This window comes from Enterococcus sp. R12 (assembly GCF_058135755.1).
Map to the genome: position 1 here is coordinate 1,555,617 of NZ_CM176874.1, position 57,671 is coordinate 1,613,287.

Annotated in this window: 58 protein-coding genes (2 of these 58 cut by a window edge); 48 read left to right on the forward strand and 10 right to left on the reverse strand. The window is 41.9% G+C overall.

The features are described 5' to 3' along the window. The 5 genes from ACTW1R_RS07135 to recO form a co-directional block, all read left to right on the forward strand. A protein-coding gene (locus ACTW1R_RS07135) for an HD family phosphohydrolase (RefSeq protein ID WP_010748045.1) crosses the window boundary here: on the forward strand, positions 1–724 show its 3' end. Its footprint begins 1,478 nt before the window's first position; 724 of the gene's 2,202 nt are visible here — the last part of the coding sequence; its start codon lies beyond the left edge, outside the window; the stop codon is at positions 722–724. After that, positions 724–1,200, forward strand: a complete 477-nt coding sequence (ybeY, locus tag ACTW1R_RS07140) for an rRNA maturation RNase YbeY (protein WP_005225844.1) — start codon at positions 724–726, stop codon at positions 1,198–1,200. Before ACTW1R_RS07135 ends, ybeY begins: the two co-directional genes overlap by 1 nt. Beyond that, positions 1,184–1,573, forward strand: coding sequence for a diacylglycerol kinase family protein (locus ACTW1R_RS07145; RefSeq protein WP_016610244.1), 390 nt, complete (start codon positions 1,184–1,186; stop codon positions 1,571–1,573). Before ybeY ends, ACTW1R_RS07145 begins: the two co-directional genes overlap by 17 nt. A gap of 35 nt (positions 1,574–1,608) precedes the next feature. Beyond that, on the forward strand, positions 1,609–2,508 hold the full coding sequence (gene era, locus ACTW1R_RS07150) for a GTPase Era (RefSeq protein WP_005225846.1): 900 nt from the start codon (positions 1,609–1,611) through the stop codon (positions 2,506–2,508). Positions 2,509–2,601: 93 nt separating this feature from the next. Further along, positions 2,602–3,375: a DNA repair protein RecO gene (gene recO / locus ACTW1R_RS07155; protein WP_005225847.1), complete on the forward strand. Its 774-nt coding sequence runs from the start codon at positions 2,602–2,604 to the stop codon at positions 3,373–3,375. Here recO and ACTW1R_RS07160 read toward each other — a convergent pair. Next, positions 3,369–4,175 (reverse strand): AraC family transcriptional regulator, encoded by an 807-nt coding sequence (locus ACTW1R_RS07160; protein ID WP_005225848.1) that lies wholly within the window; start codon positions 4,173–4,175, stop codon positions 3,369–3,371. The two genes, recO and ACTW1R_RS07160, sit on opposite strands and share 7 nt — an antisense overlap. Before the next feature lie 121 nt (positions 4,176–4,296). On the opposite strand from ACTW1R_RS07160, the gene ACTW1R_RS07165 reads away from it, so the two are divergent. From ACTW1R_RS07165 to glyS, 5 genes are all read left to right on the forward strand, one after another. Next, on the forward strand, positions 4,297–6,309 hold the full coding sequence (locus ACTW1R_RS07165; RefSeq protein ID WP_489927547.1) for a beta-galactosidase: 2,013 nt from the start codon (positions 4,297–4,299) through the stop codon (positions 6,307–6,309). Then, entirely contained in the window at positions 6,309–8,066 is a 1,758-nt protein-coding gene (locus ACTW1R_RS07170) for a glycoside hydrolase family 35 protein (protein WP_118214907.1), read from the forward strand. The genes ACTW1R_RS07165 and ACTW1R_RS07170 overlap by 1 nt, the downstream gene beginning before the upstream one ends. Before the next feature lie 298 nt (positions 8,067–8,364). Further along, positions 8,365–8,604 carry a hypothetical protein gene (locus tag ACTW1R_RS07175; RefSeq protein WP_015509542.1) on the forward strand — a complete coding sequence of 80 codons (240 nt, stop codon included), beginning with the start codon at positions 8,365–8,367 and terminating at the stop codon, positions 8,602–8,604. A gap of 15 nt (positions 8,605–8,619) precedes the next feature. Next, on the forward strand, positions 8,620–9,531 hold the full coding sequence (gene glyQ / locus ACTW1R_RS07180; RefSeq protein WP_005225852.1) for a glycine--tRNA ligase subunit alpha: 912 nt from the start codon (positions 8,620–8,622) through the stop codon (positions 9,529–9,531). Position 9,532: 1 nt separating this feature from the next. Next, positions 9,533–11,605, forward strand: a complete 2,073-nt coding sequence (gene glyS, locus ACTW1R_RS07185; protein ID WP_213335162.1) for a glycine--tRNA ligase subunit beta — start codon at positions 9,533–9,535, stop codon at positions 11,603–11,605. Between the two features lie 145 nt (positions 11,606–11,750). Here glyS and ACTW1R_RS07190 read toward each other — a convergent pair whose 3' ends face one another. Together ACTW1R_RS07190 and ACTW1R_RS07195 are read right to left on the reverse strand one after the other, a co-directional pair. After that, positions 11,751–12,428 (reverse strand): response regulator transcription factor, encoded by a 678-nt coding sequence (locus ACTW1R_RS07190; RefSeq protein WP_271814399.1) that lies wholly within the window; start codon positions 12,426–12,428, stop codon positions 11,751–11,753. Positions 12,429–12,446: 18 nt separating this feature from the next. Next, entirely contained in the window at positions 12,447–13,592 is a 1,146-nt protein-coding gene (locus ACTW1R_RS07195) for a sensor histidine kinase (RefSeq protein WP_167821772.1), read from the reverse strand. 244 nt (positions 13,593–13,836) lie between these two features. Between ACTW1R_RS07195 and ACTW1R_RS07200 the strand changes: the two genes are divergently transcribed. Genes ACTW1R_RS07200 through ACTW1R_RS07220 form a run of 5 tightly spaced genes read left to right on the forward strand, consistent with a single transcriptional unit; the run spans position 13,837 to position 17,503 of the window. Beyond that, entirely contained in the window at positions 13,837–15,066 is a 1,230-nt protein-coding gene (locus tag ACTW1R_RS07200; protein WP_121261606.1) for an efflux RND transporter periplasmic adaptor subunit, read from the forward strand. Continuing rightward, complete coding sequence (locus ACTW1R_RS07205; protein ID WP_271814397.1) at positions 15,050–15,724, forward strand: ABC transporter ATP-binding protein; 675 nt, start codon at positions 15,050–15,052, stop codon at positions 15,722–15,724. The genes ACTW1R_RS07200 and ACTW1R_RS07205 overlap by 17 nt, the downstream gene beginning before the upstream one ends. Further along, positions 15,721–16,926 (forward strand): ABC transporter permease, encoded by a 1,206-nt coding sequence (locus ACTW1R_RS07210; RefSeq protein WP_311904051.1) that lies wholly within the window; start codon positions 15,721–15,723, stop codon positions 16,924–16,926. The genes ACTW1R_RS07205 and ACTW1R_RS07210 overlap by 4 nt, the downstream gene beginning before the upstream one ends. A 16-nt stretch (positions 16,927–16,942) precedes the next feature. Then, positions 16,943–17,143 carry a hypothetical protein gene (locus ACTW1R_RS07215; protein WP_271814393.1) on the forward strand — a complete coding sequence of 67 codons (201 nt, stop codon included), beginning with the start codon at positions 16,943–16,945 and terminating at the stop codon, positions 17,141–17,143. Positions 17,144–17,146: 3 nt separating this feature from the next. Continuing rightward, positions 17,147–17,503 (forward strand): hypothetical protein, encoded by a 357-nt coding sequence (locus ACTW1R_RS07220; protein ID WP_271814391.1) that lies wholly within the window; start codon positions 17,147–17,149, stop codon positions 17,501–17,503. A 71-nt stretch (positions 17,504–17,574) separates the two neighbouring features. Here ACTW1R_RS07220 and rlmD read toward each other — a convergent pair whose 3' ends face one another. Next, positions 17,575–18,951 carry a 23S rRNA (uracil(1939)-C(5))-methyltransferase RlmD gene (gene rlmD, locus ACTW1R_RS07225; RefSeq protein WP_489927548.1) on the reverse strand — a complete coding sequence of 459 codons (1,377 nt, stop codon included), beginning with the start codon at positions 18,949–18,951 and terminating at the stop codon, positions 17,575–17,577. Positions 18,952–19,065: 114 nt separating this feature from the next. On the opposite strand from rlmD, the gene recX reads away from it, so the two are divergent. The 4 genes from recX to ACTW1R_RS07245 all read left to right on the forward strand — a co-directional run bounded on the left by recX (position 19,066) and on the right by ACTW1R_RS07245 (position 22,754). Beyond that, positions 19,066–19,860 (forward strand): recombination regulator RecX, encoded by a 795-nt coding sequence (gene recX / locus ACTW1R_RS07230; RefSeq protein WP_034858009.1) that lies wholly within the window; start codon positions 19,066–19,068, stop codon positions 19,858–19,860. Then, on the forward strand, positions 19,853–21,004 hold the full coding sequence (gene mutY / locus ACTW1R_RS07235; RefSeq protein WP_016610228.1) for an A/G-specific adenine glycosylase: 1,152 nt from the start codon (positions 19,853–19,855) through the stop codon (positions 21,002–21,004). The genes recX and mutY overlap by 8 nt, the downstream gene beginning before the upstream one ends. A 93-nt stretch (positions 21,005–21,097) precedes the next feature. After that, a complete protein-coding gene (gene ntdP / locus ACTW1R_RS07240; RefSeq protein ID WP_005225863.1) occupies positions 21,098–21,631 on the forward strand; it encodes a nucleoside tri-diphosphate phosphatase in 534 nt (177 codons plus the stop codon). Between the two features lie 160 nt (positions 21,632–21,791). Beyond that, complete coding sequence (locus ACTW1R_RS07245) at positions 21,792–22,754, forward strand: N-acetylmuramoyl-L-alanine amidase (RefSeq protein ID WP_121261594.1); 963 nt, start codon at positions 21,792–21,794, stop codon at positions 22,752–22,754. Between the two features lie 67 nt (positions 22,755–22,821). On the opposite strand, the gene ACTW1R_RS07250 is transcribed toward ACTW1R_RS07245, so the two are convergent. Beyond that, positions 22,822–23,256: a GNAT family N-acetyltransferase gene (locus ACTW1R_RS07250; protein ID WP_121261592.1), complete on the reverse strand. Its 435-nt coding sequence runs from the start codon at positions 23,254–23,256 to the stop codon at positions 22,822–22,824. A 143-nt stretch (positions 23,257–23,399) separates the two neighbouring features. Here ACTW1R_RS07250 and ACTW1R_RS07255 point away from each other — a divergent pair, with 143 nt between their 5' ends. The 8 genes from ACTW1R_RS07255 (at position 23,400) to ACTW1R_RS07290 (ending at position 32,624) form a co-directional block, all read left to right on the forward strand. Next, positions 23,400–24,515, forward strand: coding sequence for an AI-2E family transporter (locus ACTW1R_RS07255; RefSeq protein ID WP_271814389.1), 1,116 nt, complete (start codon positions 23,400–23,402; stop codon positions 24,513–24,515). Positions 24,516–24,627: 112 nt separating this feature from the next. Continuing rightward, complete coding sequence (locus tag ACTW1R_RS07260) at positions 24,628–26,004, forward strand: hemolysin family protein (protein ID WP_005225867.1); 1,377 nt, start codon at positions 24,628–24,630, stop codon at positions 26,002–26,004. 239 nt (positions 26,005–26,243) lie between these two features. Then, positions 26,244–27,260 (forward strand): lipoate--protein ligase, encoded by a 1,017-nt coding sequence (lplA, locus tag ACTW1R_RS07265; protein WP_074934723.1) that lies wholly within the window; start codon positions 26,244–26,246, stop codon positions 27,258–27,260. Positions 27,261–27,271: 11 nt separating this feature from the next. Then, positions 27,272–27,997, forward strand: a complete 726-nt coding sequence (locus tag ACTW1R_RS07270) for a methionine ABC transporter ATP-binding protein (RefSeq protein WP_121261588.1) — start codon at positions 27,272–27,274, stop codon at positions 27,995–27,997. Then, complete coding sequence (gene emtB, locus ACTW1R_RS07275; RefSeq protein ID WP_010748069.1) at positions 27,984–28,652, forward strand: metal ABC transporter permease EmtB; 669 nt, start codon at positions 27,984–27,986, stop codon at positions 28,650–28,652. The genes ACTW1R_RS07270 and emtB overlap by 14 nt, the downstream gene beginning before the upstream one ends. A 5-nt stretch (positions 28,653–28,657) precedes the next feature. Then, positions 28,658–29,473 (forward strand): MetQ/NlpA family ABC transporter substrate-binding protein, encoded by an 816-nt coding sequence (locus ACTW1R_RS07280; RefSeq protein WP_270290303.1) that lies wholly within the window; start codon positions 28,658–28,660, stop codon positions 29,471–29,473. Positions 29,474–29,664: 191 nt separating this feature from the next. Next, complete coding sequence (locus tag ACTW1R_RS07285) at positions 29,665–31,245, forward strand: peptide chain release factor 3 (RefSeq protein WP_005225872.1); 1,581 nt, start codon at positions 29,665–29,667, stop codon at positions 31,243–31,245. A gap of 725 nt (positions 31,246–31,970) precedes the next feature. Continuing rightward, entirely contained in the window at positions 31,971–32,624 is a 654-nt protein-coding gene (locus tag ACTW1R_RS07290; protein WP_271814386.1) for a hypothetical protein, read from the forward strand. A 168-nt stretch (positions 32,625–32,792) separates the two neighbouring features. On the opposite strand, the gene ACTW1R_RS07295 is transcribed toward ACTW1R_RS07290, so the two are convergent. Next, positions 32,793–33,851 (reverse strand): hypothetical protein, encoded by a 1,059-nt coding sequence (locus tag ACTW1R_RS07295; protein ID WP_311904048.1) that lies wholly within the window; start codon positions 33,849–33,851, stop codon positions 32,793–32,795. Between the two features lie 20 nt (positions 33,852–33,871). Then, positions 33,872–34,375 carry a hypothetical protein gene (locus ACTW1R_RS07300; protein ID WP_213357058.1) on the reverse strand — a complete coding sequence of 168 codons (504 nt, stop codon included), beginning with the start codon at positions 34,373–34,375 and terminating at the stop codon, positions 33,872–33,874. 1,029 nt (positions 34,376–35,404) lie between these two features. Here ACTW1R_RS07300 and ACTW1R_RS07305 point away from each other — a divergent pair. Both ACTW1R_RS07305 and ACTW1R_RS07310 read left to right on the forward strand, forming a co-directional pair. After that, on the forward strand, positions 35,405–35,872 hold the full coding sequence (locus ACTW1R_RS07305; protein ID WP_015509564.1) for a hypothetical protein: 468 nt from the start codon (positions 35,405–35,407) through the stop codon (positions 35,870–35,872). Between the two features lie 473 nt (positions 35,873–36,345). Next, on the forward strand, positions 36,346–37,665 hold the full coding sequence (locus ACTW1R_RS07310; RefSeq protein WP_271813068.1) for a helix-turn-helix domain-containing protein: 1,320 nt from the start codon (positions 36,346–36,348) through the stop codon (positions 37,663–37,665). Between the two features lie 162 nt (positions 37,666–37,827). Here ACTW1R_RS07310 and ACTW1R_RS07315 read toward each other — a convergent pair whose 3' ends face one another. Next, the gene (locus ACTW1R_RS07315; protein ID WP_005225878.1) at positions 37,828–38,139 is read right to left on the reverse strand and encodes a DUF1827 family protein; all 312 of its coding nucleotides are present in this window, start codon (positions 38,137–38,139) and stop codon (positions 37,828–37,830) included. A gap of 148 nt (positions 38,140–38,287) precedes the next feature. After that, positions 38,288–40,552 (reverse strand): ATP-dependent Clp protease ATP-binding subunit, encoded by a 2,265-nt coding sequence (locus ACTW1R_RS07320; protein ID WP_205820764.1) that lies wholly within the window; start codon positions 40,550–40,552, stop codon positions 38,288–38,290. A 270-nt stretch (positions 40,553–40,822) separates the two neighbouring features. On the opposite strand from ACTW1R_RS07320, the gene ACTW1R_RS07325 reads away from it, so the two are divergent. The 7 genes from ACTW1R_RS07325 (at position 40,823) to ACTW1R_RS07355 (ending at position 46,972) form a co-directional block, all read left to right on the forward strand. Then, positions 40,823–41,014, forward strand: coding sequence for a hypothetical protein (locus tag ACTW1R_RS07325; RefSeq protein WP_005225880.1), 192 nt, complete (start codon positions 40,823–40,825; stop codon positions 41,012–41,014). A gap of 160 nt (positions 41,015–41,174) precedes the next feature. Further along, entirely contained in the window at positions 41,175–41,441 is a 267-nt protein-coding gene (locus ACTW1R_RS07330) for a phosphocarrier protein HPr (protein ID WP_003126335.1), read from the forward strand. Further along, the gene (ptsP, locus tag ACTW1R_RS07335) at positions 41,441–43,168 is read left to right on the forward strand and encodes a phosphoenolpyruvate--protein phosphotransferase (RefSeq protein ID WP_005225882.1); all 1,728 of its coding nucleotides are present in this window, start codon (positions 41,441–41,443) and stop codon (positions 43,166–43,168) included. Before ACTW1R_RS07330 ends, ptsP begins: the two co-directional genes overlap by 1 nt. Positions 43,169–43,433: 265 nt before the next feature. Next, positions 43,434–44,444: an LTA glycolipid anchor biosynthesis glycosyltransferase, IagA/BgsA family gene (locus ACTW1R_RS07340; RefSeq protein ID WP_010748077.1), complete on the forward strand. Its 1,011-nt coding sequence runs from the start codon at positions 43,434–43,436 to the stop codon at positions 44,442–44,444. Between the two features lie 31 nt (positions 44,445–44,475). Then, positions 44,476–45,708, forward strand: coding sequence for a glycosyltransferase family 4 protein (locus ACTW1R_RS07345; RefSeq protein ID WP_167821786.1), 1,233 nt, complete (start codon positions 44,476–44,478; stop codon positions 45,706–45,708). A 74-nt stretch (positions 45,709–45,782) separates the two neighbouring features. Further along, positions 45,783–46,658 carry an NAD(P)-dependent oxidoreductase gene (locus ACTW1R_RS07350; RefSeq protein ID WP_167821787.1) on the forward strand — a complete coding sequence of 292 codons (876 nt, stop codon included), beginning with the start codon at positions 45,783–45,785 and terminating at the stop codon, positions 46,656–46,658. 83 nt (positions 46,659–46,741) lie between these two features. Next, complete coding sequence (locus ACTW1R_RS07355; protein WP_005225886.1) at positions 46,742–46,972, forward strand: YkuJ family protein; 231 nt, start codon at positions 46,742–46,744, stop codon at positions 46,970–46,972. 68 nt (positions 46,973–47,040) lie between these two features. Here the strand turns inward: ACTW1R_RS07355 and ACTW1R_RS07360 are convergent, their stop codons facing one another. Then, the gene (locus ACTW1R_RS07360) at positions 47,041–47,982 is read right to left on the reverse strand and encodes a GIY-YIG nuclease family protein (protein ID WP_167821788.1); all 942 of its coding nucleotides are present in this window, start codon (positions 47,980–47,982) and stop codon (positions 47,041–47,043) included. A gap of 319 nt (positions 47,983–48,301) precedes the next feature. Here ACTW1R_RS07360 and fabT point away from each other — a divergent pair, with 319 nt between their 5' ends. The 12 genes from fabT to ACTW1R_RS07420 all read left to right on the forward strand — a co-directional run. Next, positions 48,302–48,742 carry a fatty acid biosynthesis transcriptional regulator FabT gene (gene fabT / locus ACTW1R_RS07365; RefSeq protein ID WP_008378199.1) on the forward strand — a complete coding sequence of 147 codons (441 nt, stop codon included), beginning with the start codon at positions 48,302–48,304 and terminating at the stop codon, positions 48,740–48,742. A gap of 9 nt (positions 48,743–48,751) precedes the next feature. Further along, entirely contained in the window at positions 48,752–49,714 is a 963-nt protein-coding gene (locus ACTW1R_RS07370; RefSeq protein ID WP_005225889.1) for a beta-ketoacyl-ACP synthase III, read from the forward strand. A 52-nt stretch (positions 49,715–49,766) separates the two neighbouring features. After that, complete coding sequence (locus tag ACTW1R_RS07375; RefSeq protein ID WP_005225890.1) at positions 49,767–49,991, forward strand: acyl carrier protein; 225 nt, start codon at positions 49,767–49,769, stop codon at positions 49,989–49,991. A gap of 123 nt (positions 49,992–50,114) precedes the next feature. Further along, positions 50,115–51,038 carry an ACP S-malonyltransferase gene (fabD, locus tag ACTW1R_RS07380; protein WP_167821789.1) on the forward strand — a complete coding sequence of 308 codons (924 nt, stop codon included), beginning with the start codon at positions 50,115–50,117 and terminating at the stop codon, positions 51,036–51,038. 9 nt (positions 51,039–51,047) lie between these two features. After that, positions 51,048–51,785 (forward strand): 3-oxoacyl-[acyl-carrier-protein] reductase, encoded by a 738-nt coding sequence (fabG, locus tag ACTW1R_RS07385; protein ID WP_008378189.1) that lies wholly within the window; start codon positions 51,048–51,050, stop codon positions 51,783–51,785. Positions 51,786–51,797: 12 nt separating this feature from the next. Then, positions 51,798–53,036: a beta-ketoacyl-ACP synthase II gene (gene fabF, locus ACTW1R_RS07390; protein ID WP_489927549.1), complete on the forward strand. Its 1,239-nt coding sequence runs from the start codon at positions 51,798–51,800 to the stop codon at positions 53,034–53,036. Continuing rightward, on the forward strand, positions 53,037–53,519 hold the full coding sequence (gene accB / locus ACTW1R_RS07395) for an acetyl-CoA carboxylase biotin carboxyl carrier protein (RefSeq protein ID WP_167821790.1): 483 nt from the start codon (positions 53,037–53,039) through the stop codon (positions 53,517–53,519). Between the two features lie 4 nt (positions 53,520–53,523). Beyond that, entirely contained in the window at positions 53,524–53,952 is a 429-nt protein-coding gene (fabZ, locus tag ACTW1R_RS07400; protein ID WP_005225895.1) for a 3-hydroxyacyl-ACP dehydratase FabZ, read from the forward strand. 7 nt (positions 53,953–53,959) lie between these two features. Next, positions 53,960–55,324 carry an acetyl-CoA carboxylase biotin carboxylase subunit gene (locus ACTW1R_RS07405; protein WP_167821791.1) on the forward strand — a complete coding sequence of 455 codons (1,365 nt, stop codon included), beginning with the start codon at positions 53,960–53,962 and terminating at the stop codon, positions 55,322–55,324. A 12-nt stretch (positions 55,325–55,336) separates the two neighbouring features. Next, a complete protein-coding gene (gene accD, locus ACTW1R_RS07410; protein WP_005225897.1) occupies positions 55,337–56,206 on the forward strand; it encodes an acetyl-CoA carboxylase, carboxyltransferase subunit beta in 870 nt (289 codons plus the stop codon). Then, positions 56,199–56,984 (forward strand): acetyl-CoA carboxylase carboxyl transferase subunit alpha, encoded by a 786-nt coding sequence (locus ACTW1R_RS07415; RefSeq protein ID WP_015509573.1) that lies wholly within the window; start codon positions 56,199–56,201, stop codon positions 56,982–56,984. The genes accD and ACTW1R_RS07415 overlap by 8 nt, the downstream gene beginning before the upstream one ends. Positions 56,985–57,174: 190 nt before the next feature. Next, positions 57,175–57,671: the 5' portion of a transporter substrate-binding domain-containing protein gene (locus ACTW1R_RS07420; RefSeq protein ID WP_271812978.1), read on the forward strand. 349 nt of this gene lie beyond the right edge of the window; 497 of the gene's 846 nt are visible here — the first part of the coding sequence; it begins with the start codon at positions 57,175–57,177; the stop codon falls past the right edge of the window.

Here is a 57,671-nt window from a genome sequence, read left to right on the forward strand (position 1 = left end):
GAGTAACCCGAATCATCCATTGTTAAAACAGTTGCTGGAAGAAGCGCCAGGAACGTATCATCACAGTATGATGGTTGCCAATCTTAGTGCCAATGCCGTTGCCGAAATCGGCGGGCAAAGCTTACTGACTCGTGTGGCTTGTTATTACCATGATATCGGCAAGGTCAAACATGCCAATTTCTTCGTAGAAAATTTACCTGCTGGTGCCGAAAACCCGCATAATTTCTTGTTGCCTGAAGACAGCAAACAAATTATCTTCGGTCACGTGATCGATGGGGCGGAAATTCTCGAAGAAGCCAAAATGCCCCGCATGGTGATCGACATTTGTCGTCAACACCATGGCACGACCTTGATGCGTTATTTCTACGTGAAAGCCAAAGAGCGTAATCCCGAGGTGACGGAAGAAGATTTCCGTTATCCTGGTCCAAAACCGCAAACACGAGAAGCTGGCGTTGTGAGTATCGCGGATAGTTGTGAAGCAGCTGTTCGAGCGATGGAAAATCCAACAAATCAAAAGATTCAAGAATTTGTTGCAAATCTCATCAATGATCGGATCTTAGACGGTCAACTGGATGAAACAGGCCTGACTTTGAAAGAAATCCGAATGATTGAAAAATCACTGGTCAACGGACTTTGCAGTACCTTCCATTCACGGATCAAATATCCAAAAATGAAGTCGGAAGCAGAGAAAATGAAAGAAGAACAAGAAAGAAGAGAGCGCTAATGGAGATTACCTTTTTAGATGAGACAAATTCAGTGGGGGAAACCAAGATCAAAGAGATCGAAGGACTGCTGCAATTTGCTGCAGGACATTTAGAACTTCCAGAGGATACAGAAATGTCCGTCACATTTATGGACAATGCGGCGATCCAAGAAATCAATCGGGAGTACCGCGGCAAAGATATGCCAACAGATGTCATCAGTTTTGCCTTTGAAGAAGAAACAGACGAAGAGCTGTCGATCATTTTTGACGAAGCCCTTGAAGAGCTGCCGCGTGATCTTGGAGATATTATGATCTCCATTGAACGAGCGAAAGAACAAGCTGCTGAATACGGGCATACCTATGATCGGGAGCTGGGTTTCTTGGCGTTACATGGTTTCTTGCATATCAATGGCTATGATCATATGACACCTGAAGATGAAAAGGAAATGTTTGGATTGCAAAAGGAAATACTGGATGCCTATGGACTCAAAAGATAAGAATATTGGGAAAAACAAACAATTTATTTCGTCGATCGAATTTGCTTTCACTGGTATAAAAACCGTCTTTAAAGAGGAACGCAATATGCGTAAACATGTTGCACTAGGAATCGTTGCGATCATTGCGGGTTTTATTTTCCGTTTGAGTCAAATGGAATGGCTCTGGTTGCTGCTAGCTGTTTTCTTAGTCTGGATCGTTGAGATCATCAACACCGTCTTTGAAAACGTCGTAGATATGTTTACAGATTTCCATTTCCATCCTATTGGAAAAAAAATCAAAGATATGGCAGCTGGTGCCGTGCTGATGACTGCAGTTTTTGCGTTAGTCGTCGCAGCGATCATCTTCTTGCCAAAATTGCTGCAGCTCTTCTGATGCGCACCAAAACCACAAGATAAAGGGGAACAACAATGACAACACACAAATCAGGCTTCGTTGCGATCGTCGGGCGGCCAAATGTTGGGAAATCAACACTACTAAATCGAGTCGTAGGACAAAAAATCGCGATCATGAGTGACAAAGCGCAAACGACCCGTAACAAAATCCAAGGGGTCTACACGACGGATGACGCACAGCTGATCTTTATCGATACACCAGGGATCCATAAACCCAAACACCGTTTAGGCGATTTTATGGTTGAAACCGCCTATAGTGCACTGCGAGAAGTTGACGTGACGCTATTTATGATCAGTGCGGACCAAAAGCGTGGCAAGGGCGATGATTTTATTATCGAACGATTGCGCCAAAGTCAGACACCGGTTTTCCTCGTGATCAATAAAATTGATAAAGTCCATCCAGATGCCTTATTGGCAATTATTGAAGACTACTCCTCACAAATGGACTTTGCTGAGATCGTACCGATTTCCGCAACAGAAGGCAATAATTTCGAAACGTTAATGAAGCTACTGATCGATGAAATGCCAGAAGGGCCTCAGTACTTCCCAGAGGATCAAATCACGGATCATCCAGAATACTTTATCGTTTCCGAATTGGTGCGGGAAAAAGTCTTGCTACTGACCAGAGATGAAGTACCTCACTCAGTAGCGGTCGTGGTTGACTCCATGAAACGAGACCACAATGACAAGGTGCATATTCAAGCGACGATCATTGTCGAACGTGACAGTCAAAAAGGCATTATCATCGGCAAAGGCGGAAAAATGCTGAAACAGATCGGTACGAAAGCTCGTTTAGACATTGAACACTTGTTAGATGACAAAGTCTTCTTGGAATTATGGGTAAAAGTTCAAAAAGATTGGCGCGACAAGCAAACATTCTTAACAGATTATGGCTATCGCAAAGATGAGTATTGATGACATGCAGATCAAACATGATCTGTCTTAATGAAGAAAAACTGATGCAGTTAGCGAACTGGATCAGTTTTTTTAAAGAAATGGGGTGCGACGATGAATCTTGTTGAAACAAAAGGAATCTTACTTTTTTCAAAAGACCATAAAGAAAAAGACAAGCTAGTCAAAATCTTTACGGAATCTGCTGGGAAGCAAATGTTTTATGTCAAGGGTGCCCATCGGAAAAACAACCCCTTGGCACCAGCGCTGCTCTCCTATACTGAAGCCACCTACATGGGAACCATCAAAACGGAAGGCTTGTCCTTTTTAAACAATGCCAAAGACATCCATCCTTTTCGTACGATCCAAAGTGATATTTTTATTGCTGGTTATGCAACCTACTTATTGAATTTGGCTGATTCTGCTATTGATGATCGGGTCTATGACCCACATCTATACCAATTTTTACATGAGGCCTTGCAATTAATGGACCAAGAAAACGACGCAGAGATCATCACCAATATTTTTGAGATCCAGATTTTGCACCGTTTCGGGATCACCCCGAATTGGACCCATTGTGCGATCTGCGGAAAAACCGACGGTCGGTTTGACTATTCCTCAAAATATAGCGGTATTTTATGTGAACAGCACTGGGGGATGGACGAACGTCGTTATCATGCTGATTCTCGGGCGATCCATTTTATTCGCTTATTTTCGCAAATATCCTACGAGCAGATTGCTTCAATCAAATTAAAGCCAGAAACGAAAGCCGCGATCCGACGAGTGATTGATTTATTATATGATGAATATGTGGGCATTCATTTAAAAAGTAAGAAGTTTATCGATCAGATGGGGCAATGGCAAGACGTCTTAAAACCGAAAAATCAATGATAGAGTTGGCGAAACTTCAATGGAGTTAAGCCGACTCTTTTTTTGAATAATGCTGTAAAGTGACTTGCATCTTGAAACCCCACTGCGAAGGCAGCTTGTTGAATGGGCAGATCTGGCTGTGCCACCAAAAGCTCTTTGGCTCGGGTCATGCGGTAGTTCAATAAATATTGTGCAGTAGATTGCCCCAAAAAACGTTGGAACAAACGTGAAAGATACTGTGGTGAAACATAGACGAGCCCTGCTAGTTCTTTGATCGTGATCGCCTGATCGTAATTCGTTTCGATTTCTTGTATAACGGGAACCAGATATTGTTGGAACAGCGGGTGTTTTTCTGTCGGATTCCCTGAGCGTTCTTGCATGATCGCCAATAAAAAGCGGTAACATTCGCTAGAAGCCCGTAGCGGGTCCCAACTGATTTGTTGGTCTTCTTTGATCCGTTGATTGATCCAGGTGACATAAGAAAAGGTTTCTGACTCTTCAGCTAATATATAGGGCTGATTCGTGTACTGCTTTAACACCTCAGCTGCCAAAGGGCCTTGGAATGTGGCGAAGGATGTTTTCCAGTTAGTCAATGGATAATAGCGATGGGGCGTAAAAGGAAAAATCAAAATGCCTTCATTCGGACGTAAGATAAACGATTCCTGACCAAATGTGATTCGGCCTTCCCCTTGCTCGGTTTGCAGCCAATGGAAGTAGGGATAGCCATCAGGACGAGCGACGTCATCTTGCGCCCAATCGTTGCCGATGCTTTCCAGAGATAAAGGCAGCTGCTGATTGGTTTGATAAAAGTAGATAGGCATAGTGTACCTCCGTGTTTCGAAAAGTTATAAAATAGTGTTTCATGTATTATATTACAACAGAATGAAAAGCCTTACAATAAGAGAGTAGAAATCATTTTATTTTAAAGGAGCGTTCACTTACATGACAAAATTTTTTGATAGAATTCTATTTGGCGGCGATTATAATCCAAATCAGTGGCCGAAAGAGATTTGGGAAGAAGACATTCGGATCTTTAAAAAAGCAAGTATCAATAGCGCGACCGTCAATGTTTTTTCATGGGCAAAGATTCAACCCTCTGAAAATTGTTATGATTTTGAGGAATTGGATCAAATCATCGAAAAATTAAGTACGGAAGGTTTCGACATCGTCTTAGCCACTTCCACAGCTGCTTTGCCAGCTTGGATGTTTAAGAAGTATCCAGAAGTCGCTCGCACCGATTATGATGGACGCCATCATAAGTTTGGGCAACGGCACAATGCCTGTCCCAACAGTTTGGTTTATCAAAAATACGCAGAACGCTTGGCAACGAAATTAGCCGAACGTTACGGCGAAAATCCACAAGTGACTTGTTGGCACATCAATAATGAATACGGCGGCGAATGTTATTGCGACAACTGTGAAAAAGCGTTTCGTGTCTGGTTAAAGGATAAATATCATACGATCGAAGCACTGAATAAAGCCTGGAATATGGAATTTTGGGGTCATACCGTGTATGAATGGGATGAAATCGTGCTGCCAAATGCGCTGTCAGAAGGAATCGGCTATGACAAGACGGCATTTGCAGGAATTTCTATTGACTACCGGCGGTTCAACTCGGATAGTCTTTTAAAAAACTACATGATGGAGCGGGACGCTATTCGGAAAATCGATCCCACAACACCGATTACAACGAATTTGATGGGAACCTTTAAAGGACTGGATTATTTCAAGTGGGCAAAGGAAATGGACCTTGTTTCGTGGGATAATTATCCATCGTACAATACGCCATGGAGCTTAGTAGCCATGACCCATGATTTGATGCGCGGGTTAAAACAGCAACCCTTTATGCTGATGGAACAAACACCTTCCCAACAAAACTGGCAGCCTTATAATTCATTAAAAAAACCAGGACAGATGCGGGCGCAAAGCTATCAAACGATTGCTCATGGGGCAGATACGATCCAATACTTCCAATTGCGACGTTCCATTGGTGCTTGTGAGAAATTCCATGGTGCGGTCATCGAACATGTCGGTCATGAAGACACGCGGGTTTTCCGAGAAACAGCAGCTCTTGGGGCTGAATTAGCGCAGCTTTCAGACATCATTGGCACGCAAACCCAAGCACAGGTTGCTGTGATTTTCGATTGGGACAATTATTGGGCTTTAGAATATACGAGTGGTCCAACCGTTGACCTGAAATATGTGGAACAGATCCATCGCTACTATCGCTATTTTTACGAACAAAATATTGCGGTCGATTTGGTTCCCGTGGATGCTGACTTATCAAAATACAAGCTAGTCGCAGCTCCGGTTCTGTACATGATCAAAGAAGGGATGCAAGAGCGGCTAACTGATTTCGTTATGCAAGGCGGTGCTTTACTTACAACGTATATGAGCGGCATCGTTGATCAATCAGACAATGTTCACTTAGGCGGTTACCCTGGCCACTTGCGGGAGTTAGCTGGCATCTGGGTGGAAGAAATCGATGCATTAGCGCCAGAACAATCAAACGGGGTTTCGTTAGTCAATGAAGACCTTACAGGAACAAGTAATTTAGTCAGCGATTTGATCCATTTAGAAAACGCCGAAGCGCTAGCGCATTACACGAGCAATTTCTATGCAGGAATGCCGGCAGTGACCAAAAATACATTTGGCGATGGAACCGTCTATTACTTTGGTGGACAGTTGGAAGATCAGCTGCAAGATCAGCTTTTCAAAACGATCGTCAAAGAGACCGATATTACCCCAGTGATCGAGGAGGCAACAAAACTAGAAATTGCCTGTCGTGAAAATGAAGAGGCGAAATTTTTCGTCATCATCAATTTCCACGAAGAAGCACAACCGCTGCCAGAAATGTTTGTTGGAAAAACGGATCTTCTGACGGGTAAGGTTCTTTCTTCAGAAATGATGCTGACGCAATACACCACCTATATCGTCAAAGAGGGGCGTAACTGATGCGAACTTTTGCTATTGAAGATGACTTTTATTTAGACAACAAGCCTTTTAAAGTGATCTCTGGAGCGATCCATTATTTTCGTGTCGTTCCTGAATATTGGCAAGATCGCTTAGAGAAACTACGCTTGATGGGCTGTAATACCGTCGAAACCTATGTTCCTTGGAATCTTCATGAAGCACAGGAAGGTGTCTATCAATTTGATGGGATCCTTGATTTGCGGCGATTTATCCAAACGGCACAAGAAGTAGGGCTTTATGTCATTTTGCGACCAGCACCTTATATTTGTGCGGAGTGGGAATTTGGGGGACTGCCTTATTGGCTATTGCAAGACCCTATGATGAAGCTTCGGTTTGATTATCCCCCATTTATGGAAAAAATCACTCGTTATTTCGCCCATTTGTTTCCACAAGTGCGGGATCTGCAGATCACCCAAGGCGGTCCGATTATAATGATGCAAGTAGAAAATGAATACGGCAGCTACGCCAATGATAAAGAGTATTTGCGGAAAATGGTGGCTGCGATGCGGCAGCATGGTGTAGAAACGCCGTTAGTGACCTCTGACGGACCTTGGCACGATATGCTAGAAAACGGCAGTATCAAAGACTTGGCATTGCCTACGATCAACTGCGGCTCCAACATCAAGGAAAATTTTGAAAAACTTCGAAAATTTCACGGAGAAAAACGGCCACTGATGGTCATGGAATTTTGGATCGGCTGGTTTGATGCCTGGGGTGACGACCAGCACCATACGACCTCAACACAAGATGCAGTAAAGGAATTGCAGGATTGTTTAGCATTAGGTTCTGTCAATATCTATATGTTTCATGGCGGGACCAACTTTGGCTTTATGAACGGGTCAAACTATTATGAACGCTTAGCGCCGGATGTCACTAGCTATGATTACGATGCCTTGTTGACAGAATGGGGAGAACCTACTGCCAAATACCAAGCCTTCAAAAAGGTGATCGCTGACTATGCGGAAATTCCTGAGTTTCCCTTGAGTATGAAAATTGAGCGAAAAGCTTATGGAACATTCTCAGTGAAAGAACGAGTCTCCTTGTTTTCGACGATCGACACGATCAGTCAACCGATTATAAGTAATTACCCGTTATCGATGGAAGCCTGCAATCAAGCGACAGGTTATATCTATTATCGCTCACTGATTGGGTCTGCTCGGGAGATTGCCGACTACCGTCTGATCAATACGATGGATCGTGCCCATACGTTTATCAACCAGGAACTTTTGCGCATCGATTACGATCAAGAAATCGGTCAAACCTACAGTTTCGATTTATTAGAATCAGAAAACGAGTTGGGGATCTTGGTGGAGAATATGGGGCGGGTCAATTATTCTGTAAAAATGAACCATCAGCACAAAGGCATCAAAGACGGTGTGATCATCAATGGCGCCTTCCAAAGCAACTGGGAAATCTTTCCCTTACCGATGGATAATTTGCATGCCATTGATTTCCAAGGAAAATGGCAAAAAGGACAACCAAGTTTCTCACGCTTTGAATGTGTTTTTGATGAATGTGCAGATACCTTTATCGAATTGCCAGGCTGGGGTAAAGGGTTTGTCCAAGTCAATGGTCATACGATCGGCCGTTTCTGGGAAAAAGGACCGCAGCAGCGCTTGTACGTCCCAGCACCGTTTTTAAAAACTGGAATGAACGAGATCATCGTTTTTGAAAGTGATGGAAAAATCGCTGATGAGATCGTCTTTCATGATCAGGCGGATTTAGGTCCAGAAGCATAAAAGTTCAAATTAATCATTGACAAACCCTAGCTTCAACTACTATCATAAGGGTAATCGAATCCGTGCTATGATCGGAAGAAAGAAAGAAGACCATTCCATGAAGCGAACTTGGGAGAGTGAAAGCCAAGTTGGAACCTTATTTCGCAGGCGTCCGTGAGCATGATCAATGAAGCTGCCGACTTGTCGGAAGTAGGGTGGAACCGCGAATTTATCGTCCCTATATCTATACACTTTGTATAGATATAGGGACTTTTTTATGTTTCACTCCAAGAATAGCCAAAAACAAAGGAGGGGTTTTATGTTATTTGATATGACGATTCCAGCAAGTGCGTTTACCGAAAAAAAGCTCAAAGTATTAGCAAGTATTCCATTGCAAGTTCGCCTTTTAAAGGATGAACAGCTTTTACATGAATTTACAACGAGTCCAGACCAAATGCTTTACGACTTATCGGATGTTTTAGAAGCAGATGTCGTGGTCGAAGTGAAATTGATCCCTGGATCAGTTGTCGAATTTTATCCTGTCGTCAATGCGTTATAAGAAAGGAAGAAAAAGATGAGTAAACTAACTGTGCAAGAGATGATTTTGACCCTGCAAAAATTCTGGTCCGAAAACGGCTGTATGCTGATGCAGGCCTATGATACAGAAAAAGGGGCTGGGACCATGAGCCCATACACATTTTTACGTGCAATCGGTCCAGAACCATGGAACGCCGCTTACGTAGAACCTTCTCGCCGTCCAGCTGATGGCCGCTACGGGGAAAACCCAAATCGTTTGTATCAGCACCACCAGTTCCAAGTCGTGATGAAGCCTTCTCCTGAAAATATCCAAGAGCTTTATTTAGAAAGCCTGCGTCTTTTAGGGATCGATCCATTAGAACATGATATTCGTTTTGTCGAAGATAACTGGGAAAATCCTTCAATGGGTTGTGCAGGTCTTGGTTGGGAAGTTTGGTTAGACGGGATGGAGATCACTCAGTTTACCTACTTCCAACAAGTCGGCGGCTTAGCATGTAAGCCAGTGACATCAGAGATCACTTACGGCTTAGAACGTCTAGCATCTTATATTCAAGAAGTTGAAAGTGTCTACGATCTTGAATGGTCTGCAGGTGTCAAATATGGTGAGATTTTCCGCCAACCTGAGTATGAACATTCAAAATATTCCTTTGAAGTCAGTGACCAAGACTTGCTTTTAGGGAACTTCGATCGTTTTGAAAAAGAAGCAAAACGCTGTATCGATGAACGCTTAGTTCATCCAGCTTACGACTATATCTTAAAATGCAGCCATACCTTCAATTTGTTGGATGCACGTGGTGCAGTCTCCGTCACTGAACGTGCTGGGTACCTCGCACGTATCCGTAACATGGCACGTCAAGTAGCAAAACTATTTGTAGCAGAACGGGAAAACCTCGGTTATCCATTGCTTGATCCAGAAGTGGCGCAAAAACTGATTGAGGAGGGAAAATAAGATGGCACAAAACCTATTATTAGAAATCGGCTTAGAGGAATTACCTGCGCATGTCGTAACCCCAAGTATGAAACAATTACAAGAAAAAACGGCAGCTTTCTTAGATGCTCATGCGTTGCCTTATACAACGATCGAAGCCTATTCCACACCTCGCCGCTTGGCTGTCTATGTCACCGGTATTCCTGAAAAACAAGCGGATACGCAAGAAGAGGTCAAAGGACCAGCGAAAAAAATCGCATTAGATGATGCAGGCAATTGGTCGAAAGCAGCTCAAGGATTTGTTCGTGGACAAGGATTGACAACCGATGACATCACCTTCCGTGAATTAAAAGGTGTTGAGTATGTCTATGTAACGAAACATACTCAAGGTCAACCAACCGTTGAGGTATTGAAAGGATTGCAGGAAGTAATCACGAGTTTGACGTTCCCAGTAACGATGCACTGGGCAGACTACGATTTTGAATATATCCGACCAATTCATTGGATCGTAGCACTCTTTGGTGAGCAAGTCATTCCTTTCCAAATCCTTGATATTGTTACCGGTCGCGAGTCAAAAGGTCATCGTTTCTTAGGTGAGGCAGTCACGTTTGATCATGCGGACGACTATTTGGAAAAAATGAAGCATCAATTTGTCATCGCTGATCCAAGTGAACGTCAACAAATGATCACCGCACAAATCAATGCGATCGCTCAAGAAAACAACTGGCGGATCGATTTAGATGAAGACTTACTAGAAGAAGTGACAAATCTAGTTGAATACCCAACAGCCTTTGTAGGGGACTTTGAAGAAAAATATCTTTCTGTCCCTGAAGAAGTATTAGTTACTTCTATGAAAGAACATCAACGTTACTTCGATGTCCGCACCCTTGACGGAGAATTGCTGCCGCACTTCATCTCTGCCCGCAACGGGGATGCTGTGAAGATCGATAATGTTATCAAAGGAAACCAAAAAGTCCTGACCGCTCGTCTAGAAGATGCTGAGTTTTTCTACAATGAAGACAAAAAGCTGACCATTGACCATTGCGTAGAAAAACTTAAGCAAGTCACCTTCCACGAAAAAATCGGCAGCTTATATGAAAAAATGCAACGTGTCGGACTAGCAGCGCAAATCATCGGGAAGACCGTTGGCTTAACACAAGAAGAACTGACCGACCTTCAACGGGCAGCTCAAATCTATAAATTTGATTTAGTGACCAATATGGTAGGGGAATTCCCTGAGTTGCAAGGGATCATGGGGGAAAAATATGCCCTGATCCAAGGAGAGAAACCAGCAGTTGCCCAAGCGATTCGTGAACACTACATGCCGATCTCAGCAGAAGGCGAGCTGCCACAATCAAAAATCGGGGCTGTTTTAGCGATTGCGGATAAATTAGACAGCTTACTTGCTTTCTTCGCTGTTGATATGGTTCCAAGCGGTTCAAACGATCCTTATGCTTTACGCCGTCAAACCTACGGGATTATCCGCATCTTAGCTGAAAAGCGCTGGTACTTCCCATTTGCTCAGTTGCAAGAAGAAATTCGGGAAGCCATAAATGCTCAACCAGAAGTTTTTGGGATTCAACTTGCCGCTGGTCAAGAACAAGTGACCGATTTTGTGAAAGGTCGTCTGCGTCAATTCTTACTCAGCAAAAATACGCGTCATGATGTCATCGAAGCTGTCTTAGGCGCACGTCAAGCAGACATCAGTACGTTGTTTGAAACGGCTCAAATGTTAAGAGAACATCTGCAGGACAACGACTTCAAACCATCGATGGAAGCTTTGACACGGGTGATCAATTTAGCGAAAAAAGCTGAATTGGATCAAGCAGCAATTGATCCTGCCTTGTTTGAAAACGACTCTGAAACTGCCTTGTATGAAGCGGTCTTAACAGTAGAGGACAAGTTCCCACATCAAACGATGGAAGAAAACTACCAAAGCTTAGTGGCACTGCGCCCATTGATCGAAGCTTATTTTGATCAAACAATGGTCATGGTGGAAGATGAACAGATTCGTCGCAACCGTTTTGCCTTGTTGGATAAAATCGCGAAGATGAGTCTGGCAGTGGCTAGTTTAGATGCTTTGATTACGAAATAAAAGAAGCTTGCAGTTGCACGTTTCTAAATAAAAAAAGCTGGAACTGAAAGAATCAGTTCTGGCTTTTTTCTATGTTTCTCGATTTACTTGTGTTCAGTCCCAAGAAAACCGTCCTTTTCGTACAATGAAAGGACGGTTTTTGGTGTTAAATTTTATAGCCGATCCCCCAAACGGTTTTGATATAAGAGGACTTCTTGTGGGTATCGTGCATTTTTTCCCGAAGGTTTCGAACGTGGACCATGATGGTATTATTGGAAGACGTGTAATATTTTTCGCCCCAAACCTCTTGAAACATTTCCTCAGAGCTTACCACTTGGCCTTTTCGCTCCATCAATAATTTTAAAATGGAAAATTCGATGGGTGTCAGGGAAAGTTCTTCTTCTTGCAAGAAACATTTTCGCTTATTGATATCTAATTCCAACTCCCTCACGATCAATTTGTTTTGATCTGAGCCGTTGTATTGAGTCGAGCGGCGTATCTGAGCTTTCACCCGAGCGATCACTTCCAACGGACGAAAGGGCTTGGTGATGTAATCATCGGCACCAATTGTCAAACCAGTGATCTTATCGATCTCCTCAGATTTAGCTGTCAACATAATAATTGGGTAATGATGCTTTTTGCGGATGATTTTACACAGGTCAAAGCCTGTGATATCTGGCAGCATGACATCAAGAATCGCCAAAGAAAAGCTGTTTTGCTCGATCTGTACCTGAGCTTCATGCCCATCTGCACAAGTGATGACAGAAAAATTTTCGTTTCGTAAATAAAAGGCAATCAAATCTGAAATTTCTTTTTCATCTTCAACTAAAAGTATCTTTTCCACTCGTATTGACCTTCCTTTTCAGTTAACTGACTTTCTAGTTTTTTCATGTTGATTTGTCGCTAAAGGCAATGTGACGATCATTTGAATCTCATTGTTCTTGCTAGCAGCTCGGATCGTTCCTTGATGCGCCAAAATAATTTCTTTGGCGATCGCCAATCCGAGACCTGCTCCCCCTGTCTTGGTTGAACGAGCTTGATCCAGACGATAAAATTTTTCAAATAATGCCTCCAATTGTTCTTGTTCGATCGGCTCACTTTGATTCGCTAGGATAAAAGTTGCTGCTTGTTCGTCCACGGTTAGCTGCATTGTGATCGTGGTTTGATCAGGCGCATAGGCAATTGCATTTTTTAACAGATTGTTTAACACTCGCGCCAACTGTTCACTATCGGCTTTTAATTTCAAGCTCTCTGGTCCAGAGTAGCAGATGGTTTGTTCTTTTTCTTTCAGCAGCGGATAGAATTCTTCTTGGATTTGCTTCAGTAAGAAGACGAAATCAAGTTCCCGTTGATACAATTGGATGTCTTGCAGATTAAAACGGGTGATGTCGAAAAATTCATTCATCAGCGTTTCCAAACGCTCAGACTTTTCTAAAGCAATCGTCAAGGATTGCGTCATTTGTTCATTGGTCAAGTTTTTCGTATCCAACAATAGATTGAGATAGCCAATCACTGAAGCCAAGGGAGTCTTCAAGTCATGCGCCAAATAGGTGATCAAGTCCTTGGTGCGCTGTGTTTCTTCTTTTAAAAGAGCCTCATTGCGGTTCATCGAATCTTTTATTTTTAATAATTCATGATCGATCGCTAGGCTGCCCGTCGAACTTGCTTCCGATTGAGAGAAAAAGAGCTGAATTCCTTCGGCGATCCTTGCAATTTTTTTCCTTGAAACATAACGATAGATAAAATAGCAAATCAAGGTAACGGCAAAAACGAGAAAGAGGGAGAAAGCCAAGAACAATTGTTTAACAGGGCGCCAGTCGACAAAGGTACCAAGGATCATCCCGCCTTCGCCATCACTTGATTTCACAACTTCCTGTAAAACGAGGTTTGAAAAAAAATTATCCAGCACCATTTGAATGAGTCTCGTTTCCTTTAATAGCCATAAGGCTCCTACCAATAAGAAGAAGCCAACCAGAAAAAAGACAAATGAAGAATATTTACTACGCATGAAACAGTCCTTTCTAACTCGTTCTTGATTCTTTCTTGATTATAGCAAAGAGGAGTAAGAGCGAATAGCTAATTCTTCTTAAGAATTATTCATATTAATAAAAAAAGAATAGAAAAATTCTATTTTCTTAAGAAATCTTCAGCAGATATTAAGAGAAACGTTCAAAACGGAAATTGATTCAATGGTTAAATAAAGGTGGTCATTCGATTAACCAATCAGGAAGGTGAGATGTTTGAGAAAGCATATGAACAAATCAAAAAAGAGTTTCATGATCATCAGTAGTTTACTGATCATCGGCAGTTTAGGCTGGACGAGTGCCTGGGGGATTGCTCGTCGTGAAGAACCTTCCATCACTCAAATAACTTTGCAAGATCTGCAACCGAGAGCAGATTTTTACTTAGTAGGAGTCGTTGAACCAGCAAGAACGGTTGAAGTCAAGGTGGATAGCTCAAGAGGATCAGTTGTTGAGAAAAAAGTAGAGGCAGGGGATCAAGTCAAAGCAGGGCAAGCTCTTTTTGTTTACTCTAACCCTGAGGGGGCTTTGGCCATTAAAGAAGCAGAACAGGCGACGGCAAATCGCTCGAGAGCTGTGGAACAAGCAAGACGGCAAACGAATCAAAAATGGGAACAATACAATAAGGTCACGAATCAGCTGGAGGAGACGAAACAAAAAATTGCCAGTGCGGAAGAAGAGGACAAAGAAGGGCTGGAAGATCGTAAAACCGATTTGGAAATGCAGCAAAGTCAATTACTGCTAGAAGCGCAAAACTTGGAAAGCAGCATTGGCGATGCCGAATTAGAGCTGGAACGGGCAGAATTAGAACTACGTTCAGTCAAAGAGCAGTATGGCTCAGACGTCGTGGAAGCCGAAATTGATGGAATCGTTAAAGATGTGGACGAACGACAAATGAATCGAAGCGCAAGTGAAGCGGCTCCAGAGAATCCTTTTATGACGATCGTTGATACCAGTCGGCTCTTTTTAAAAGGGACTGTGGATGAATTTCGCCGCAATCAACTTGAACCTGGTCAAAAGGTTGAACTTAGAGACCGTAATGGCGGCAGTCAGCGATGGACTGGAAAGATCACCCGAGTTGGGGATATGAAAGAGCCTTCGGTAGTGGTTGAAGAACAAGGCGCAAACCCTAATTTGTCGCAATTTAGTTTTGAGGTCGTTTTAGATGAAAGTGAAGAGCCGCCTAGTATTGGCATCCATTGTTTTGTAGAACGCATTGAGGAAGAGCAAACCGCGATCAAGCTGCCCAAATCTTTCGTGTTTTATGAAGAAGATAGGCCCTTCATCTACGTCGTTGAGGACCATAAAATCAGTAAACTATCCGTGGAAATCATGGAAGACGAAACGGATGAAGCCGTGTATCTGTTAGAAAGTGAACTGGATATGCAAGTGGCGCTCGTCTTCCCAACAGTTCGGATCCAAGAAGGAATGGATGTGAGACCAAATGATCCAACTGATTGATGTCTACAAAACGTTCCCACAGGGCACTAACGAGATTCACGTTTTGAAAAAAATCAACTTAACAATCAATGCTGGCGAGTTTGTTTCCATCATGGGCCGATCAGGATCAGGCAAGTCGACCTTGATGAATATTATTTGCTGTATAGACACGCCAACAACGGGCAGCTATCTACTTGATGGTAAAAATACCAGTCAATTGAGTGAAGATGAACGGTCCGAGATCCGCAATCAAAAAATCGGCTTCGTGTTTCAAAATTTTGAACTGTTGCCCAAACTATCCGTTTTACAAAATGCTGCCTTACCGCTCTTGTATGCTGGTGTCAATCAGGAAGAACGAACGACTCGAGCAATTCACGCCTTAGAAAGTGTCGGATTGAGGGATCGGATCGATTTTAGGATCAATCAGTTGTCAGGGGGGCAAAAACAACGAGTAGCGATCGCTCGGGCATTAGCAGGAGAAGCAAATGTGATCTTAGCGGATGAGCCGACGGGTTCTTTAGATACCGTTAATAGTCATGAGATCATGGCGCTATTTACTAAGCTGAATCATCTAGGAAAAACAGTGGTTTTGATTACCCACGAACAAGAAGTCGCGGACTATGCAAAGCGGCAAATCGTCATTAAAGATGGTGAAGTTGTTGAGGAGGGCACAAGATGACCGAAAATATTCGCTTAGCCATTCAAGCAATCTACCAGCATCGTTTGCGTTCCTTGTTGACGATGCTAGGAATCATTGTCGGGATTGCCTCCATCATTTCCATTGTGAGTATCATCAACGGAAATACTGAGAACATGAAAAAGCAGCTGATTGGTGGTGATATTAACTCGATGCGGATCGAATATGACGCCAGAAGTGCTTTTTTAGCGGGCGAAAGCGGCAGAAATGATCGTTTGCCTGATTACGCCCCGCAACTATCAGAAGGAGAGCTGCAAAAGTTGCTGACCATTGATCATGCCAAGAACGTTAGCTTGTTCTATGAAGCCAATCTGACAGTTTTCCAAAGAGACCAGCAAACCGATACGATAGTGCTAGGCATGGATCGCGGGTTCTTTGAAATTTTGCCCCATACGATCCTTGCTGGCAGAGCAATGACTGAAACCGAATTGCGGACACAAAAACAAGTTGCGGTGATTACGAAAGATTTGGCGGAAATTTTTTTCTCGTATCGTGATCCTATCAATCAACTGATTGAAATCAATGGGACACCCTTTCGCATCGTTGGCGTAGCTGTTTCTGACACGGAGCAACTGTCAGGGAAATATGTCTTCATCCCTCGAGGCAGCCAAAGTTTCGTCGAAGGAAAGCTCAACCAAAGGCCAACAGTGCTGTTTCAGGCAACGAATGCGGACGTCTTAGAATCAGCAGTCGTTCAAGCCAGCCATGAATTGACCAAGAGTATTCCGCCTTCAGATTTTGTTTTTTCCATCCGCAACTATGATGAAGTGCAGAAAATGACCGATGATATCAATCGATCGAATATGATTTTACTGGGGGGAATTGCTAGCATTTCCTTACTCGTCGGTGGGATCGGAGTAATGAATACGATGCTGGTCAGTGTGACAGAGCGTACCAGAGAGATTGGTTTGAAGAAAGCATTGGGTGCCAAACGTAAAGTGATTTTGCAGCAATTTTTGACAGAAGCAATCGTTTTATCGGTGATCGGGGGGCTGATTGGCATCATCGTCGGTCTGTTGATCAGTCTGATCGCCTTGCGTCTGTTAGAGTATCCGATGACGATCTCATTGTTATCCATTTTGATCAGTGTGTCATTTTCAATGCTGATCGGTACGATTTTTGGTTACTTACCCGCTTATAAAGCGTCGAAATTAAAACCGATCGAAGCATTACGCTATGAATAAAAGGAAGGTGTTTTTTATGAAAAAAAGTCAAACAGCGATTATCTTGTTTGTGGCATTACTTAGTGGTTGTGGTGTTGCTGCGAATGACCCACAGACAAACAACGACAACGTACCCATCAACAACCAAATCAATACGCCGCAAACGCAAACACAATCGAGTCAAAGTGGAGACGAGACCCAAAATAATGACGATCAAACCGATCAGACAAAAGCGTAACAAGTGACTCAGACTGATGCAGAGCGAGCGAATGAGGAATTGGCACAAGCAGATGAAACGGGCACACTCATTCTTATTGATGGTGATCGTTTTGAGATGGAGTTGACGAACATTTCTCAAGGAACAGGGGAAGACGGCGAAGTCTTTGATATGGCGATCGCATCTGAGGAAAGATTATCCTTTACGATTACTAGCGAGACTGAGATAAAAGTAATTCTATATGATGCACAATCGCATAATTCTCGAATCGTGGAGGGGTCTCGTGCGGATCTGCATCTTGAACGATCGGTAAGTCTTTATGGGCAGCGAGTAGGGGACACCTTTATTGCCACGAAAGTCCTCGTCTTACAAATCAATTAATCGTTATGCTTAAAAGACAACGAAAACAATATTCGCCTGACAGATCACAAGATGATTTGTCAGGCGAATGATTATTTGCGGGTCAATTTTACCACTACTTCGCAGCGGGCGGTTTGTGGAAACATATCTACTGATTGCAGATATTTTACGTGAAACACTTTGGCTAATTGGACCAAGTCTCTTGCTAAAGTAGAAACATTACAAGATATATAGACCATCTTCTTCGGTGGTTGTTTCAGCAAAGCTTGCAATAATCGTTCATCCAAGCCTGTCCTTGGCGGATCAACAATGATGCTATCAGGTTTGAAGCCTTCATTAAACCATTTTGGTAAGAGCTCCTCAGCAGTTCCCGTTTCATAATGGGTATTTTGGGCACCAATGCGGCGTGCATTTTCTTGGGCATTTTCAATTGCTTGAGGAATAATGTCCATGCCGCGGACTTCTTTGGCATATGGAGCCACGCTCAACCCAATCGTTCCCACACCGCAATAGGCATCAACGACTGTTTCATTTTTGCTCAAGTCAAGGGCTTTTAACCCTTCTTGATACAAGATGCTGGTTTGCTGTGGATTCAGCTGGAAGAATGCGCGGGCGGACAAGTCGAAGGTCAGTTCATTCAACCGTTCTTCGATCGCTTCTTTGCCCCAAAGATGAATCGTTTCCTCTCCCATGACGACGGACGTTTTTTTGTTTTGCACATTTTGCATGATGGAAACGACTTGCGGCAAGCGCTGATTGATCTCGCGAATCAGCGCATTTTTTTGCGGCAGTTTGACAGAGTTGGTAATAAACACGACTTGAACTTCGCCAGTCGCGATCCCGATACGAACCATCAATGTCCGTAGAATCCCGCTGTTCTTGCGTTCATCGTAAATCGGGATCTGGTATTTATTCAACAATTGGACGATGCCGTTGATCACTTTTTGCGTATCTTGTTCTTGTACGAGGCAATCATCAATGGCGACTAAGCGATGAGACTCCATTTCGTATAAACCCGCTTCGATTCGTTTGGTTTGACTGTTGTAACGCAATTGAAATTGTGCTTTGTTGCGGTAATGCCAAGGAACATCCATGCCTAAAGTATCCCTTAGTTCAAACTGTTGGTAGTCTTTTGGCTTAAATTTTTCAAGTGCTTGTTTCAATAGGTCTTTTTTGAAGTCTAATTGTTTGTCGTAGACTAAGTGCTGCAATTGGCAGCCGCCGCAACGGTCGTAAAACTTGCAGGGTGGTTGGATGCGATCGCTGCTTGGCTTGATGATTTTGGTCATCTTGGCTTCAGCAAAGCGGGGAGATGTTTTGGTGACTTCGGCAATGACCTGTTCCCCCGGTAGAACACGGGGAACAAAGATGATCAACTTTTTGTAATACCCAATGCCTTCTCCGTTGATCCCCAAGCGTTTGATCGTTAGTTGTAGTTTTTGTCCAAGCTGGACTTGTGTATTTGTCATGTGAACTCCTTAAATAAAATAGTCAGTTCATTTTACCACATTTTTTCAGCTTGATTAGAAGGAATTTCATCGTAGTTGTGGTAAAATAGAATGTACGTTCGCGAGGTGAAGAAGATGAATACAATTATTCGTATCAATAAAGGAAAAGGACCATTTTATGAAGTGGCGACATCAGAAGGTGAAACGCTGCGGGTCTCAGAAGATCTTTTGGTCCGTTTTCGGCTATTAAAAGGCAAGGAACTGAGTGAAGAAGAATTAAAAGAAATCAAAAAAAGTGCGGGGTTTGATTTAGGATTGCAGCAAGCCATGAACTATATCAGCTATCAGCTGCGTTCTGAAATGGAAGTCCGTACCTATTTGAAAGACAAAGAAATCGAAAAACAAGACCGAGACTTAGTCGTTGAACGTCTGAAAGAGTTGAATTTGATCGATGACAAAAACTACGGAGAAAGCTACATTCGCACCCAAGTCCGCATGAGTGATAAAGGGCCCGTGGTCATCAGTCAGCAATTGAGAAAAAAAGGATTAAAAGATTCCGTGATTCAGGAAGTATTGCCTTTGTATACCGAGGAAATGCAGTTTGAAGTCGGTTATCATACGGCTGAAAAAGCGATGCGTCGTTTTCACAACAAAAGCCATAAAGAAATGATCCAAAAGATAAAAATGCATTTGATGCAAAAAGGTTTTCATCAAGGAGTCATTCAGATGATTTTGGATGAATTACCGATGGAAAAAGATGAGGACCAAGAAAATGAAGCGCTCCAAAGAGAAGGGGCCCGACTTATGCGGCGGCATCAGCGGTTACCGTTGATGAAACGAAAAATGAAAATCAAGCAAGGCCTTTATCAAAAAGGGTTTGCCATCGATGATATACAACGATTCTTAGATGAGGAAGTAATGGATGAGTAAGCAATGGGAAACTTGGGATGAAGAAAAAATCAAGACGTTCCAAGAAACATTTTTAACTTGGTATCATAAAGAAAAACGCAATCTGCCTTGGCGGGCGACCAACGATCCGTATGCAATCTGGATCTCAGAGATCATGCTTCAACAAACACGAGTGGAAACAGTGATTGGCTATTTCTATCGTTTTATGGAACAATTCCCGACGATTCAAGACTTGGCGGCAGCCGAAGAACAAAAGCTTTTAAAGGTTTGGGAAGGTTTAGGTTATTACTCTCGTGCCCGTAACCTTAAGGCTGCCGCCCAGCAAATCGTTGCCGAATTCGACGGAGAAATGCCCCAATCAATTGAAGAGATTCGCTCATTAAAAGGAATTGGTCCCTACACAGCTGGAGCCATTGGCAGTATTGCTTTTGGCTTGCCAGAACCGGCAATCGATGGAAATGTGATGCGGGTCGTCAGTCGGTTATTTTGTATCGAAGCAGATATTGCGAAAGCCAGCAGCCGAAGACCATTTGACGAGGCGATGAGAACGATCATTTCCCCCGATGAACCTGGTGAGTTTAATCAAGCCTTGATGGATCTTGGCTCACGAATCTGTACACCCACTACACCGAAATGTGAAGAGTGTCCCATCAGTCAGTATTGTCTTGCTTATGCGGAGAATCGACAAACAGACTTTCCAGTGAAATCGAAAAAAGCAAAGCCAAAAGATGTCTATTACATCGCAGGCGCCATCGAAGATCAAGGCTCGTTTTTACTCGTGCAGCGACCTGAAACAGGCTTATTGGCTTCTATGTGGCATTTTCCTTTGGTAGAAGTGACGAAAGAACAGTACGAGGCTCTGCAGCGAACATGGGCAAAAGAGGAGCAGCTGCAGTTGGATTTGATTGCCGAAGATGATGCCCTCGAGATTTTTCCTGATCTGCCTGTCGTTTGGCAAAAACGACATTTTGGCGAGATCACTCATATCTTTAGTCATTTGAAATGGCACGTCCTTTTATTTTACGGCAGAAAACGGGGAGAGCTCACGTTACAAGACAGCGAATGGGCAGCAAAAGAATCCTTTCAAAACTATGTTTTCCCAAAACCTCAGCAGAAATTGGTGGATCAATTAAAGAAATATCAGAAACTCGATAAAGATTTCTAGGCAAAGCTTTCTTTTATTGCTATAATATTAACGATGTCGGTGTAATGAACACCCAAACAAAACGCAAGTTTTCTTGCTGAGGGAAGGGTTGCTATGCGAGTTCCAAAAGAAGGAGAGTTTGTCAGCATTCAAAGCTACAAACATGACGGCAATTTGCATCGAACGTGGCGGGATACGATGGTCTTAAAGACCAGTGAATTCTCAGTGATAGGGGTCAACGATCATACATTAGTGACCGAATCAGATGGAAGACGCTGGGTTACCCGTGAACCAGCAATTGTATATTTTCATAAAAAATACTGGTTTAATGTTATTGCAATGATTCGAGAAAAGGGGGTTTCCTATTATTGTAATCTTGCTTCACCGTATTTACTTGATGAAGAGGCATTGAAATATATCGATTATGACCTTGATATCAAAGTATTTCCTGATGGCGAGAAACGTTTACTAGATGTGGATGAGTATGAATTGCACAGTAAGATTATGCAATATCCGCAAGACATTGATTTTATCTTGAAAGAAAATGTCAAAATTTTAGTAGATTGGATCAATAATGGCAAAGGACCCTTTTCGCAAGGGTATGTGGACATTTGGTATGATCGCTACAAGCAGTTGTCTCAAAAATAAGTGAAATGGGTCGGATCGCTCATTTTTCCCGAGAAACTTCAACCATTTCGGTTGAAGTTTTTTTGTGCTGTGAGAGGGTTGCTTCTAGCAGTTGCCTTTAAGTTCTGTTTAAGCTGCTAGTCCCATGATAGAAAGACCAAGAAAAAAGTGGGGGAAGCAAATGAAGAAAAAAGGGAAGCTTGTTATCGGTACTACCATGATTCTACTTTTTGCGGCAGGTTTTGCTGTGTTGAAAAATGATCATTTTGTTCAAGAAGAGACCCAAGAAAGCACGGCTCAAACCGAGTCGGACGCGCAAGCAGAAGAGGTCGCACAAACGGCAAGCATGGTCCAAATTTACGTGGATCCCTCAGAATACGATGCAGCGATTGAAAGTGAGAACGATTATGTATCGATTTATCAGACAACAAGTCAAGAAACCGTCATCGGGAAGATCCACCGTGGAAGTTGGGCAACCGTACTTAGTCAAACAGAAGAGATGGTTGAAATCCAAACTGACGATGGAATAACGGGTTACATTGAAAAGCATTCTGCATCCATCCAAGAAGTTCCACTTTCGGAGACGCCGAAAAAATTGTCAGACTTTAAAGTCGTTCTTGATGCGGGGCACGGAGGCGAAGATTCTGGGGCGCTGTCAACGGATCAAACGATCATGGAGAAAGATTTGACGTTAGCCACCGTCCAAACCATCGGCGAAGTACTGACCCAAGCGGGAATTCAAGTCAGTTATACACGCACCGAAGATCGCTATTTAGCGCTGTCTGAAATTACTGCAGCTTCACTCTCGGAGGAACCAGATCTATTTATCAGCATTCATTTCGACAATTCAGAGCTACCAAACGGCAATCAAGGACTGACAACTTACTATTACTATACTGGGGCAAAAGAGATGGCAGAAACGATCACTTCCAGTTTGAGTAGTTCAGTGGCATTGAGTTCCAACGGCACTCGTTTTGGTAACTATTATGTTTTACGAGAGCAATATATTCCAGCAGTTTTGTTGGAGTTAGGCTATTTGAACAGTGACACTGATTTAGCGGTGATTACAAGTGAAGGCTATGATCAAAGGGTGGCGCAAGCATTGCTGACAGCGATTGAAGAGATCGTTGAAGAAGAGGAATAAAAAACAGCGACCACAAAACAGAGGAAGGATCTGTTTTGTGGTCGCTGTTTTAAGTAATCACTGCTCGTTAAAAGGTTTTGCTCATTTTGATATGGGGCATATCCGCGTCTAAAAAGACATCGCCTTCAGGCTGATAGCCTAACTTCAAGTAAAATTCTTTGGCAGTTAACTGTGCCCCTAACGTGACTTTTTTGATTCCTTGTTTTTGAATGAAAGCTTCCGCTCCCTCGATCAACTGCCTGCCGTAGCCTGAACCTCGATGAGCAGTTGGCACCGCCATTCGCTGTAATTTCACCTCATGATCAGAGATCGGTAAAAAACGTAAGGTTGCGACTGCTTCATTGTCATCGTCATATAAGACGAAATGAACAGCCAATGCCTCATTTTCATCTACTTCTAATGCTAATGGAACCCCTTGCTCTTTTACGAACACTTGATTTCGTATTTTCAATGACGCCAAATAGATCTCACTTAGCGTATCTTTTGTTTGTGCGATATGCATAAAAAAACTCACCTCAGCTATGATTTCTCCGTTATTTTTATTAGTATACCACTTTTTTTACAAATTTCTTTTTTTTGCGGCTAAAGTCGCAAGCTTTTTTTTACAAAATCAACTATAATGTTATAAAAAAGGGAGGGAATCTTTTGTTCGACAAATTCAAACAATCAAAACTGTTCTTTTGGTCATTGGAAGCATTGGTTTTAGTGACACTCGTGTTTGTGTTAAGTAAAGTCAATTTTCTATTTGCACCGATCGGCACGTTTTTTTCTACTTTATTTGCACCAGTATTGATTGCTGGCTTTCTGTATTATCTGCTAAATCCAATCGTCCTATTTTTGATGAAAACGACAAAATTAAAACGACTGTTTGCTGTCATATTGGTTCTATTGTTATTAGTAGCAGCAATCATCTTGATTTTCGTCAGCGTTATTCCTAATCTGGTGAGTCAGATTACTTCATTGGCGGAAAATATTCCAACATTTGCCAAAAATATGGAAAGCTGGATCTCAAGGATCGCAGATGATCCATTTTTCAAACAAATCGATATCGCGCAGCAGTTAGAAAACCTAAATCTTTCTTATGGTTCTTTGCTGCAGCAGTTTCTTAGTGGGTTATCCACTAGCTTAGGATCGATCGTCAGTACGATTGCTTCCGCGACGATGATCATCGTTACAGTCCCATTCATCCTTTTCTACATGTTGAAGGATGGAGAAAAGCTAGTTCCTAATCTGAAAACTGTCTTTCCAGAAAGAAGACGAGAGCAGATTGTTGGGTTGCTAGGTGACTTAAACAAGACATTATCCAATTACATCAGTGGGCAAGCGATCGAATGTATTTTTGTCGCTACCTTCACGTTTATTGGGTACTGGATGATCGGCGTCAACTATGCCTTTCTTTTTGGGGTGATCGCAGGGGTCACAAACTTGATTCCTTATTTAGGTCCGTATCTTGGCTTGATTCCAGCAGTCTTAGTGACGGTCTTTGATGAACCGTTCCGCGCATTGCTGTGCTGTGTCGTGGTACTAGTCGTCCAACAATTAGATGGAAATGTTATCTACCCGAATGTGATCGGAAAATCATTAGCGATCCATCCATTAACGATCATCTTGGTTTTATTGGTCGCTGGAAATCTGGCAGGTTTGCTGGGAATTTTCTTAGGAGTACCGTTTTACGCAATTTGTCGGACGATCGTGGTCTTTATTGTTCGTCTGATCAAAGATGACAAAATCAAGAAAAATCAAGAACGGTTGATTGAGTAATCAATGACTGGTGTTTTTTATTGCAAAGAAAAAAACTTTGTGATAGGATTTTATCGTGGGCTAAGCCCACGATTTTTTTTAGAATATGAAAAAATAAGGAGAGAATGCTATTATGAATGCTGACCCCGAGAGTCAGTCGCTTCTAGCGCAAATTTTATTATTGATCGTTTTGACATTGATCAACGCTTTTCTAGCGGCCTCTGAGATCGCAGTCGTCTCAGTCAACAAAAACCGTGTGGAGCAAAAAGCGGAAGAAGGAAATGTCAAATCACAAAAATTATTGAAAATCATTGATAATCCAACAAATTTCTTGTCAACGATCCAAGTTGGGATTACCTTGGTGAATATCTTATCTGGGGCATCTCTGGCAGATACCTTGTCGACCCGTCTGGCACCTTTATTAGGTGGAGGAACGGCAGCTAAAAGCTTAGCGAACATTATCGTTTTAGCGATCTTGACCTATGTGTCGATCGTTTTCGGTGAGTTGTATCCAAAACGTATCGCCATGAACAAATCAGAAGAAGTTGCCCAGTTCACTTCTGGTGTGATTCGAACGATCGGGATTATTGCAAAGCCCTTCGTCTGGTTCTTATCTGCTTCAACAAGCTTATTGGCGCGGATCACTCCAATGGAATTTGACGATGAAGACACAAAGATGACCCGTGATGAAATGCGGTATATGTTGGAAACAGAAGGGGTCTTTGAAGAAGATGAATTAGAGATGCTGCAAGGGATCTTTTCATTAGATACGAAAGTGGCCCGTGAAGTCATGGTTCCTCGAACTTCTGCCTTTATGGTGGATATCAATGACTCAGTAGAAGAAATTTTGACTGAAATTTTAGCAGAAAATTATTCTCGTATTCCTGTATATAATGAAGATAAAGACAAAGTCGTTGGGATTTTGCATACCAAAAATCTTTTGAAATGTGCCTACAAATACGGCTTTGAAACAATGGACATCAAGCAGATCTTGCAAGAACCACTGTTTGTTCCAGAAACAGTCTTTATCGATGATTTGCTTTATGAATTAAAGAAAACCCAAAACCAAATGGCGATCTTGCTTGATGAATACGGCGGAGTCGTTGGGTTAGTTACATTAGAAGACTTGCTTGAAGAAATCGTCGGTGAGATCGATGATGAATCCGATGAGGTCGAAGAGCTTTATGAAAAAATCTCTGATAAAGAATACGTGATCCAAGGTCGGATGCTGATCGATGATTTCAATGAAGCTTTCAATATGAGCTTGCATATGAGCGACGTCGATACGATGGCAGGCTACCTGATCACTGCTTTAGGAATGATTCCAGATGAAGGAGAAAAACTTTCCTTTGAAGTCGATAACGTGAAATTGATTTCTGAAGAAATGGAAGGATCACGTGTCTTGAAGATCCGTGTAATCTTCCATGATCCAGAAGAAGGCGAAGTGGAACCAGAAGAAGAACGCCGCTATTTCCGCAAAGATTTTGAGGAAGATGAGCCTCGCCGTTAAAGTTCCGCATGAATGAAATGAGAAAGACCAAGGCAACTGCTTTGGTCTTTTTTGTTCCTTTTTTTTACTTATTCCCCTTGATTTGTTTGTAAGAAACGGTTACGATAAATCTAATCAATAATACAGTTTAAAAACAGATAAAAAAACACTTGTATCTTATCGTTAAGCACTTTGATTGCAATTTTCCGTAAGAAAAGCGAGAATATCCATAGAAATCTAATAAGAACGAGGGGCTTGAAATGAAATTTTACCGTATGCTTAGTGATGATATCCGTTACAATTTGGCAACTGAAGAGTATTTAATGAATAACGTAGATGTTTCAGAACCTTGTCTTCTGTTATACATACAAAAACCATGTGTTATAATCGGCAGAAATCAAAATGCGTATCAAGAGATTGATTTTGACTATTTAAGGAGTCGCAATATCGTGTTGACTCGCAGGACATCTGGCGGTGGAGCAGTTTATGACGATCTAGGCAACATGAGCTTTAGTTTTGTCACCAAAAAAGATGCCACGAGTTTTGGTGACTACCAAAGTGCAACACAACCGATCATGAAAGGCTTAGCGGCAATGGGAGCCAAGGAGGTAGAAGTACATGGCCGCAATGATCTGTTCATTGATGGGAAAAAGTTTTCTGGCAATGCGATGTATACAAAAAAAGGTCGAACGTATTCTCATGGCACATTGATGTATGATGTGGATCTAGAAGAATTAACAAAAGTCCTACACGTTGCCCAAGAAAAAATTGCCTCTAAAGCAACGAAATCCGTACGGAAAAGTGTGACGAATATTAAACCGTATTTGGCAGAACAATACCAATCAATGGATACCAAGGCATTTCGAGACACACTCCTTTGCCGAATCTATGAAGTAGAATCGATTGATGAAATCAGTGAGCAAGAGATCGTCTTGACGGATGCGGATCGCCAAGCAATCCAAACGTTGTTTGAAGAACGTTACGCGAACAATGAGTGGATTTTTAATGAAGCGCCTGCTTTTGAATGGCAAAAAAGAAAGCGGTTTGCGCAGGTTGGGATCGTTGAAGTCGATTTTACTGTCAACAAAGGCAAGATTGCAGCGATTCAAATTACCGGTGATTTTTTTGGACAAAAAGAGATCAGTGAACTTGAAGCGATGCTACGAGGTATTGATTTTGAACAAAACACCATTAGCCGCTTGCTAAAGGATATTGCCATCGAGCAATTTATCCATCAGATGACTAACGCTGAATTTCTTGCGTTGCTGTTTGATTAGGAGGAAAAAAGATGCTAGAAGCCATCAACATCACAAAGCGTTACGATCGAAGCGTCCTAGATGGTCTCTCTTTTGCTGTTCAGCCGGGGGAGATTGTTGGGGTCGTCGGCAAAAGCGGCTCGGGGAAATCAACGTTGCTTCGGCTTTTGAACTTAATTGAGACACCTGACAGTGGGGAGCTGCTCTTTGACGGGAAACGAATCGATCCCTTAAACAAAAAGCAACTGCTACATGCGCAGCAGGAAATCGGCATGATTTTTCAAAATTACAATCTGCTACACAATCGAACCGTTTTTGAAAATGTCTATTTGCCCTTGAAGTTAATGGGGAAATCATCAAAGAAGGTGTTGGAGATGCTTTCATTTGTTGGGATGGAAGACAAAGCCGATATCTATCCAGCCAAGTTGAGCGGTGGGGAGAAACAACGAGTAGCTATCGCACGGGCGTTGATCCGTGAGCCGAAAATCCTGCTGTGTGACGAACCCACTAGTGCGCTGGATGAAGATACGAAAGCCGATGTACTTGCTTTACTGCAAAAAGTTCAACAGACGTTTCAGCCAGCAGTCATTTTCGTTAGTCATGAGCTAACCGCAGTCAGACAAATTTGTCAACGTGTGTTTGTATTGGAAGATGCCGTCTTTGCAGCGGAATTTGTCAATCATCCGCAGCCAATTGTCCGCAAAGAAAGCTCTTATGTGGACAAAGTGGAGAGGAGTTTGCTGCATGACGATCAGTGAGAGTATTTTGTATTATTTACCTGAATTACTTCAGTCTTTGAAAGAAACAGCGATCATGATGGGGATTTCGATGCTCGCAGCCATTGTCTTAGGACTACCGCTAGGTGTCTGGCTCTTTCTTAGCCGCAGTCGTGGGAAAAAAATCTCATTTCTTTATGAGGGTTTGAATCTCGTTGTGACGATCATCCGCTCATTTCCGTTTCTATTATTTGTCGTAGCCTTGATCCCACTGACGCGGATGCTTTTAGGCAGCTCATTTGGACCGATTCCCGCCAGTTTCCCTTTGAGCATCGTTGCTATGAGTATTTTTGCTCGCTTGACGGAGCAAGTACTGCTGGATGTCCCAGAAGAAGTTTCTTACTTGGCGAAATCCCTTGGCGTCAGTCAATGGCAATACGTTTGGTCGTTTTTACTAGTGGAAGCTAGAAGCGGCTTGATTTTATCTTTAACGACGACAGCAGTCAGCATGGTTTCTTATTCAACAGTGATGGGGATCGTCGGCGGTGGTGGTATCGGCGATTTTGCGATCCGCTATGGCTATCAACGCTATGAATATGGCGTCATGTATTTTGCAATTATCATCATGATTCTTTTGGTCTTTATCCTGCAAGGGATTGGCAATCAAGCAGCAAGAAAACTTGATAAACGAAAATAGGAGGAATGAAAGTGAAAAAAGGATTTGTTTTAGGATTGAGTGTTTTGGCATTAGGTGTATTGGGGGCTTGCGGTACGAGTTCGGATGAGGCGAGCGAAGAGAAAATCATCAAGGTCGCTTCGCAAACGACGCCGATGACCGATGTCGTAAAAGTTGCAGCGGAAGCAGTGGAAGATGGCTGGGAAATCCAATTGGTCCAAGTCAATGACAATATCCAGTACAATGAGCTGCTGAATAATGACGAGGTCGATGCCAACTTTGCGCAACATGAACCATATATGCAAATGTATAATGAAGAAAAAGATGCAAACCTAGTGGCGTTAGATAAAATCTACAACGCAAAAGTCGGTTTTTATTCCAAAGAGTATACGGATATCAATGATATTCCAGAAGGAACGAAAGTCGCATTGCCGAATGATGTGTCCAATGAAGGTCGAGCGTTAGCGATTTTAGCAGAAGAAGGATTGATCACTCTCAAAGATGGCGTTGGTGTTAATGGAACACTTAAAGACGTTACCGAAAATCTGAAAAATTTTGAATGGTTATCTGTTGATTTACTGAATCTTGCGGAAGCCTATGATGAGCCGAATGTATCCTTGGTATACAACTACCCAACCTATATTGCGAAAATCGGTTTGAAACCAGCCGATGCCCTTTTCTTAGAAAAAACGATCGATGATCGCTTTGCTATCTCATTGGTTGCTCGAGAAGACAATCAAGATTCTGAAAAAATCGCCGTCTTGCGCCGTGCCATGACTAGCGATAAAGTTCGCGAATTTTTAGAAAACGACCATAGCGATACCTTACTGCCAGCATTTTAATTTATTTCCATCAAATGGAAGGAACGCCCTTTGCCTAACTCTGTAAAAGAGAGTAGTCAAAGGGGTTTCTTGTCTTTTTTTGCTTTTTTATCACCCTTATCCATGATATACTGATTTGGTCAGAAAACTAGCGACAGTCTAAAATGGTCACTGTTCGCATTGTAAATACAAGAAATGGAGCAATAGAATCAATGGATAATCCAAAATTAAAACAACAAGTAGATAGTCGCCGTACCTTTGCGATTATTTCCCACCCGGATGCGGGGAAAACAACCATTACAGAACAATTATTATTATTCGGTGGCGCGATTCGCCAAGCTGGTACGGTCAAAGGGAAAAAGACTGGGAATTTCGCAAAGTCCGACTGGATGGAAATTGAAAAACAACGGGGGATCTCCGTGACCAGTTCCGTTATGCAGTTTGATTACCAAGGCAAACGGGTCAATATTTTAGATACCCCTGGGCATGAGGACTTTTCTGAAGATACCTACCGTACCTTGATGGCGGTGGATAGTGCGGTCATGGTGATCGATAGCGCAAAAGGGATCGAAGCGCAAACGAAAAAACTCTTCCAGGTCGTTAAAAAACGCGGTATTCCGATCTTTACCTTTATCAATAAACTCGACCGTGATGGCCGCGAACCATTAGAATTATTAGAAGAACTAGAAGATCTTTTAGAGATCGAATCATTTCCAATGAATTGGCCGATCGGCATGGGGAAAGGCTTAGAAGGACTGTATGATATCCATAACCAACGGGTCGAATTTTATCGTCCAGACAATCACGGTGGGGAACGTTTAGTTGCCCTAGATGAAAATGGTCAATTTCCTGCAGATCATCCATTTGCCGAAGACGGGTTGTTCCAACAAGTTTTAGAAGAAGTAGAATTACTGCAAGAAGCTGGCGATGCCTTTGATACAGAAAAAATCGCACGAGGCGATCAAACGCCCGTGTTCTTTGGTTCCGCCCTTACGAATTTCGGTGTGCAGACCTTTTTGGAAACCTTCTTGTCCTTTGCACCAGCGCCTTACGGTCACAAAACTTTGGCTGGTGATGAAGTCAGTCCTTATGAACCAGAAATGTCTGGGTTTGTGTTCAAGATCCAAGCAAATATGAACCCTGCCCATCGTGACCGGATCGCCTTTGTCCGTATTTGTTCAGGAACCTTTGAACGAGGCATGGACGTGACACTTGAGCGTACTGGCAAAAAAATGAAACTCAGCAATGTGACACAATTTATGGCAGACACCCGAGAAAATATTGAAGAAGCAGTCGCTGGAGATATTATCGGGGTTTATGATACGGGAAATTACCAAATTGGCGATACGATCTATGAAGGGAAACTAAAAGTTGCTTACGAAGAGCTGCCATCGTTTACTCCGGAACTCTTTATGAAAGTCACTGCAAAAAATGTGATGAAGCAAAAATCTTTCCACAAAGGAATCTATCAGTTGGTCCAAGAAGGGGCTATCCAGTTGTACAAGACGTATCTTAGTGATGAGTATATCATCGGTGCTGTCGGGCAACTGCAATTTGAAGTTTTCCAATATCGCATGATGAATGAGTACAATGCCGAAGTCATTATGACCCCAATGGGCCACAAGATCGCCCGTTGGATCGATCCGAAAGACTTGGATGAGCGTATGAGCTCCAGTCGTAACATTTTAGCGAAAGACCGTTTCGACCAGCCATTGTTCTTGTTTGAGAACCAATTTGCGATGCGCTGGTTCGCAGATAAGTACCCAGACGTCGAATTGAAGAGTTTGATGTAAGAGTCGGTTCCCGCGAGACTGTCTAGGTATGCGCAACTTTGTACGTAAGGCTGATCTTTTTTAATTGAACGATCGTAGAAAGTCCTTTCTTATCCAAATGGATAAGAAGGGGCTTTTTTTGCTGAAAACGTGCTTTTGATACAGAACGAAGGTTGCATGATTGGGGGCAATCGTCCAATGATCAGACAATTATCCTAATTCATAACCATTCTTTTAAAAGAAGATAAAATGAGTCGGAAAAAGAGCGTAGTATTAAAGGTGACCACAAGGAAATGCACTTGAAATGAATAGAAAAATATCATAGGCGCATTTGATGATTCAGGAAATTTTCTCCTTGTTTGAAAGTAGGGGGAAAGCAGAGAATAGATTGCCAGTGATAGAGGTCGTTTAATCATTTGATCGAGGACATGTTCTTTTTGTCAGATGCTACTAGTGAAGCCTAAGCTTTCTTTATCTGAGCATGAATCGGTGATAGCCCTTGAAACTTCATTTGAAGAACTTCTAGCAGATAGCTTAAGTTTTCAGTTGGTGTACCATGGCTTCGCGACTCAAAAAATGAATTAGTCTTATTGCTAGTTTACAGTTATCTATATATCGATTTTGCTAAAGCAAATGATTATATATTAAATAAAAGTGATTTCTGAAAGCAGAAAGGGGACCAGGTAGTGCTAAAAAGCTTGTTATTCATATTTTCGGCGATATGTTTCTTTCCAACAGTAGAGGCTATGGCTGATGACGTTTCCGAAACTTTGATTTTTGATTTAAACACGATTGACTTTAAGGATGAACACTATTATTTGTTAAAAACCACACAAGATCTTCAGCTGACCGTCGATAGCAACGGCAGTGAAGGTGCTTTTGGCGTAACAATCACGGCTGTCGGGGAAGCATTTTCAGCAGAACTAAACAGCGTGAACGGATCGGAAGAGATGATCATTCAGATCGAGGATGCTGATGAAGCATCAATGATTCTTAATGTAGATGCAACATTGAACATAAAGGAATATCTTGATTCTAACTCTGAGTACTACCTATCAGTCACTTTTACAGCAATTGATGATTCAGAGACCTTTACGAAAGAGATAAAAATGAATCAGACGGATGAGGAAAAAGAAGAGATTCCGGATGAAAATCTGACAGATGAAGACCAAGACGATGGAAAACAAGAAGACGATGGCATCGAAGATGAATCCGAGAGCCAAAAGGAAGAAGCAGAATCTAATTACGACGAGCAAGCAAACTTGGAAGAAGACAACCTTGATAATGATTCTACCAAACTAGAAGATTCGATCAGTGATGTCGAGGATGAGGCTAGTGCTGAGTTTTTTTTAGGGAAGAAAAGCCAGTACGAGACAGCACCTTTTTTTCAAAAGAAATGATCGTTGAAGAAAAAATATTTAGGCATATATCAGGAAAAACCGCTTATTTGATATGAGCGGTTTTTCTTGTCCCACTTCGGCGAGGAGATACGCAACATTACTTTAAAAAGGAAGCTATCAATAATTGATGAGCAGTGGAATAAGCAGAAACAGCACAAAAGAGAGGAACTAGCCCTCTCTTTTTCTTTTTGATTTTAAAATGTAAAAGACTGCAGCTGCCAACGCTGCAACAAGAACAAAGATGATCCAGATAAGGATTTGATTATTTGTCTGAACATCGGCAGTGTTCGTTGGACGGTTCTCTTTTTTGAAGTTATCCAAGTCTTCTTTCTCATAAGAAAAAGTAGTCGTGATCGCTTTTCTAGTTGTTTCTATAGTTAAACGGTATTCTCCTTCAATAAGTTCACTATCGTCTATTAAAGGGATCTGCATTCTTGATTTGGTTAACGGCGTTAAAAGAACGGAATCTGCTAACTCTCCAGAGGCAATTGTTTCTCCATTGGGGTTTATTAGTTCGTAGAGCGCATTGTTTAAGTTGCCTAAAATAGGATTATAGTTGAGGGCATAAAATTGTAGGTTTACTGTGTCCTGAAGAGCAACGAAGGAGAAGTCTTCATAAACGACGTCTTTGATCTCTTCAACTTCACTAAAAAGTAAGTTGATAAAAATAAGTGACTCATACACAGATTTGATACCAACTGAATCTTCTGCTGTTTCAAGACCCATGATCTGACTAAAATTGATTGCCCCCATCACGGTTCCTTCACGTGCAGGCTCCTCTGGAAGAGTAATCGTAACGGTCACAAGAACGGATTCATTTGGGAGAATCTCGATTTGATCATCGTCATCTAATGCTTCTGATTCGATCAATGCATAATTTGAAAAGTTATACTTATCATCTAGCAGTAAAGTCAAGTCATCGCTATAGATGATATCCGATTCTCGTGAGAGAGCAGTAGAGGTGTAGGGCGTGACAACAATGGATGAGTCACCAGATCCAACATTTTCTAGTGTAATTTCAACAATATACGTCGTCTCCATCTCAGGAGAAATACTCAAGGTATTATCAGAAGTTTTGTATTCTGTTTCTCTCAGAGTAAGTTTCAGTGAGTTCGTCGTCTCATCGGCATTTGCATTACGGATGTTTGTATTGCTGATCAGTGTCAGTAAGAGAAGCAACACAGAAATCCTTAGAAAAGAATTTCTGTGTTTGAATGTATGATTCATGATTTTTTTCCTTCTGAAAATTATAGTGGTGGAGTTTCACCAGTATCAGGAGTACCGTCTTGTGCTGTTATTGTAATTACAGGTTTATCATCAGTTTCTTGTAACAAAGCAAATGTTCTATTAATGGTAAATGCTATTTCTGTTTCTGTTTCAGGTGTTGAAGCAACTTCAATCGCTCTTGCTTCTAAAGAAGAAGGGTTACTTCCGATAATGCTTATGCCACTGTCATTAGGTGCCGTTACGGAAATATTAACTGTTTTAGGAGAACGAGTTAAGTTTTGTAATGTTCCTCCCACATTAGATACAGATCCTTCCACAATTCCAGTATTTCCCTCCAATAATGCTTCTGTAATTTGTATGGGATTTGATAGCTCCATTTCATTAAAAGTGAATGTTGCATCACCATCAATAACTTCAATTTCAATAGGTTCGGTAATTGTTGCTATAGTATTGGCAAATGCGTTGACTCCTCCGGCTAACAACAAAGATGCAATGAATGTAGTACCCAAAATAACTTTTTTCATAATAAAACCTCACTTTAATTTTTGCAGATGATTTACTGCTTAAATAAAGTATACAATGATGGTGTATTATGTTATTATCCGTTTTTTCGCTATTTTTAATGAAAAAGTAGAAAGTATTTTATTAATCTGATTTTTTTATACAATAATTTAATTAAATATTCTAGTGGTCAAATGATGTTGATTATCAAGTCGACCGATCTTTCTGTCTACGAATTATCAATTCGGTAATAATCACTATGAAAGTAAATTTGTTGCAGGGTTATATTTTGGCTTTTATTTTAAGTCAAAGTCTTCTCAGAGTTGAAAGAATTGTCGTTCCAACTAGGATTGGACCTAAAAACGAAAAAAATGTTATTCGTAGTCTCTGAGAATTTGCTCTGAATCAGTCGCTGTCAGAGAAACGAGTTCTGAAAATTCATGTTTAATATTTCTTTAGTGAACCCCTGCAATTCAATAGAAATCAACTTTCTATCATTTTTAAGAAACTATTTTGGAAGTAGCTTTACGCGTATGAACAGTTGCGTAGGGTGGGGATTGAAAAGTATGATTCTATTTATGCGTTCCTATTGGATAGGTATATCAAAGTTACTTATGAAAAAATATCAATTAACGTTTTCATTCAATTAGTAATCTGCACCTACAATTCTTCTAGCTTCACGCGACAGAGACATCAAGGGGTACTCCTGTGTTAATAAACGTTCATGTTTGTTTCTTTATAAAGATATCTCAAAAACTAACTGTGTGGGATGGCTATCTCATGAACCCTAGATTTTAATAGGAAGCATAATTTTTTAGGAATATACAATCAGACTCTTTGAAGAAACCCTTGAAAGAGTTTTTTTGTCTTTCTTAATTTTATGAAGTTGCTACTCGTTTCTAATCGACAGGTCTTTTAGTCAGTAGAAAGAAAAAGAGTGACAATGATTATTTTATTTGTAGTTTTTTTGAAAAAAAGACGATAAAAATCAGCTGGTTCCTACTATATCCTTAATAGCAGAGGATCAAAGTTCTTTTAAGGAGTGAATCAAAATGCTGCAAACCAGAATAAATTTCAGTGGACAAAAGAATGCTACCATGTTGACTGTGCGCTTTTTCAGCAACAAGACGAACACGATTTTAGAGAGAAATTTAATTGTGGATCAAGAAGATGATCGGCAATCGGTTCTTGACTACTTAGCAGAATCACTAGGGGAAATCAACATCTTGCAATACTCTTCGAAAAACGTTTTGTGTATCGCTGAACGTTCAAGGCTAGAAAAAGCAGGAGGCACGCATCGATTGGAACATTTTTGGGGAGATGTCATCAGTTATATCGTTGAGTGCGTGGATAAATCGGGTATTCATTATGATTTGCATGTCATTGGCAATGTTGATTCGGATGATGAAGAAATTATGCGGGCAATTAATGAGATGAGTGATGAATTGTCGATCATCAACATTTATGAATACAAAGATTGCTGGCTAAAAAGAGAAGATATTATATTACAAGCTCTTTGAAATGAACTTGATTCCTCAAAGAAGTTTGTCCAGCTAGAAAATGATTTTACTCTCCAAGTCACTTACCAATCAATGAAAGAATACGAATTTTTTCTAAGTCTATGGAAACAGCTAATTCCTAGGATCTTTTTAATGGTTTCCAACACTTTTTTGTTACAAAAGGTAAGAATCGTTTCACAATTTTTTCTCACCCGTTCTGTTTTAAAGAAGCGGGGGTTTTTCTGAAGTTTTTATTAAAATTGTCCGTTTAATGAAAAAAGAGGCTCAAATTTAAGTTTATTTTACTATAATTGGAAACTAGGATACTTTTTAAATAAGGCGGGTAAAAAATTTTGGAGTATATAGAAAAGTTGTATAGGTTTTATTTAACCAAAAAACAGGTAGATAAATTAACTATTATTAGAAATATCATTTTGGAGAAGCAGCTGTCTCTCGATAAAATATGTGAAACGATAAACAAATCTTTGTATCAGGTGAAAATTTTGATCAATGAAATCGCCGAAGATATGAGAGAGTTTACGACCTTTGACGAGTCTATTTTTTTGCTGAAAAAGAGAACCGTTTATTTGTCACGAGAATTAAACGAAGAACAAAGCCTGCATATTTTTGTAAATCTAAAGAAGAAGTATTTCTTAGAATCTCCTTATTATCGTCTATTATCCTATTTGTTAAGAAAAAGAAAGACCCGTATGGTGGACATCTCAGAAGAATTGATTTTTAGTATTTCTTATTGTTATAAATTGATCAGCTATCTGAAAAAAATGCTGGTTATCCAAAATGTCCCGATTACTATCAATAACAACACAGACTCCATTGATCTGACAGGGGCAGAGCCTTGTGTGCGGATGTACCATTATTTAGTTGAGATCATGGCTTGCAATGTTTACATCAATCAGCGCACCCGTGCAAGCGTTGAATTAGCTGCGAAAGAATATGAGCCGTTGAAAACTACAAAAGTGAAGCACGACATTATGTTTTCAATCATTGAAAATGCGGTGTTGAGGGGCTATATCGTCAATGAATTAGACGAAGCTTCCATCGCTATTTATGAGCAAATCAAGCAACTCAATGGGGAAAAGCAAGTGATCAAGCTGCTGCCGATCAGAAGTCAGCAAGATATCGAGAAAGAACAGATTTTTTATCATTTCTGGGTTTTTCTCTTCATACCTGAAACGATCTCGGATCAAGAGAAACTTCTTTTGGGGAAACAGCTGCGAAACCTCCCGGGGAATCCATTGGTCGAATTTTCTGCCGATGTTGTGGCTGTCTTGTCGCAAAAGTATGATCTTTCCAAAGCGATCGAAGCGTTTCTTACCTATGAATTAGTGATGAATACATGGGGCTGTCTTCATCTCTTTTTGGATAGTTTTGTGTCTACTGAAGATTTGTCCTCTACGAACGAACGCGTATTAGAGGTGGAGGAGCTGATTGCGACCGTCTTGCAGCGCCATTCGTTTGTAATAGAAAAGGAAGCCCTTTTCTTAAGGAAAATCGCTCAGATTACAGCATCTTATTTACCTATCCAAAAAGAGGAACCGATTCGCATTGGTATTTCTCTTTTGAACCATCCAGAATATATTCCGGTCATTAAGAACAAACTATTGAAAATTTACAATGAAAATGTGATTCACTTTAGTTCGAACTTAGGAGACTCAGACATACTGGTTTCTGATGGCGTGCTGATCCATAATGAGTCACAGAAATTTACATTTTTTGGCAATGTTCATAGTACCAAGGATTGGCACAATCTACATGTGATGATCCAGTCGATGATTTCTAATAAATATACTTGAAAAAGAGAGCGTAACGCTCTCTTTTTTTGCTTGACTATCAGGTAGCGTTGGTCGAAGTACTAGGCGAAAGAAGGAGGAGAGAAGACAAAAAAAGATATCTATAAAAGAGGGCTGCGACAGTCACCTTTTATAGATATTTTTTAAACACGTGATTAGGCAAAGCTAACGTGAGGAAGACAACGTTTTTTTGATGGAGATTTCTACCACTTCGGGCATTTGGATCACAGAGATCGTAGCAGGATCATAGGAGCCATCAGGTAATTTTTTCAAGAAGTAATTTTTGATTTCTTCTACTTCCGTCGGGCGAATATTCCGTTTTTTATTGATCAGCAAAATTTCATTGTGGTTCGGCGCTGAGGTAAAGATCACGGTCGTGTCTCCGGCAGTGTAAACCTTTACAAGTTCTGCGTCGGTATTTTCAAGTTGATTCAATACTAGTCGAGAATGGCTGTTTGTAACGTTGATTAATTTCACCAGACTCACCTCACATTCTATGTATTTATTAATAACATTATAGGTCGTTTTTTTTCAAAAGAAAAGCCAGACAACTCGGAATTACCCAATTTTTTGGCAAAACATGGTTGTCTGGCAAAACGAACGGATTGGTCACCGTTTTGACACGTTATTGCTCATCTGTTTCCGATGGTTTTTCCTCTTCAGCAGAAGGTGTTTCTTCAGGAAGTGCAGAGGACTCAGCTGAAGTTACAACGATTTTATCGGAATCCTCCAATTGTGCTTTTAATTGACGAACTTGAGGATGCTCAAGATAATATTCAGCAATCCCGTCTTCGATTTGATCTTGGATGGTCCTGCGCAATGGGCGAGCACCCATCGTTGCGCTGTAACCTAGATCGACCAGTTTTTCTTGCACGTCTTGTGGAACATCGATATGCAATTTTTGATGACTAAGTGTTTGATTGACATCATGCAGCATAAGGGACACGATCGATAACAAGTTTTCCTTGCTTAGTGCCTTGAATTCGATGATCCCGTCAAAGCGATTGAGAAATTCTGGCGTAAAGTAATTGTTCAATTGATTTAACACGGAACGAGTGATGCCTTCACGCGCTGCGCCAAAGCCGACGTTGGCTTCAACTTTGCCAGTTCCAGCATTACTTGTCATGATGATCAAGGTATCTTTAAAGCTGACTGTACGTCCTTGGGCATCCGTCAAACGACCATCATCGAGAATTTGCAAGAACATATGCAATACATCAGGATGGGCTTTTTCCACTTCGTCTAATAAAATCAGGCTATATGGATTCCGACGAACTTTTTCAGTCAACTGACCCGCTTCTTCGTAGCCAACGTAACCAGGAGGAGAGCCAATCAGTTTGGATACACTGTGTTTTTCCATGTATTCTGACATATCGAAACGAATCATCGATTCTTCAGAACCAAACATCTCATAGGCTAATTGTTTTGCTAATTCGGTTTTCCCGACACCGGTTGGCCCGACGAATAGGAAAGAGCCGATCGGACGATTTTGTTTGCCTAAACCGACCCGATTTCTGCGGATCGCTTTGGCTACTTTATCGATCGCTTCATCTTGTCCGATAACTTTAGCTTTCAAGTCATCCGCAAGATTTTTCAATTGCGTTTGTTCTTTTTCTTTCAATTCACCAACTGGAATATTTGTCCGTTCTTCAACGATTTGTTCCATGTCTTTTTCGGTAATGACTGGCGTTTCTTCTTCGCTGATTTGGCGTTCCTTCATTTTTTGCAATTTATTGATTTGATCGCGATAGTAAGCAGCTTTTTCGAAATCTTCTTCTCGAGAGGCAGCTTGTTTTTGCTCTTCTGCTTCTTGTAATTTCTTTTCGATCGTTTTTGGATCAACGATTTGGATCGTCAAGTTTTTCTTAGAACCTGTTTCATCTAGTAGATCGATTGCTTTATCAGGCAAGAATCGGTCTTGGATGTATCGGTTAGAAAGGGTAGCGGCAGCTGCGATCGCTTCATCAGTATATTTCACATGATGATAATCTTCATAACGTGGTTGCAAACCTTTTAAGATGCGGATCGTTTCTTCCACAGAAGGTTCATCCACACGTACTGGTTGCAAACGGCGTTCTAAAGCAGCATCTTTTTCGATGATGCGGTATTCATTTAACGTCGTTGCTCCGACCATTTGTAGTTCTCCACGGGCAAGAGCTGGTTTTAAGATGTTTCCAGCATCCATATTTCCGTCGCCAGCTGCACCAGCGCCAACGATTTCATGGACTTCATCAATGAACAAAATCACGTTTTCTGCTTGCTTGATTTCTTCAATCAATTTTTGGATGCGTTCTTCGAATTGGCCACGAATACCTGTGCCTTGAACAAGAGACGCAACGTCCAAACGAATGACTTCTTTGTCCATCAGTTTTTGTGGTACATCGCCATCGACGATTTTTTGGGCTAACCCTTCAACGACGGCAGTTTTCCCAACCCCAGGTTCTCCAATAAGTACAGGGTTGTTTTTTGTTCGGCGATTAAGGATCTCAATCACTCGTTTGATCTCTGAATCACGACCTACGACTGGATCGACTTCGCCATCACGAGCCATTTGGGTAATATTGATACCGTATTCTCCTAACAGACCTGCAGCTGCTTGGTTATTGCGTGGAGGCTGACCGCCGACAAAACCATTACCGCCGGTTTGCGTCGGAGGGGTTTGTTCATAAGGGGTATTTCCTTGCTGCATCTGGCGAGACATTTGACGAAATAGATCATCAATATTGCCAAATCCAAAAGGATCTTGCGCCATTGCAGCTGCAGCATTCCCAGATTGAGCTTTTAATTTTTGGTAACAACTTTGACAATAATCGAGTTGTTTTCTTTGACCATTGACACTGGCATATAAATGAATAGACGCTTCATTTTTGCCGCAATTTTGACAAAGCATAGATTCACGACCTTTCATATTTGTTCCAACACCCTTATTTTACGGCGCTTTTTTACACTTGTAAAAGAAAAGGGGCTGTGTGCATAGAAACGGTCATCTTCGAGGTAATGTGTTATTGACCTTTACTGACCATAATTCTATTATACTAACTTTTTGTCAGACTGCAAGAATTTTACTCGTAAAAATTTTTGCCGCTCTTTCATTAGCAGAAGCGTCTTTTAAATAAAAAGTAATTCCATTATAATAGAAAGAAAGAGGTGAGAATTGAGGATGGAGAACAGAGATTTTGCTTCAGAAATAACGCGTTTGCGCAATGGAGAGATCCAAGAATTGATTGTCCAACAGCCAGAATTCCTGGCGTTTAGAGATGTCTGGCTCCAGTTGGAAGATCGGTCTTCTTTTGTCGGAGAAGCGGGCTTAAATGGGAAGATCATCTACCGTTATGTGCAAGAAAATAAATAGGACATTTATTTCAATCGTTTATTTAAGAGAAAACGGTTGTCTATCGAGGAAAAAAATGGTAATCTTAACAGTTGAAAGGGCGATTTTTTTCGGGTGTCATTGCATGCATGGAAATTTTGCCTTCACACAAAAAAACGTATCATAAAGGAGATTGATCAATATGGAAAAGAAAGATTTTCACGTAGTTGCTGAGACAGGGATTCACGCACGTCCAGCTACATTATTGGTTCAAACAGCAAGCAAATTCAACTCTGATATCAACTTAGAGTACAAAGGTAAATCAGTAAACCTTAAATCAATCATGGGCGTAATGTCATTAGGCGTTGGCCAAGGTTCTGATGTAACTATCACTGCTGAAGGTGCTGACGAAGCAGATGCAATCGCTGCAATCGTAGAAACAATGAAAAAAGAAGGTTTGTCTGAATAATGGTTGAGATGCTAAAAGGAATTGCTGCTAGTGATGGTGTAGCCGTTGCGAAAGCCTACCTGTTAGTACAACCTGATTTATCTTTTTCAAAAGTATCAGTTGAAGATACTGCAGCAGAGGAAGCACGCTTAGATGATGCGTTAGCGAAGTCAACAGCGGAATTACAACAAATCCGCGACAAAGCAGCGCAAACTTTAGGTGAAGCAGAAGCACAAGTATTTGATGCTCATTTAATGGTTCTTTCAGATCCTGAGATGATTGGTCAAATCAAACAAAACGTGACAGATAACAAAGTCAATGCAGAAGCTGCGTTGAAAGAAGTTACTGACATGTATATTGGTATGTTTGAAGCAATGGATGACAATGCTTACATGCAAGAACGGGCAGCTGACATTAAAGATGTCGCAAAACGTATCTTGGCGCATTTGCTGAATGTGACTTTGCCTAATCCTTCAATGATCAACGAAGAAGTAGTCGTTGTTGCGCATGACTTGACACCAAGTGATACTGCACAATTAGACCGCAACTTTGTAAAAGCTTTTGTAACAGATATCGGTGGACGTACTTCTCATTCCGCTATCATGGCACGTTCTCTTGAAATCCCAGCAATCGTTGGAACAATGGAGATCACTGCAAAAGTGAAAGCGGGCGACATCTTAGCTGTTAACGGTATTATCGGTGACGTTATCGTCAACCCGACAGATGACCAAGCAGCTGAATTTGTTGAAGCTGGGAAAGCCTACGCAGAACAAAAAGCAGAATGGGAAAAATTAAAAGATGCTGAAACAGTTACCGCTGATGGCAAGCACTTTGAATTAGCTGCGAACATTGGAACGCCAAAAGATTTAGAAGGTGTCCACAACAATGGTGCAGAAGCAGTCGGTTTATACCGTACTGAATTCTTGTACATGGATTCTCCTGATTTCCCAACAGAAGAAGACCAATACAAAGCATACAAAGCAGTTTTAGAAGGAATGGCTGGCAAACCAGTGGTTGTCCGTACAATGGATATCGGTGGCGATAAAGAACTTCCTTACCTAAAATTGCCTCATGAAATGAATCCTTTCTTAGGCTATCGTGCATTGCGTATCAGCTTATCTGAACTTGGGGATGACATGTTCCGTACCCAACTTCGTGCGTTGTTACGTGCCTCTGCTCACGGCAACTTACGTATCATGTTCCCAATGGTGGCAACATTGAAAGAGTTCCGTACTGCGAAGAAAATGTATGAAGAAGAGCGTCAAAAATTGATTGACGAAGGCGTTGAGGTTTCTAACGAGATCCAAGTCGGAATCATGATCGAAATTCCAGCAGCTGCTGTCTTAGCAGACAAGTTTGCGAAGGAAGTTGACTTCTTCAGTATTGGTACCAATGACTTGATCCAATACACAATGGCTGCAGACCGCATGAACGAGCGCGTGTCTTACTTGTACCAACCATACAACCCATCAATTTTACGTTTGATCAAAAACGTGATCGACTCAGCGCATGCTGAAGGCAAATGGGCTGGTATGTGTGGAGAAATGGCGGGCGATCAAACTGCTGTGCCGCTTCTTGTAGGTATGGGCTTAGATGAGTTCTCAATGAGTGCAACATCTGTTCTGAAAACACGCAGCTTAATGAAACGCTTGTCAACGACTGACATGCAAGAATTAGCAAAACGTGCTTTAGAAGATTGCGATACAATGGAAGAAGTTGTTGAGCTAATCGAACAGTATGTAAACTAATCATTTCTAGGCAACAAGCAATTTTGCTTGTTGCCTTTTTTTTATAATAATAAGCCTTCTTGTTCGATTTGACTTGCAACAGCCTGCTCGTTTTTTCAGAAAACGAACAATTTTGTCATATCTTTGTATAAAGCTATGCTTCCGTAGGTTTTTCACGTATCATGATTAAATGGGGAACAAAATCTAGGACCATGGTAGGAGTATGTCTCCGATTGCCTATGGTATACTAATATCAGATATAAGCATTTCCAAGGAGGAATCATCTTTGAAAGTACTTCTTTATTTTGAAGGAGAAAAATTATTAGCTAAATCAGGTATCGGTCGAGCGTTGGCCCATCAGCAACGAGCACTGACATCTGTCGGGATTCCTTTTACTCTTGATAAAAATGATGAGGACTATGATATCCTTCATATCAACACGTATGGGATCAATAGTATGCACATGGTCAACAAAGCCAAAAGACAAGGGAAAAAAGTGATTTATCATGCCCATTCTACAGAAGAGGATTTTCGTAATTCATTTATCGGCTCAAACCAGCTTTCGCCATTATATAAAAAATATTTGATCAATCTTTATTCTAGAGCCGATCAGTTGATCACCCCGACTCCTTATTCGAAAGAACTTTTGGAAGGGTATGGTATCCAAGTACCGATCGAGGCAATCTCAAACGGCATCGATCTTGACAAATATCAGCCGGATCAAGAGAAAGAAAAAGCCTTTCGTGAGTATTTCAATCTCTTACCAGATCAAAAAGTCATTATATCCGTCGGTTTATTTTTTGAACGAAAAGGCATTCTTGATTTTGTAGAGATAGCTAGACAATTGCCTGAGTATACGTTTATCTGGTTTGGTCATACACCAATGATGACGATTCCTAAACAGATCCGCGACCTCGTCAATGAAGACCATCCAGAAAATGTGTTGTTTCCAGGTTATATCAAAGGGGATATCATCGAAGGCGCATATTCCGCTGCCGATTTATTCTTCTTTCCTTCTTATGAAGAAACAGAAGGGATCGTAGTCCTTGAGGCGTTAGCCAGCCGCCAAAATGTGCTTGTTCGGGATATTCCTGTTTATAAAGGGTGGCTAAGTAATGGGCGCAATGCATACATGGAAAAAACTAATGAAGGATTTATTGAGAAAATCAAAGGAATCGTGGAAGGCACGTTACCACCATTGAGTGAAGCGGGTTATGAAACAGCAAAGCAAAAGAGTATTGATGAAATTGGGTTTAAATTACAAGAGGTTTATACAAAAGTGATGAATACGGAATGAAGAAACTAATGTAAAGTTTGGAGGTACCGTTTTGAAAATCGGATTTTTTACTGACACCTACTTCCCCCAGGTAAGTGGTGTGGCGACATCGATCAAGACATTGAAAGAAGAGCTTGAGAAAAAAGGCCATAAAGTGTATATCTTTACAACGACCGATCCAAATGCTGATCTGGACGAAGAAGATATCATTCGCATGCCAAGTGTCCCGTTTGTGTCCTTCAAAGATCGGCGAATCGTGGTTCGCGGCATGTTGTATGCCTATTTGATCGCCAAAGAATTAGAATTGGAATTGATCCATACCCATACAGAGTTTGGTTCTGGGATGTTGGGGAAAATGGTGGGGCGTAAATTGCAAATTCCTGTGATCCATACCTACCATACAATGTATGAAGATTACTTGCACTACATCGCAAACGGGAAAGTCTTACGACCATCTCACGTGAAATATCTTTCACGGCTATTTGCCAACCACTCGACAGGTGTTGTTTGTCCAAGTGAACGGGTCATCGATACGCTGAGAGGGTATGGTGTGGTTTCACCAATGCGGATCATCCCCACAGGGATCGAAGTTGAGAAGTTTCGCCGACCGGATATTACAACTGACATGAAAAAAGAATTGCGGGAGAAATTGGGCATCACTGAGAATCAACCCATGCTGCTTTCCCTCAGTCGTATTTCTTATGAAAAAAATATCCAAGCAATCATCGACGGCATGCCAGAAATTTTAACGAAGATTCCTGATGCGCAATTAGTGATCGTTGGGAAAGGTCCGCATAAAGAAAAATTAGAAGAAAAAGTGGTGGATATGGCTTTATCTGACCATGTTCAATTTGTCGGCGAAGTGGCAAATGATAAAGTGGCGATCTATTACCACGCTGCGGATTACTTCGTTAGTGCGTCCACATCAGAAACACAAGGACTGACTTACACGGAAGCAATGGCTGCTGGAACGCCGTTAGTCGTTGAAGGTAATGACTACTTAAATACTTTGATCGACGATCCGTCATTGGGCGTCACCTATGAGAGTGATCGGGATTTCGCAAAAGCATTTATTGATTATTATGAACGAAACATTCCTGCTGATCCCGAAGTTCTTGCTAGGAAGATGTATGAGATTTCGGCACTACGTTTTGGTGAGTCGATGCTATCTTTCTATCATGATATGGTCGCTTATTATGAAACCGAACGCATCGAAAAAGAAACCGAGCAGACGCTAGAAAAATTCAAAGTAAAATTAAAGGCCTTTCGCCGAACGATCGATTAAACAGAAAATTTTCGCAAGTTCATGTTTTTAGCGTATACTAAAGACATGAACTTTTTTATTTTGGAGGGATCTGCATGAAATTAGGATTTATCGGTACTGGTGTCATGGGTCAAGCGATGGTTGGTCATCTCTTAGCTGCAGGACATACAGTGAATGTTTACAATCGGACGAAAGAAAAAACTGATGAACTCGTTGCGAATGGAGCAATTTGGTGTGACACCCCAACAGAAGTTGCATCAGAAAGTGAAATCATCTTTACAATGGTTGGTTATCCATCCGATGTTGAAGAGGTTTACTATGGGCCTCAAGGGATTTTTCAAACGGCTGTGACGGGCAAAACATTGGTGGATTTTACTACCAGTACACCTGATTTGGCAGAACGAATCTACCAGACAGCGAAGGAAAAAGGAGCAGCGAGTATCGATGCGCCAGTTTCTGGTGGTGATCTTGGTGCGAGAAACGCCACGCTAACGATTATGGTTGGTGGCGATGAAGAAGCTTACCAACAAGTAAAACCACTTTTTGAAGTATTAGGAAAGACGTTTCAACTTCAAGGAGGGGCAGGGAAGGGTCAGCATACGAAAATGGCCAATCAGATCATGATTGCCGGAACCATGACGGGGATGACAGAAATGCTGGTCTATGCGAACCAAGCCGGTCTTGATTTACCACGAGTGATTGAAACCCTTTCTGGCGGTGGGGCAGCCAATTGGTCCATGACGAATTACAGTCCTCGTATCCAAAAAGAGGATTATTCACCAGGCTTTTTTGTCAAACATTTCATCAAAGATTTGGGGATCGCTTTGGATGAGGCTAAGAAGATGGGATTGGATTTGCCAAGCACCACTTTAGCTAAAAAATTGTATGATCAGTTGGCTGTAAAAGGCTTCGAAAATGACGGAACGCAGGCGCTGATTAAACTTTGGTGGCAAGATGGAAAAAAATCTTAAAATGACAAAAAAAATACGAAAAATCAATGCAAGATAGAGGATGTTTTGATACAATATAACGGACAGAAAAAGGAGGCTTACGAATGAAAAGTTCGCAATTAGTCGCTATCATCAAACGTTTAGAAGCGATGGTCGAAGCGCAAGACAATGAAGTTCAAGTACGTCGTTTTGAAAAAGAAGGCGTCGAAAAATGTACCGTTACTTATGACAATTCGACAGAAACGTTTGAATTAACGGAAGCAGAATCAAGTCAATCTTATCAATTTGATAATGTTGATATTGTAGCCATGGAAATCTATGATTTGATCCAATAAGAATGAGTGGGCCGTTCGTCGTCGCTTTCTCATTTCTATACAGCAAGCCTATTTGGGCTTGCTGTTTTTTATTTATCTGCTGCTTTTTCTTGGCGATACAAGTGATTAAGGATGATCCCTAATGGATCGAGATCTTCCGGGGCTAAAGGCAGCGCAGCGCTTGCTGGCGGGAGTGGCTGGAATGTTTCCTCGGGAGAAAGAACTTTTGTTTGGATTAACTTGCCAAAGCTAACTTGATAGTATTTGATTTGAGTCGTCTGTGATCCTGGCTCCTCTAAGACAAGGGGAATCGAAAAAATCACTTCTGGTTCTTGAATAAACTGATTGACCCTCACGATTTCTTGGTAAAAGCTTTGTGCTAAATGGATCTCGCGCTGCAGTACACTAGCTTGCTCAAACAATAAGTGATCAATCAGGTATGCCAAGCGTTTTTTAAGGAGTGAAAAACAGTCGGTCTTCTTTCCTGCAAAAAAACAGCCGATCTCCCGCCACTTCTCTTCCAAGGGATACGCATCCATTTGAGGGAGCTGCTTACGTAAGGTTAATAGCGTCAGTTCGTTGACAGTCGGCAATTGAAAGGTTTCTGACAATAATTGAAACAATGCTGGCAATTTTTTTGTTTGCCGAAAGGGGCCATAACTGCCAATTTGTGGTGTTTGAGTGATCGTGAAGGTATGATTCGTCAAGTCAACAAAGCAATAGTTGGCTGAATGGTTCATTTGTCGGTTGTAGATAGGATGAAAAGCTTGGATCAAACGACATTCAAGTAATAGTGCATCCAATTCTGTATCTGTTTCGATCGTTTCAAAATCAACGACATTATAAACAAGTCGAAGCACCTTATTGGCATGCTGCTGATTTTTTCGGAAGTAAGAAACGACACGCTGTTTCAATGATTTGGCTTTTCCTACATACAAGACTTCGTTGTGCTGATCTTTCATTAAATAAACACCAGGCTTTTCAGGCAGTGCATTTGCTTTGTTTTTTAAAAACTCTTTGTTCGGATTCATCGATCGTTCCTCTCCTTCCTTCAAAGAGTAGCAGATGAAGCGTAAGAGAGCAACGTTTGCTGGCCATTGACAAGAAAAAATTAGAAATAGAGTGAGGCAACGCAATGATAAACTTTGACATTCAAAGGAAATTTTTCTATAACGGAAACGGATTATTTTGTCAACTCGCAGCTTTTAAAATCTTAGAAAATCAATTCTTAAATAAAAATGCGCTTAAAAATAAAAAAAGTTCGAAAAAATTCTTGCATTTCTCAATAACTTCCGATATAGTTTGACTATCAAATGATTTGATTATCAAAGTATTCGGATGGTGAAGGTTATGGAACCCAATTTAGAAACAGTTAATGACTACTTAGTCAGCGTCTTTAATGACATCTTAGTGATTGAAGAATCTGAATTGAAAAAATCTCAATTCAAAGACCTTTCAATTACCGAAATGCATACCATCGAAGCCATCGGGATGTACAAAAAAAAGACCACGACTGAAGTTGCCAAAGAGCTTTCGATCACTGTTGGGACTTTGACCATCGCGATCAATCGTTTGGTGAAAAAAGAATATGTAGAACGGATTCGCAGTGAAGATGATCGGCGAGTCGTCAAACTAGGTTTGACGAAAAAAGGAAAACTCCTTTATCGTGTTCATCAGCATTTTCATCGTGAGATGGTGAAAGGTGTCTTGAGTCAGATGTCTCCTGAAGAGGAACAGGCACTGTTGAAAGCACTGAAAAATCTGCATGACTTTTTACAAGATTATAAGTGAGAATAATGGATGAATATGTTTGGAAAAATTACCGCGACTGCAAGTTATGTTCCAGAAAAAATCGTAACAAATGATGATCTATCAAATTTGATGGATACTTCAGATGAATGGATCCATTCTCGCACGGGAATCAAACGAAGAAGAGTCGCTGTTGGCGAAAACACTTCAGACCTTTGTATTCGCGTCGCTCAAACGCTTTTGCAAGATGCTCAGCTTTCAGCAGAAAGTCTAGATTTTATCTTGGTAGCGACGATCACACCGGATTTCAATACACCGGCGGTTGCTTGCCAAGTCCAAGGGGCGATTGGGGCAGTCAATGCCTTTGCTTTTGATATCAGTGCAGCATGTGCTGGTTTCGTGTATGCATTGTCTATGGCTGAAAAACTGATTCGAACGGGCGCTAAAAAAGGATTGGTCATCGGTGGAGAAGTACTTTCAAAAGTCTTGGATTGGAACGACCGTTCGACGGCTGTTTTATTCGGAGATGGTGCCGGCGGTCTATTGCTGGAAGCATCTTCAGAGCAGCATTTGCTCAAAGAGTCTTTAAAAGCAGATGGGACGCGAGGCATGTCCTTAACATCTGGTTTTCGAACGAATGAGAATCCTTTTTCACAAAACGCTCCGGCGTATAGTGCTTGTATGCAAATGATTGGACGAGAAATCTTTGATTTTGCGACGCGTGATGTGGTCGCCTCGATCAATGATCTGACACAAGATGAAGCAATCGATTATTTTTTGCTTCACCAAGCAAATTCACGTATTTTAGACAAAGTTGCTCGCAAGCTCAAGCAGCCCCGTGAGAAATTTTTGCAAAATATGCAAGATTATGGCAATACTTCGGCAGCCTCGATTCCGTTATTGCTAGATGAAGAAATCAAACGAGGTACACTGTCACTTGGCAGTGGTCAAAAAGTGGTGTTCTCAGGTTTTGGCGGCGGATTGACATGGGGAACTATGTTAGCCACCTTATAACTTGTTCACGAAACAAAATTACTATTGAAAAACACATTGGAGGAATATACACATGGTATTCGAAAAAATTCAAGAAATCGTAGCAGAAGAATTAGGAAAAGAAAAAGAAGAAATCAAATTGAACACAAACATCCAAGAAGATTTAGAAGCAGACAGCTTGGATCTTTTCCAAATCATTAACGAGATCGAAGATGAATTCGATGTGAAGATCGAAACAGAAGATGGTATCACAACCGTTGAAGATCTAGTTAAATATGTAGAAAAACAACAAGCATAAAACAAAGGCTAGGCAGACAGCCTAGCCTTTCCTTTTTAAGAACGTGTTTTTGCTGATTCATAGACGAACTGCAAGAAGCCATGTTCTCCAACGACAACGATCAAAGTAATGAAGGAGTGCAAGATGAAGACAGCCTTTTTATTTAGCGGTCAAGGCGCACAGTACCCCCAAATGGGAGAAGAGCTCTATCACCAAGAAGCAATCGTTCGTGAGACGTTTGAACAAGCCAGCACCATTCTAGGATATGATATGGCCGAGCTATGCTTTACTGAAAACGAACGCTTAAACCAGACGGAATATACGCAGCCTGCCATCTTAACGGTAAGTACGGCTTTTTGGCGACTTTTGGATGCGCAAGGAATCAAAGCAGATGCTGTTGCTGGCTTGAGTTTAGGCGAATATACAGCCCTAGTCGCTAGTGGTGCACTTGATTTCCAGACAGCAGTCGCATTGGTGCAAAAGCGCGGTCGGTATATGGCAAGTGCGGCGCCAGCAGGTGTTGGGAAAATGGTCGCTGTGATGAACACACCCGCTGAAACGATTGAAGAAATCTGTAAAGAAGCGAGTCAAGTGGGGATCGTGACACCAGCGAATTACAATACGCCGCAGCAGATCGTCATTGGCGGTGAAGCGCCGGCAGTGGATAAAGCGGTGGAATTGTTAAAAGCTGCTGGAACCAAACGGGTGATTCCTTTAAATGTCAGCGGTCCTTTCCATACTGCTTTGTTGGAACCCGCATCGCAGCAATTAGCACAGGAATTAGCTCAAATCACCTTTGATGAGTTGCAAATACCTGTCATCAGCAATACGACCGCGCAGCCAATGCAGCAAGACCAAATCAAGGAACTGTTAACGCTGCAAGTGAAATCGCCAGTGCGTTTTTACGAAAGCATTGCGACACTGAAGCAGCTTGGCATCCAACAAGTCTTCGAGATCGGACCAGGAAAAGTATTGAGCGGTTTTATGAAGAAAATAGACAAAGAAATCCAGACTGCGCGTGTAGAAGATAGCCAAACGTTGGCAGATACACTAGCCCGATTCAACTAGGAGGAATTTATGGATCTGCAAAATAGAAACGTCTTTGTAACTGGTAGCTCGCGAGGGATCGGTTTTACCATCGCGGAAGCCTTTGCCAAAGAAGGAGCGAATATCGTTTTAAATGGACGAAAAGAAATTCCCCAATCACTGATCGATCGCATCACCAGCTACGGCGTGAAATGTGTAGCGATCAATGGGGACATTTCTGATTTTGATCAAGCGGCAGCCATGCTTTTAGAAGCAGAAGCGGCAGTCGGACCGATCCACATTTTAGTCAATAATGCCGGGATCACGAATGACAAATTATTGTTGAGAATGAAACCCGAAGATTTTGATTCAGTGATCAAAATCAATTTGACTGGTACCTTCAATATGACGCAGCACGCGTTGAAAAAAATGATGAAGCTGCGAGAAGGCCGCATCATCAATTTGACGAGTGTGGTCGGCTTGACGGGAAATATCGGGCAAGCCAACTATGCGGCAAGTAAAGCTGGCGTGATCGGTTTTACGAAATCTGCCGCTCGTGAAGGTGCCGCTCGGGGGATCACCTGCAATGCGATCGCCCCAGGATTTATCGAAACAGAGATGACTGAAGTGCTGTCGGATAAAGTCAAAGAACAATCATTGGCAAATATTCCATTACAGCGTTTTGGTTCCACACAGGATGTTGCGCAAACAGCAGTCTTTTTAGCAAAAAGCCCCTACATCACTGGTCAGGTGATCAGTGTAGACGGCGGGATGGCAATGCAAGGGTAGGAGGAAGAATAGATGAATCGAGTAGTAGTTACAGGATACGGCGTCACTTCTCCAATCGGAAATGACCCAGAAACATTTTTAGCAAGTTTACAAAACGGGACCAACGGCATCGGCCCGATTACAAAATTTGACGCAGAAGCAACAGGGATCTCAGTTGCCGCTGAAGTCAAAGATTTTCCGTTAGAAAAGTACTTCGTTAAAAAAGATACGAAGCGGATGGATCTTTTTTCCATTTATGGAATTTATGCGGCGTTAGAAGCGATGGAAATGGCGAAGTTAGATACAGAAACCATTGATGTGGATCGTTTTGGCGTGATGGTTGGTTCAGGGATCGGCGGCTTGCCAACGATTCAAGACCAAGTAATTCGGATGCATGACAAAGGAGCAAATCGGGTATCACCAATGTTCGTACCGATGTCGATCGTAAATATGGTTGCCGGCAACATTGCATTACGGGTAGGTGCGAAAGGCATTTGTACGACGACTGTTTCCGCCTGTGCTTCTGGTACCCATTCAATCGGTGAAGCTTTTCGGAACATCAAGCATGGCTACGCAGATGTCATGATCGCTGGTGGTTCAGAAGCGACGATCTGTGAAATCGGTATCGCTGGTTTTGCGTCTCTGACGGCGTTAACCACTGAATCAGACCCTGACAAAGCTTCCATTCCGTTTGATAAAAATCGTAGTGGGTTTGTCATGGGTGAAGGCGCTGGCGTCTTCATTTTAGAATCATTGGCGCATGCGCAAAAACGTGGGGCAACGATTTTAGGTGAAGTCGTAGGGTACGGTGCGAACTGTGATGCCTACCATATGACTGCGCCAAATCCTGATGGATCAGGTGCTGGAAAAGCAATGAAATTGGCGATGCAAGAAGCATCGATCACCCCAGCTGAAGTTGGCTACATCAATGCCCACGGTACAAGCACGCCTGCCAATGACAGTGCAGAAGCGACATCGATCCAATACGGATTGGGCGAAGACTATAAAAAACCATATGTCAGCAGTACAAAGTCAATGACTGGTCATTTGCTTGGGGCGGCTGGTGGAATCGAAGCCATTGCTTCACTATTAGCATTACAACATCAATTTATTCCACCAACCATCAACGTGACAGAACAAGATCCTGAGATCGACTTGAACGTTGTTATCAATCAAAGCCAACCAGCAGAATTGACCTATGCCATGAGTAATTCACTTGGGTTTGGCGGTCATAATGCAGTGATCTTGTTGAAACGTTGGGAGGAAGCGTAATTGGAAACACATGAGGTAAAAGAGCTGCTCAGCCAATTCGATCAATCGACGTTAACTGAGCTTCAATTAAAAAAAGAGACATTTGAACTTTATTTTAATAAAAATACGACAAGTGGGCTACAAAGTGCATCCTCTGCACCTGCATCTGCTCCTGCAGCGAATGCTGCGCCAACTCCTGCTGCACCAACGCCTGCTGTCTCAGCAACACCGGACACAGTAGAAACGGCAAAACCTGTCTTAGAGGGCAAAGAAGTTGTCTCTCCATTAGTGGGTGTCGTTTATTTGAAACCAAGTCCTGATAAAGACAACTTCAAACAAATCGGCGATCACGTGAAAAAAGGTGATATTCTCTGTATCGTTGAAGCGATGAAAGTCATGAATGAAATCGTCAGCGACGTCGATGGCGAATTAGTTGAAGTCTTGGTTGAAAGCGAACAAATCGTTGAATACAATCAACCATTATTCCGTGTGAAAGAAGGGTAAAGCAATGAGCGCATTAACGATTCAAGAAATCAAAGAAATCATCCCTCATCGTTATCCGATGCTTTTAGTGGATCGGGTAGAGGAGTTAGAAGAAGGCAAACGGGTCGTTGCGAAGAAAAACGTTACTATCAATGAGCCGTTTTTCCAAGGTCATTTTCCCCATGAACCAGTGATGCCCGGAGTATTGATCGTGGAAGCAATGGCACAAGCAGGTGCTGTGGCATTGCTATCATTGGAAGATTTTCGTGGGAAAACTGCCTACTTTGGAGGTTTAGACAAAGCGAAATTCAGAAAAAAAGTAACACCAGGCGATACCTTGATCTTAGAAGTAGAAATAATCAAAGTGAAATCTGCAGCTGGCATCGGCAAAGGAATTGCCTATGTTGATGGGAAAAAAGTGGCGGAAGCAGAATTGACTTTCATGATTGGATAGGTGAGACATGTTTTCTAAAGTATTGATCGCAAACCGTGGCGAAATCGCCGTACGTATCATTCGCGCTTGTCGCGAATTAGGTATTCGAACGGTCGCCGTTTATTCAGAAGCAGATAAAGAAGCGTTGCATACAGAGCTTGCCGATGAAGCGATTTGTATCGGACCTGCCAAAGCAACCGACTCTTATTTGAATGTACAGCAGATCCTAAGCGCTGCGATCGTCACAAAGGCTGAGGCGATCCATCCTGGATTTGGCTTTCTTTCAGAGAATAGCCGCTTTGCTGCGATGTGCGAGGAATGCAATATCGTCTTTATTGGGCCAAAGAGTGAGACTATCGATGCAATGGGAAACAAAATCAATGCAAGACGCTTGATGATCGAAGCAGAAGTACCGGTCATTCCCGGAAGCAAAGGCGCGATTTCTGATGTGGAAGAAGCTTTAACGATCGCTGAAGAGATTGGTTACCCAGTCATGCTCAAAGCTGCGGCCGGCGGTGGCGGTAAAGGGATACGGAAAGTCGAAGATAAAGAAGCATTGCCTCATCATTTTGCTTCGGCGCAGCAAGAAGCAAAAGCGGCATTTGGCAACGATGAAATGTACATTGAAAAAATCATTTATCCTGCTCGACACATAGAAGTGCAAGTGTTAGGTGATTCTTTTGGTAATATTATCCACCTTGGTGAACGCGATTGCTCGCTACAACGCAACAACCAAAAAGTGTTGGAAGAATCCCCTTCTGTGGTGATTTCTGAAAGCAAGCGAGCAGAACTAGGAGAAGCAGCGGTACGTGCCGCACAAGCGGTAGGGTATCGTAATGCTGGCACGATCGAGTTTTTAATGGCGGACACTGGGGAGTTTTATTTCATGGAAATGAACACTCGAATTCAAGTGGAACACCCGATCACCGAAATGGTGACAAACATTGATTTAGTCAAAAAACAACTTGAAGTCGCTAGTGGCGAACCGCTAGGCTTGACGCAAGCAGACATCAAGATGACGGGCGCGGCGATCGAATGTCGGATCAATGCAGAAAATCCAGCCTTCAATTTTGCACCGTCACCAGGCAAGATCAACAATTTGTTTTTACCAAGCGGCGGTCTAGGCGTTCGTGTAGACAGTGCCATGTATTCTGGCTACACGATCCCACCTTATTATGATTCTATGATCGCTAAAGTGATCGTTCACGGCGAGAACCGTTTCGAAGCGTTGATGAAGATGCAGCGGGCGTTAGCCGAATTAGTGACCGATGGTGTCATTACGAATGCAGAATTCCAAATGGACTTGATCAGTCACCCGAAAGTGATTGCGGGAGACTATACAACCGCCTTTTTACAAGAGGAATTTTTGCCAAATTGGACACCTGAACAATAGGAGGGAAGATGAGTGGCTTTATTTAAGAAGAAAAACTACATTCGCATCAATCCTAATCGAGGTCAGCTGCCAACGAACGAACCAGTCGTACCAGATAATCTTTGGGCGAAATGTCCTAGTTGCAAACGAACGCTTTATACGAAGGAGATGGGGGCAGAGAAAGTCTGTCCTCACTGCGGGTATAATTTCCGAATCAGTGCCTGGGAACGGATCGCTATCACGATTGATGAGAAAAGTTTTGAAGAATGGGACACAGATGTAACCACAAAAGATCCTCTTGATTTTCCTGGATATTTGGATAAAGTCGCACAAATGCAAGAAAAAACTGGGTTGCATGAGGCTGTCCTCACAGGAGAAGCAAAAGTTCAAGGATTGCCGTTAGCGATCGGGATCATGGATGCGAATTTCATCATGGGCAGTATGGGAACGGTCGTGGGGGAGAAGATCACCCGTTTGTTTGAACGTGCGATCGAAAAACAGCTACCAGTTGTTCTTTTTACCGCTTCAGGTGGTGCGCGGATGCAAGAAGGAATTTTGTCACTGATGCAAATGGCAAAAATCTCTGCGGCGGTAAAACGCCACAGTAAAGCTGGCTTGTTTTATCTAACGGTTTTAACGGACCCGACAACCGGTGGCGTCACCGCTAGTTTTGCGATGGAAGGGGATATCATCCTGGCAGAACCGCAAGCCTTGATCGGTTTTGCTGGACGACGTGTGATTGAACAAACCATTCGTCAGGAACTACCTGAAGACTTTCAAAAGGCAGAGTTCCTGTTAGATCATGGCTTTGTCGATCAAATCGTTCCACGGACGAACTTGCGGGAGAAAATCCACCATTTGATTTCTTTGCATACGCGGAAAGGATGGGATCGCAATGACTAGAGCAGCCCACGAAATCGTTGAACTCGCTCGCAGCAAAGACCGTTTGACGGCACTGGATTACTTTGACGGCATTTTTTCTGAGTTTGAAGAGTTTCATGGAGACCGTCTGTTTGGCGAAGATGAAGCCGTTGTTGGCGGCATTGCTTGTTTAGATGGCAAGCCAGTGACCGTGATCGGTATTCAAAAAGGCCGTAATCTGCCTGAAAATTTACGCAGAAACTTTGGCTCGCCACATCCTGAAGGTTATCGCAAAGCGTTACGCTTAATGAAGCAAGCAGAAAAATTTCAGCGACCTGTGGTCACATTGATCAATACAGCAGGGGCGTTTTGCGGTATTGGCGCGGAAGAGCGCGGAGAAGGCGAAGCGATTGCCCGTAACTTGATGGAAATGTCCGATTTAACGGTGCCGATCTTGGCAATCATCATTGGTGAAGGCGGCAGCGGCGGTGCCTTAGCACTGGCATTAGGCGATGAGGTTTGGATGATGGAACATTCGATCTATGCCATTTTATCTCCCGAAGGCTTTGCTTCGATCCTATGGAAAGATGGCAGCCGTGCCAAAGAAGCTGCTGGCTTGATGAAGATCACAGCTCAAGAACTATATGAACTCGGTGTTATTGAAAAAGTGATTGCTGAAACCCATGAAGAGGCCTTTTTACCGAAAGAGCAATTGATGGAACAGATGAAAGCGGCAATTTCAAAGAAACTTGCCGAACTTTCTACCTTGCAAACAGATGAATTGCTTGAGGCAAGGTATCAACGTTTTCGCCGATTTTAAAAACTAGGATATCCACTCTGATTAGAGGATGGGTATCCTAGTATTTTTTTATTAAAAGTGTTATTGAATAAATCGTACAAATGGCGAAGTTTTTAGTTTAAAATTTAATTATTCTGTGCTATTATGTATACATTCTGAATATAAGAAGATTATATTGCATAAATATTTGTTTTGAAGAGGAGCGTTTTTAATGAAAAAATTATTTGGAGCACTTGTTGTATTGACGGGGATTTTGGTTTTAGGAGCTTGTGGGAATGGCGGCTCATCGAGTACTGGAAGTTCTAGTGCCAGCGGTTCGGCGGATAATCAATTGGAAGCCATCAAAGCAGCTGGTGTGTTAAATGTGGCAACTTCTGCTGACTTTGCCCCGTTTGAATTTCATGCCTTGATCGATGGCAAAGATACGATCGTGGGCGCAGATATCGATATGGTCAATGAGATCGCTGATCGTCTTGGTGTCGAAGTGAATATTTTGGACCTTGATTTCAATGCTGTTTTGACTGCTTTGCAACAAGGGAAAGCCGATATCGCTGTTTCAGGCATCTCAGCAACTGACGAACGTAAACAGACTTTTGATTTCACCGATAACTATTTTACACCAGAACAAAAATTAGTTGTTAATAAAAACAATGAATCGGCATTTGATTCAATCGAAAGCTTGTCTGGCAAAAAAGTAGGCGCTCAAAA

Bases quoted from the DNA above. Each gene is read 5' to 3' on its own strand.
- ybeY (WP_005225844.1), top strand. From the start codon at position 724: ATGGAGATTACCTTTTTAGATGAGACAAATTCAGTGGGGGAAACCAAG.
- ACTW1R_RS07145 (WP_016610244.1), top strand. From the start codon at position 1,184: ATGGACTCAAAAGATAAGAATATTGGGAAAAACAAACAATTTATTTCG.
- era (WP_005225846.1), top strand. From the start codon at position 1,609: ATGACAACACACAAATCAGGCTTCGTTGCGATCGTCGGGCGGCCAAAT.
- recO (WP_005225847.1), top strand. From the start codon at position 2,602: ATGAATCTTGTTGAAACAAAAGGAATCTTACTTTTTTCAAAAGACCAT.
- ACTW1R_RS07160 (WP_005225848.1), bottom strand. From the start codon at position 4,175: ATGCCTATCTACTTTTATCAAACCAATCAGCAGCTGCCTTTATCTCTG.
- ACTW1R_RS07165 (WP_489927547.1), top strand. From the start codon at position 4,297: ATGACAAAATTTTTTGATAGAATTCTATTTGGCGGCGATTATAATCCA.
- ACTW1R_RS07170 (WP_118214907.1), top strand. From the start codon at position 6,309: ATGCGAACTTTTGCTATTGAAGATGACTTTTATTTAGACAACAAGCCT.
- ACTW1R_RS07175 (WP_015509542.1), top strand. From the start codon at position 8,365: ATGTTATTTGATATGACGATTCCAGCAAGTGCGTTTACCGAAAAAAAG.
- glyQ (WP_005225852.1), top strand. From the start codon at position 8,620: ATGAGTAAACTAACTGTGCAAGAGATGATTTTGACCCTGCAAAAATTC.
- glyS (WP_213335162.1), top strand. From the start codon at position 9,533: ATGGCACAAAACCTATTATTAGAAATCGGCTTAGAGGAATTACCTGCG.
- ACTW1R_RS07195 (WP_167821772.1), bottom strand. From the start codon at position 13,592: ATGCGTAGTAAATATTCTTCATTTGTCTTTTTTCTGGTTGGCTTCTTC.
- ACTW1R_RS07200 (WP_121261606.1), top strand. From the start codon at position 13,837: ATGAACAAATCAAAAAAGAGTTTCATGATCATCAGTAGTTTACTGATC.
- ACTW1R_RS07205 (WP_271814397.1), top strand. From the start codon at position 15,050: ATGATCCAACTGATTGATGTCTACAAAACGTTCCCACAGGGCACTAAC.
- ACTW1R_RS07210 (WP_311904051.1), top strand. From the start codon at position 15,721: ATGACCGAAAATATTCGCTTAGCCATTCAAGCAATCTACCAGCATCGT.
- ACTW1R_RS07215 (WP_271814393.1), top strand. From the start codon at position 16,943: ATGAAAAAAAGTCAAACAGCGATTATCTTGTTTGTGGCATTACTTAGT.
- rlmD (WP_489927548.1), bottom strand. From the start codon at position 18,951: ATGACAAATACACAAGTCCAGCTTGGACAAAAACTACAACTAACGATC.
- recX (WP_034858009.1), top strand. From the start codon at position 19,066: ATGAATACAATTATTCGTATCAATAAAGGAAAAGGACCATTTTATGAA.
- mutY (WP_016610228.1), top strand. From the start codon at position 19,853: ATGAGTAAGCAATGGGAAACTTGGGATGAAGAAAAAATCAAGACGTTC.
- ntdP (WP_005225863.1), top strand. From the start codon at position 21,098: ATGCGAGTTCCAAAAGAAGGAGAGTTTGTCAGCATTCAAAGCTACAAA.
- ACTW1R_RS07245 (WP_121261594.1), top strand. From the start codon at position 21,792: ATGAAGAAAAAAGGGAAGCTTGTTATCGGTACTACCATGATTCTACTT.
- ACTW1R_RS07250 (WP_121261592.1), bottom strand. From the start codon at position 23,256: ATGCATATCGCACAAACAAAAGATACGCTAAGTGAGATCTATTTGGCG.
- ACTW1R_RS07260 (WP_005225867.1), top strand. From the start codon at position 24,628: ATGAATGCTGACCCCGAGAGTCAGTCGCTTCTAGCGCAAATTTTATTA.
- lplA (WP_074934723.1), top strand. From the start codon at position 26,244: ATGAAATTTTACCGTATGCTTAGTGATGATATCCGTTACAATTTGGCA.
- ACTW1R_RS07270 (WP_121261588.1), top strand. From the start codon at position 27,272: ATGCTAGAAGCCATCAACATCACAAAGCGTTACGATCGAAGCGTCCTA.
- emtB (WP_010748069.1), top strand. From the start codon at position 27,984: ATGACGATCAGTGAGAGTATTTTGTATTATTTACCTGAATTACTTCAG.
- ACTW1R_RS07280 (WP_270290303.1), top strand. From the start codon at position 28,658: ATGAAAGTGAAAAAAGGATTTGTTTTAGGATTGAGTGTTTTGGCATTA.
- ACTW1R_RS07285 (WP_005225872.1), top strand. From the start codon at position 29,665: ATGGATAATCCAAAATTAAAACAACAAGTAGATAGTCGCCGTACCTTT.
- ACTW1R_RS07290 (WP_271814386.1), top strand. From the start codon at position 31,971: ATGGCTGATGACGTTTCCGAAACTTTGATTTTTGATTTAAACACGATT.
- ACTW1R_RS07295 (WP_311904048.1), bottom strand. From the start codon at position 33,851: ATGAATCATACATTCAAACACAGAAATTCTTTTCTAAGGATTTCTGTG.
- ACTW1R_RS07300 (WP_213357058.1), bottom strand. From the start codon at position 34,375: ATGAAAAAAGTTATTTTGGGTACTACATTCATTGCATCTTTGTTGTTA.
- ACTW1R_RS07305 (WP_015509564.1), top strand. From the start codon at position 35,405: ATGCTGCAAACCAGAATAAATTTCAGTGGACAAAAGAATGCTACCATG.
- ACTW1R_RS07320 (WP_205820764.1), bottom strand. From the start codon at position 40,552: ATGCTTTGTCAAAATTGCGGCAAAAATGAAGCGTCTATTCATTTATAT.
- ACTW1R_RS07325 (WP_005225880.1), top strand. From the start codon at position 40,823: ATGGAGAACAGAGATTTTGCTTCAGAAATAACGCGTTTGCGCAATGGA.
- ACTW1R_RS07330 (WP_003126335.1), top strand. From the start codon at position 41,175: ATGGAAAAGAAAGATTTTCACGTAGTTGCTGAGACAGGGATTCACGCA.
- ptsP (WP_005225882.1), top strand. From the start codon at position 41,441: ATGGTTGAGATGCTAAAAGGAATTGCTGCTAGTGATGGTGTAGCCGTT.
- ACTW1R_RS07350 (WP_167821787.1), top strand. From the start codon at position 45,783: ATGAAATTAGGATTTATCGGTACTGGTGTCATGGGTCAAGCGATGGTT.
- ACTW1R_RS07355 (WP_005225886.1), top strand. From the start codon at position 46,742: ATGAAAAGTTCGCAATTAGTCGCTATCATCAAACGTTTAGAAGCGATG.
- ACTW1R_RS07360 (WP_167821788.1), bottom strand. From the start codon at position 47,982: ATGAATCCGAACAAAGAGTTTTTAAAAAACAAAGCAAATGCACTGCCT.
- fabT (WP_008378199.1), top strand. From the start codon at position 48,302: ATGGAACCCAATTTAGAAACAGTTAATGACTACTTAGTCAGCGTCTTT.
- ACTW1R_RS07370 (WP_005225889.1), top strand. From the start codon at position 48,752: ATGAATATGTTTGGAAAAATTACCGCGACTGCAAGTTATGTTCCAGAA.
- ACTW1R_RS07375 (WP_005225890.1), top strand. From the start codon at position 49,767: ATGGTATTCGAAAAAATTCAAGAAATCGTAGCAGAAGAATTAGGAAAA.
- fabD (WP_167821789.1), top strand. From the start codon at position 50,115: ATGAAGACAGCCTTTTTATTTAGCGGTCAAGGCGCACAGTACCCCCAA.
- fabG (WP_008378189.1), top strand. From the start codon at position 51,048: ATGGATCTGCAAAATAGAAACGTCTTTGTAACTGGTAGCTCGCGAGGG.
- fabF (WP_489927549.1), top strand. From the start codon at position 51,798: ATGAATCGAGTAGTAGTTACAGGATACGGCGTCACTTCTCCAATCGGA.
- fabZ (WP_005225895.1), top strand. From the start codon at position 53,524: ATGAGCGCATTAACGATTCAAGAAATCAAAGAAATCATCCCTCATCGT.
- ACTW1R_RS07405 (WP_167821791.1), top strand. From the start codon at position 53,960: ATGTTTTCTAAAGTATTGATCGCAAACCGTGGCGAAATCGCCGTACGT.
- ACTW1R_RS07415 (WP_015509573.1), top strand. From the start codon at position 56,199: ATGACTAGAGCAGCCCACGAAATCGTTGAACTCGCTCGCAGCAAAGAC.